Annotated in this window: 51 protein-coding genes (1 of these 51 running past the window's edge); 26 read left to right on the forward strand and 25 right to left on the reverse strand. The window is 73.6% G+C overall.

The features are described from left to right. Window positions 1-159 precede the first annotated feature (159 nt). Complete coding sequence (locus ABEB07_RS21500; RefSeq protein ID WP_176148500.1) at window positions 160-504, forward strand: hypothetical protein; 345 nt, start codon at window positions 160-162, stop codon at window positions 502-504. 183 nt (window positions 505-687) lie between these two features. Here the strand turns inward: ABEB07_RS21500 and ABEB07_RS21505 are convergent, their stop codons facing one another. The 3 genes from ABEB07_RS21505 to ABEB07_RS21515 are packed head-to-tail and all read right to left on the reverse strand — an operon-like array spanning window position 688 to window position 3,481. After that, window positions 688-1,698, reverse strand: coding sequence for a COX15/CtaA family protein (locus ABEB07_RS21505; RefSeq protein WP_345669860.1), 1,011 nt, complete (start codon window positions 1,696-1,698; stop codon window positions 688-690). A gap of 56 nt (window positions 1,699-1,754) precedes the next feature. Beyond that, window positions 1,755-2,552, reverse strand: a complete 798-nt coding sequence (locus tag ABEB07_RS21510; protein WP_345669861.1) for an ABC transporter permease — start codon at window positions 2,550-2,552, stop codon at window positions 1,755-1,757. Then, window positions 2,549-3,481 (reverse strand): ABC transporter ATP-binding protein, encoded by a 933-nt coding sequence (locus ABEB07_RS21515; protein ID WP_345669863.1) that lies wholly within the window; start codon window positions 3,479-3,481, stop codon window positions 2,549-2,551. Before ABEB07_RS21515 ends, ABEB07_RS21510 begins: the two co-directional genes overlap by 4 nt. A gap of 241 nt (window positions 3,482-3,722) precedes the next feature. Here ABEB07_RS21515 and ABEB07_RS21520 point away from each other — a divergent pair, with 241 nt between their 5' ends. The 14 genes from ABEB07_RS21520 (at window position 3,723) to ABEB07_RS21585 (ending at window position 14,056) form a co-directional block, all read left to right on the forward strand. After that, the gene (locus ABEB07_RS21520) at window positions 3,723-4,466 is read left to right on the forward strand and encodes a helix-turn-helix transcriptional regulator (protein ID WP_345669864.1); all 744 of its coding nucleotides are present in this window, start codon (window positions 3,723-3,725) and stop codon (window positions 4,464-4,466) included. Continuing rightward, window positions 4,463-5,884, forward strand: coding sequence for a Fe-S cluster assembly protein SufB (sufB, locus tag ABEB07_RS21525; protein WP_176148496.1), 1,422 nt, complete (start codon window positions 4,463-4,465; stop codon window positions 5,882-5,884). The genes ABEB07_RS21520 and sufB overlap by 4 nt, the downstream gene beginning before the upstream one ends. A gap of 63 nt (window positions 5,885-5,947) precedes the next feature. Continuing rightward, window positions 5,948-7,168: a Fe-S cluster assembly protein SufD gene (gene sufD, locus ABEB07_RS21530; protein WP_176148495.1), complete on the forward strand. Its 1,221-nt coding sequence runs from the start codon at window positions 5,948-5,950 to the stop codon at window positions 7,166-7,168. Further along, window positions 7,165-7,488 carry a non-heme iron oxygenase ferredoxin subunit gene (locus ABEB07_RS21535; protein ID WP_164583858.1) on the forward strand — a complete coding sequence of 108 codons (324 nt, stop codon included), beginning with the start codon at window positions 7,165-7,167 and terminating at the stop codon, window positions 7,486-7,488. Before sufD ends, ABEB07_RS21535 begins: the two co-directional genes overlap by 4 nt. A gap of 7 nt (window positions 7,489-7,495) precedes the next feature. Beyond that, entirely contained in the window at window positions 7,496-8,287 is a 792-nt protein-coding gene (gene sufC, locus ABEB07_RS21540; RefSeq protein WP_176148494.1) for a Fe-S cluster assembly ATPase SufC, read from the forward strand. Beyond that, window positions 8,284-9,540: a cysteine desulfurase gene (locus tag ABEB07_RS21545; protein ID WP_164583860.1), complete on the forward strand. Its 1,257-nt coding sequence runs from the start codon at window positions 8,284-8,286 to the stop codon at window positions 9,538-9,540. The genes sufC and ABEB07_RS21545 overlap by 4 nt, the downstream gene beginning before the upstream one ends. A gap of 21 nt (window positions 9,541-9,561) precedes the next feature. Next, complete coding sequence (gene sufU / locus ABEB07_RS21550; protein ID WP_176148493.1) at window positions 9,562-10,029, forward strand: Fe-S cluster assembly sulfur transfer protein SufU; 468 nt, start codon at window positions 9,562-9,564, stop codon at window positions 10,027-10,029. After that, window positions 10,026-10,358, forward strand: coding sequence for a metal-sulfur cluster assembly factor (locus ABEB07_RS21555; RefSeq protein WP_009187969.1), 333 nt, complete (start codon window positions 10,026-10,028; stop codon window positions 10,356-10,358). Before sufU ends, ABEB07_RS21555 begins: the two co-directional genes overlap by 4 nt. Window positions 10,359-10,514: 156 nt before the next feature. Beyond that, window positions 10,515-10,838: a DMT family transporter gene (locus tag ABEB07_RS21560; protein WP_345669866.1), complete on the forward strand. Its 324-nt coding sequence runs from the start codon at window positions 10,515-10,517 to the stop codon at window positions 10,836-10,838. Between the two features lie 219 nt (window positions 10,839-11,057). Next, the gene (gene dapD / locus ABEB07_RS21565) at window positions 11,058-12,044 is read left to right on the forward strand and encodes a 2,3,4,5-tetrahydropyridine-2,6-dicarboxylate N-succinyltransferase (RefSeq protein ID WP_345669869.1); all 987 of its coding nucleotides are present in this window, start codon (window positions 11,058-11,060) and stop codon (window positions 12,042-12,044) included. A 158-nt stretch (window positions 12,045-12,202) separates the two neighbouring features. After that, the gene (locus ABEB07_RS21570) at window positions 12,203-12,346 is read left to right on the forward strand and encodes a hypothetical protein (protein WP_345669870.1); all 144 of its coding nucleotides are present in this window, start codon (window positions 12,203-12,205) and stop codon (window positions 12,344-12,346) included. Beyond that, window positions 12,343-13,059, forward strand: coding sequence for a hypothetical protein (locus ABEB07_RS21575; protein WP_345669871.1), 717 nt, complete (start codon window positions 12,343-12,345; stop codon window positions 13,057-13,059). Before ABEB07_RS21570 ends, ABEB07_RS21575 begins: the two co-directional genes overlap by 4 nt. Window positions 13,060-13,115: 56 nt before the next feature. Then, the gene (locus ABEB07_RS21580) at window positions 13,116-13,577 is read left to right on the forward strand and encodes a phage holin family protein (RefSeq protein WP_345669873.1); all 462 of its coding nucleotides are present in this window, start codon (window positions 13,116-13,118) and stop codon (window positions 13,575-13,577) included. Beyond that, window positions 13,574-14,056 (forward strand): DUF3618 domain-containing protein, encoded by a 483-nt coding sequence (locus ABEB07_RS21585; protein ID WP_176148489.1) that lies wholly within the window; start codon window positions 13,574-13,576, stop codon window positions 14,054-14,056. The genes ABEB07_RS21580 and ABEB07_RS21585 overlap by 4 nt, the downstream gene beginning before the upstream one ends. A 99-nt stretch (window positions 14,057-14,155) precedes the next feature. Here ABEB07_RS21585 and ABEB07_RS21590 read toward each other — a convergent pair whose 3' ends face one another. Further along, entirely contained in the window at window positions 14,156-15,979 is a 1,824-nt protein-coding gene (locus ABEB07_RS21590) for an endonuclease/exonuclease/phosphatase family protein (RefSeq protein WP_345669874.1), read from the reverse strand. Between the two features lie 333 nt (window positions 15,980-16,312). Here ABEB07_RS21590 and ABEB07_RS21595 point away from each other — a divergent pair, with 333 nt between their 5' ends. After that, window positions 16,313-17,821 (forward strand): hypothetical protein, encoded by a 1,509-nt coding sequence (locus ABEB07_RS21595; protein WP_345669875.1) that lies wholly within the window; start codon window positions 16,313-16,315, stop codon window positions 17,819-17,821. Window positions 17,822-18,072: 251 nt separating this feature from the next. Here the strand turns inward: ABEB07_RS21595 and ABEB07_RS21600 are convergent, their stop codons facing one another. Then, window positions 18,073-19,716 (reverse strand): MFS transporter, encoded by a 1,644-nt coding sequence (locus ABEB07_RS21600; protein ID WP_345669876.1) that lies wholly within the window; start codon window positions 19,714-19,716, stop codon window positions 18,073-18,075. A gap of 142 nt (window positions 19,717-19,858) precedes the next feature. Between ABEB07_RS21600 and ABEB07_RS21605 the strand changes: the two genes are divergently transcribed. Continuing rightward, entirely contained in the window at window positions 19,859-20,425 is a 567-nt protein-coding gene (locus ABEB07_RS21605; RefSeq protein ID WP_345669878.1) for a TetR/AcrR family transcriptional regulator, read from the forward strand. A gap of 328 nt (window positions 20,426-20,753) precedes the next feature. Here the strand turns inward: ABEB07_RS21605 and ABEB07_RS21610 are convergent, their stop codons facing one another. Then, window positions 20,754-21,980, reverse strand: a complete 1,227-nt coding sequence (locus ABEB07_RS21610) for a TerD family protein (RefSeq protein ID WP_345669925.1) — start codon at window positions 21,978-21,980, stop codon at window positions 20,754-20,756. Window positions 21,981-22,119: 139 nt separating this feature from the next. After that, window positions 22,120-22,929, reverse strand: a complete 810-nt coding sequence (locus ABEB07_RS21615) for an NAD-dependent epimerase/dehydratase family protein (protein WP_345669880.1) — start codon at window positions 22,927-22,929, stop codon at window positions 22,120-22,122. A gap of 201 nt (window positions 22,930-23,130) precedes the next feature. Between ABEB07_RS21615 and ABEB07_RS21620 the strand changes: the two genes are divergently transcribed. The 3 genes from ABEB07_RS21620 to ABEB07_RS21630 all read left to right on the forward strand — a co-directional run bounded on the left by ABEB07_RS21620 (window position 23,131) and on the right by ABEB07_RS21630 (window position 26,246). After that, entirely contained in the window at window positions 23,131-24,120 is a 990-nt protein-coding gene (locus ABEB07_RS21620) for a 5-dehydro-4-deoxyglucarate dehydratase (RefSeq protein ID WP_425589049.1), read from the forward strand. After that, window positions 24,117-25,280: a hypothetical protein gene (locus ABEB07_RS21625; RefSeq protein ID WP_345669882.1), complete on the forward strand. Its 1,164-nt coding sequence runs from the start codon at window positions 24,117-24,119 to the stop codon at window positions 25,278-25,280. Before ABEB07_RS21620 ends, ABEB07_RS21625 begins: the two co-directional genes overlap by 4 nt. Before the next feature lie 165 nt (window positions 25,281-25,445). Beyond that, window positions 25,446-26,246 (forward strand): HAD family acid phosphatase, encoded by an 801-nt coding sequence (locus ABEB07_RS21630; protein ID WP_176148482.1) that lies wholly within the window; start codon window positions 25,446-25,448, stop codon window positions 26,244-26,246. Window positions 26,247-26,415: 169 nt separating this feature from the next. Here the strand turns inward: ABEB07_RS21630 and ABEB07_RS21635 are convergent, their stop codons facing one another. Together ABEB07_RS21635 and ABEB07_RS21640 are read right to left on the reverse strand one after the other, a co-directional pair. Continuing rightward, window positions 26,416-26,886: a GNAT family N-acetyltransferase gene (locus ABEB07_RS21635; protein WP_345669883.1), complete on the reverse strand. Its 471-nt coding sequence runs from the start codon at window positions 26,884-26,886 to the stop codon at window positions 26,416-26,418. Between the two features lie 3 nt (window positions 26,887-26,889). Then, entirely contained in the window at window positions 26,890-27,663 is a 774-nt protein-coding gene (locus ABEB07_RS21640; protein ID WP_345669884.1) for an IclR family transcriptional regulator, read from the reverse strand. A 131-nt stretch (window positions 27,664-27,794) separates the two neighbouring features. Here ABEB07_RS21640 and ABEB07_RS21645 point away from each other — a divergent pair, with 131 nt between their 5' ends. The 3 genes from ABEB07_RS21645 to ABEB07_RS21655 all read left to right on the forward strand — a co-directional run bounded on the left by ABEB07_RS21645 (window position 27,795) and on the right by ABEB07_RS21655 (window position 31,351). Then, on the forward strand, window positions 27,795-29,324 hold the full coding sequence (locus ABEB07_RS21645) for an aldehyde dehydrogenase (NADP(+)) (RefSeq protein ID WP_345669885.1): 1,530 nt from the start codon (window positions 27,795-27,797) through the stop codon (window positions 29,322-29,324). A 135-nt stretch (window positions 29,325-29,459) separates the two neighbouring features. After that, window positions 29,460-30,194: a DsbA family oxidoreductase gene (locus ABEB07_RS21650; RefSeq protein WP_345669886.1), complete on the forward strand. Its 735-nt coding sequence runs from the start codon at window positions 29,460-29,462 to the stop codon at window positions 30,192-30,194. 71 nt (window positions 30,195-30,265) lie between these two features. After that, entirely contained in the window at window positions 30,266-31,351 is a 1,086-nt protein-coding gene (locus tag ABEB07_RS21655) for an aminotransferase class V-fold PLP-dependent enzyme (protein ID WP_345669926.1), read from the forward strand. 96 nt (window positions 31,352-31,447) lie between these two features. Here ABEB07_RS21655 and thpD read toward each other — a convergent pair whose 3' ends face one another. The 5 genes from thpD to ABEB07_RS21680 form a co-directional block, all read right to left on the reverse strand. Continuing rightward, the gene (thpD, locus tag ABEB07_RS21660) at window positions 31,448-32,371 is read right to left on the reverse strand and encodes an ectoine hydroxylase (protein ID WP_425589050.1); all 924 of its coding nucleotides are present in this window, start codon (window positions 32,369-32,371) and stop codon (window positions 31,448-31,450) included. Window positions 32,372-32,375: 4 nt separating this feature from the next. After that, window positions 32,376-32,786 (reverse strand): ectoine synthase, encoded by a 411-nt coding sequence (locus ABEB07_RS21665; RefSeq protein ID WP_176148476.1) that lies wholly within the window; start codon window positions 32,784-32,786, stop codon window positions 32,376-32,378. Between the two features lie 118 nt (window positions 32,787-32,904). Then, window positions 32,905-34,176 carry a diaminobutyrate--2-oxoglutarate transaminase gene (gene ectB / locus ABEB07_RS21670; RefSeq protein WP_345669887.1) on the reverse strand — a complete coding sequence of 424 codons (1,272 nt, stop codon included), beginning with the start codon at window positions 34,174-34,176 and terminating at the stop codon, window positions 32,905-32,907. A gap of 178 nt (window positions 34,177-34,354) precedes the next feature. Then, a complete protein-coding gene (ectA, locus tag ABEB07_RS21675) occupies window positions 34,355-34,930 on the reverse strand; it encodes a diaminobutyrate acetyltransferase (RefSeq protein WP_345669888.1) in 576 nt (191 codons plus the stop codon). Window positions 34,931-35,301: 371 nt separating this feature from the next. Beyond that, window positions 35,302-36,408 (reverse strand): pyridoxal-phosphate-dependent aminotransferase family protein, encoded by a 1,107-nt coding sequence (locus tag ABEB07_RS21680; RefSeq protein ID WP_345669889.1) that lies wholly within the window; start codon window positions 36,406-36,408, stop codon window positions 35,302-35,304. A gap of 114 nt (window positions 36,409-36,522) precedes the next feature. Between ABEB07_RS21680 and ABEB07_RS21685 the strand changes: the two genes are divergently transcribed. Next, on the forward strand, window positions 36,523-37,620 hold the full coding sequence (locus tag ABEB07_RS21685; RefSeq protein ID WP_176148472.1) for an amidohydrolase family protein: 1,098 nt from the start codon (window positions 36,523-36,525) through the stop codon (window positions 37,618-37,620). A gap of 263 nt (window positions 37,621-37,883) precedes the next feature. Next, a complete protein-coding gene (locus ABEB07_RS21690; protein ID WP_345669890.1) occupies window positions 37,884-38,807 on the forward strand; it encodes an SCO1860 family LAETG-anchored protein in 924 nt (307 codons plus the stop codon). A gap of 220 nt (window positions 38,808-39,027) precedes the next feature. On the opposite strand, the gene cobC is transcribed toward ABEB07_RS21690, so the two are convergent. From cobC to cobM, 5 genes are all read right to left on the reverse strand, one after another. Then, entirely contained in the window at window positions 39,028-40,128 is a 1,101-nt protein-coding gene (gene cobC / locus ABEB07_RS21695) for an Rv2231c family pyridoxal phosphate-dependent protein CobC (RefSeq protein ID WP_345669928.1), read from the reverse strand. A gap of 409 nt (window positions 40,129-40,537) precedes the next feature. Continuing rightward, window positions 40,538-41,458: a sirohydrochlorin chelatase gene (locus ABEB07_RS21700; protein ID WP_164588679.1), complete on the reverse strand. Its 921-nt coding sequence runs from the start codon at window positions 41,456-41,458 to the stop codon at window positions 40,538-40,540. Between the two features lie 85 nt (window positions 41,459-41,543). Further along, a complete protein-coding gene (gene cobJ, locus ABEB07_RS21705; RefSeq protein ID WP_345669891.1) occupies window positions 41,544-43,250 on the reverse strand; it encodes a precorrin-3B C(17)-methyltransferase in 1,707 nt (568 codons plus the stop codon). Continuing rightward, window positions 43,247-44,509, reverse strand: coding sequence for a precorrin-6y C5,15-methyltransferase (decarboxylating) subunit CbiE (gene cbiE, locus ABEB07_RS21710; protein WP_345669892.1), 1,263 nt, complete (start codon window positions 44,507-44,509; stop codon window positions 43,247-43,249). The genes cobJ and cbiE overlap by 4 nt, the downstream gene beginning before the upstream one ends. Then, on the reverse strand, window positions 44,506-45,324 hold the full coding sequence (gene cobM, locus ABEB07_RS21715; protein WP_345669893.1) for a precorrin-4 C(11)-methyltransferase: 819 nt from the start codon (window positions 45,322-45,324) through the stop codon (window positions 44,506-44,508). The genes cbiE and cobM overlap by 4 nt, the downstream gene beginning before the upstream one ends. A gap of 95 nt (window positions 45,325-45,419) precedes the next feature. Between cobM and ABEB07_RS21720 the strand changes: the two genes are divergently transcribed. Continuing rightward, window positions 45,420-46,151, forward strand: coding sequence for a ZIP family metal transporter (locus ABEB07_RS21720; protein ID WP_164589605.1), 732 nt, complete (start codon window positions 45,420-45,422; stop codon window positions 46,149-46,151). Window positions 46,152-46,207: 56 nt separating this feature from the next. Here the strand turns inward: ABEB07_RS21720 and cobI are convergent, their stop codons facing one another. The 6 genes from cobI to ABEB07_RS21750 all read right to left on the reverse strand — a co-directional run. Continuing rightward, entirely contained in the window at window positions 46,208-46,939 is a 732-nt protein-coding gene (cobI, locus tag ABEB07_RS21725; protein ID WP_345669894.1) for a precorrin-2 C(20)-methyltransferase, read from the reverse strand. After that, window positions 46,936-48,438 carry a cobyrinate a,c-diamide synthase gene (locus ABEB07_RS21730; protein WP_345669895.1) on the reverse strand — a complete coding sequence of 501 codons (1,503 nt, stop codon included), beginning with the start codon at window positions 48,436-48,438 and terminating at the stop codon, window positions 46,936-46,938. Before ABEB07_RS21730 ends, cobI begins: the two co-directional genes overlap by 4 nt. A 91-nt stretch (window positions 48,439-48,529) precedes the next feature. Continuing rightward, complete coding sequence (gene cobO / locus ABEB07_RS21735; protein WP_164589602.1) at window positions 48,530-49,129, reverse strand: cob(I)yrinic acid a,c-diamide adenosyltransferase; 600 nt, start codon at window positions 49,127-49,129, stop codon at window positions 48,530-48,532. Continuing rightward, a complete protein-coding gene (locus ABEB07_RS21740; protein ID WP_345669896.1) occupies window positions 49,129-51,171 on the reverse strand; it encodes a putative cobaltochelatase in 2,043 nt (680 codons plus the stop codon). Before ABEB07_RS21740 ends, cobO begins: the two co-directional genes overlap by 1 nt. Further along, entirely contained in the window at window positions 51,168-54,821 is a 3,654-nt protein-coding gene (cobN, locus tag ABEB07_RS21745) for a cobaltochelatase subunit CobN (protein WP_345669897.1), read from the reverse strand. The genes ABEB07_RS21740 and cobN overlap by 4 nt, the downstream gene beginning before the upstream one ends. Continuing rightward, a protein-coding gene (locus ABEB07_RS21750; protein ID WP_345669898.1) for a cobyric acid synthase crosses the window boundary here: on the reverse strand, window positions 54,818-56,216 show its 3' portion. Its footprint extends 134 nt past the window's final position; 1,399 of the gene's 1,533 nt are visible here — the last part of the coding sequence; its start codon lies off the right edge, out of view — the gene reads right to left on this strand; it ends in the stop codon at window positions 54,818-54,820. The genes cobN and ABEB07_RS21750 overlap by 4 nt, the downstream gene beginning before the upstream one ends.

Raw genomic sequence — 56,216 nt, forward strand, 5'->3', positions numbered from 1 at the left:
CCGAGGATCGCTCATGTGGTTGAAGCACCTCACCTCAACCACATGATCCGAACCTCAAACAGCCCCTAGTCCCTCACACTCGCCGACGGGCGGGGTGCGTGGTCCATGCCACGCACCCCGCCCGTCGCCGTTGGAGCTACCGCTGGGTAGCATCCAGCCATGGCAGACACGCAGCAGGTTGACCCGAAGGCCGAGCAGAAGGCCGAGCGCAAGGCGGCCCGCCTCGCCGAGCGCATCGGCTCGTTCTCCAAGGCCCACGGCGGAGCCGAGGGACAGGTCGCGTACATCGGGGAGCGCGGCGCCCGGATCGTCCTGGTGGGCGAGGACGGCGCCTGGGGCGACATCGTGGCCCCCACGTACGCGATCGCCGAGCAGGCGGTGCTGAAGGCCGGGATCACCGTCCACGAGTCCTTCGACGGGGAGTTCGCGGCCAAGGTGAAGACCGGCCCGTACGAGTGGTCCCGGATGGCCGGACTCCAGCTGGGCGGCCCGAGCAACGGCTGACCGGCCGCGGCGCCGGGTGCTGCCCGGCAGCGATAACACCGGATACGAGAGAGCGGCCGTACGGACTCGGAGTGAGCCGACGGCCGCTCTGGCATGCGGCGGCGGGGCGGTGGCCGGGCGGCTGGACGAGGCACCCGGCCCGGACGTCACGCCTTGGCCGGACAGCGGAGCCCGGCCCGGACGTCAGGCCTTGGCCAGCTCCGGCTCGGCGGACGGATCCGGCAGCTCGGCCGCCCCGGCGGCGGGCCGCTCGCGCAGCGACAGCAGCACCCGCAGCACCCCGACCCACATCAGGCACGAGCCCAGCATGTGCGCGGCGACCATCGCCTCGGGCAGGTGGGTGAAGTACTGGACGTAGCCGATGACGCCCTGGAGGAGCAGGACGACGAACAGGTCCCGCGTCCGGTCCAGCGGCCCCTTGGGCGCGTCGACGGCCTTGAGGACGAACCACAGGGCGAACGTCAGCGTCACCACGATCCAGGCCAGCACCGCGTGCGCCTTGGCGACCGTCTCCCAGTCCAGCGGGATGCGCTCGACCTCCGCGGAGTCGCCCGCGTGCGGCCCCGCGCCGGTCACCACCGTGCCCGCCGCGATCAGCAGCGTGCTCGCCACGACCAGGAACCACACCAGTTGCTGCACCGCCTTGCCCACCAGCGGGCGCGGCTCGGCGTCGCCCTCCCGGGTGCGCTGCCACATCACCGTGGCGACCGTGATCAGCGCCGTGGACAGCAGGAAGTGCGCCGCGACGGTGTACGGGTTCAGGCCGACGAGGACGACGATGCCGCCGAGCACCGCGTTGCCCATGACGATCCAGAACTGGAGCCAGCCCAGCCGGGTCAGACCGCGCCGCCACGGCTTCTCGGCGCGCGCGGCGATGATCGCCCAGCCGACGGCCGCGCACAGCACGTACGTCAGCATGCGGTTGCCGAACTCGATGACGCCGTGGAAGCCCATCGCCCGCGTCGTGGTCAGCGAGTCGTCGGTGCAGGTCGGCCAGGTCGGGCAGCCGAGGCCCGAGCCGGTCAGACGGACGGCGCCGCCGGTCACGACGATGACGATCGCCATGACGAGCGCGGCGAGGGCCGCCCGCCGGACGGTCCGCGGGTGCGGGGTCCAGCGGTCGGCGATGAAGGCGAGCGGGTTGCGCGCTGCGGATACGGCGTCGGCGCGGGTCAGCTTTGGCACGCGTCCCATGGTAGGCGTCCGCTTGTGCACGCGTTCACGAGGGTCCCGCCGGATGCCCGTACGGCCTACTCCCAGCGGAAGAACTTCCCGGCGGCCGCCAGCGCCACGACCGCCCACCCGGCGAGGATCCCCAGGTCGCCCCAGGGCACCCCGGCGCCGTGCTGGAGGACGTCGCGCAGCCCGTCGGACAGGGCCGACACGGGCAGCAGCCCCAGCACGTCCTGGGCGCCCGGGGGGAACTTGTCCAGCGGCACGATCACCCCGCCGCCGACCAGCAGCAGCAGGAAGACCAGGTTCGCGGCGGCCAGCGTGGCCTCCGCCTTGAGGGTGCCGGCCATCAGCAGCCCCAGCCCGGAGAAGGCGGCCGTGCCGAGGACCAGCAGCGCGAGCACCGTGACGGGGTCGCCGTGCGGGGACCAGCCGAGCGCGAAGGCGATCGCGGTCAGCAGGACGACCTGGAGCACCTCGGTGACCAGCACCGACACCGTCTTGGCGGCCATCAGGCCCCAGCGGGGCAGCGGCGAGGAGGCCAGCCGCTTCAGCACGCCGTAGCGCCGCTCGAAGCCGGTGGCGATGGCCTGTCCGGTGAACGCCGTCGACATCACGGCCAGCGCCAGGACGCCGGGGGTGAGGAAGTCCACGGCCTCGCCCGCGCCGGTGTCCACGATGTCCACCGAGCTGAACAGCACCAGCAGCAGGGTGGGGATGACGACGGTGAGCAGCAGCTGCTCGCCGTTGCGCAGCAGCATCCTCGTCTCCAGCGCCGCCTGAGCCGCGATCATGCGGGGCAGCGGGGCCGCGCCGGGCCGCGGGGCGTACGCGCCGGTGGCGGCGCCGGTACCGGTGCCGGTGGTGAGGGTCACGAGCGCAGCTCCTTGCCGGTCAGTTCGAGGAAGACGTCCTCCAGAGTGTGCCGCTCCACCGAGATCCGGTCGGGCATCACCCCGTGCTGGGCGCACCAGGAGGTGACCGTCGCGAGCAGCTGCGGGTCGATCTCGCCGACGACCCGGTAGGAGCCGGGGGTCAGCTCGGCGGCCGAGGAGTCGGCGGGCAGCGCCTTGAGCAGCGAGGCGACGTCGAGGCCGGGACGGCCGGTGAAGCGCAGGGTGTTCTCCGCGCCACCGCGGCACAGCTCCTCGGGGGTGCCCTGGACGACGACCCGGCCCGCGTCGAGGATCGCGACGTCGTCGGCGAGCTGCTCGGCCTCCTCCATGTAGTGCGTGGTCAGGATCACGGAGACGCCGTCGGCGCGCAGGTCGCGCACCAGGTCCCAGGTGGCCCGGCGGGCCTGCGGGTCGAGGCCGGCGGTGGGCTCGTCGAGGAAGACCAGCTCGGGCCGGCCGACCACGGCCATGGCGAGCGCGAGGCGCTGCTGCTGGCCGCCGGAGAGCCGGCGGTAGGAGGTGCGGCCGCAGCCGCCGAGCCCGAGCCGTTCGATCAGGGCGTCCACGTCCAGCGGGTGGGCGTGCAGCTTGGCGACGTGCCGCAGCATCTCGTCGGCCCGCGCGCCCGAGTACACGCCTCCGGACTGGAGCATCACGCCGATCCGCGGCCGCAGCTCGGCCGACTGCCGTACGGGGTCGAGGCCCAGGACGCGCACCGTGCCGGCGTCCGGCTTCCGGTACCCCTCGCAGGTCTCGACCGTCGTCGTCTTGCCGGCGCCGTTGGGACCGAGCACGGCGGTCACACCCGCCCGGGCCACCAGGTCGAGGCCGTCCACCGCGGTCTTGGTGCCGTACCGCTTCACCAGGGCCTGTACGTGGACCACGGGGACCACGGGCTCACTTCGCATGGCTCCAGAGTCTAGGTTCGCGCCGCACGGCCCGGGCCCCCGGGTGGCGGAAGTCCTCCTCCGTTCCCGTGCTCTGGAGGGAGGGCGTGGAGAGGAGCCGACCTGCCCGGACGGTGCCCCGGCTGATCGATCAAAGATCGTTTCCGCAGGTCAGGTTAGGTGAACCTAAGTGATGCAGGGCACCACCCGGGTGGATCAAGGCCGCTTGTCAGGCCCCGAGGAATTACGCAACAATGGCGTTGTGAAAAACGTCGACGAGGCTCGGGAGACCCCCACGGGGACCCCGCAGGAGGAGCTGGCGACCGGTGAGCGCTCGACGCGCAACCGGGTCGCGCGGTCCATCCTGGACCACGGCCCGTCGACCGTCGCCGAACTGGCCGGACGCCTGGGGCTCACCCAGGCCGCCGTGCGGCGCCATCTGGACGCCCTGCTCGCCGACGACGTCGTCGAGGCGCGCGAGCGGCGGGTGTACGGGGCGCGGACGCGCGGCCGGCCCGCGAGGGTCTTCGCGCTCACCGACTGCGGCCGCGACGCCTTCGACCAGTCCTACGACAAGCTCGCCGCGGACGCGCTGCGCTGGATCGCCGAGCGGGAGGGCGGCCAGGAGGCGGTCGCCGCCTTCGCCCGGGCCCGCATCGCCGCACAGGCGCGCGCCTACCGCAGGGCGATCGAGGCGGCCGGCCCCGACGAGCGCACCGGAGCGCTGGCCAAGGCCCTGAGCGCCGACGGGTACGCTGCTACGGCGCGCAGCGCGCCCCTCCCGCACAAGGGTGAGCAGCTCTGCCAGCACCACTGCCCGGTGGCCCACGTCGCGGAACAGTTCCCGCAGCTCTGCGAGGCGGAGACCGAGATCTTCGCGGAGCTGCTGGGTACCCACGTCCAGCGGCTGGCGACCATCGCGCACGGCGACGGCGTCTGCACGACGTTCATCCCCCAGATTTCCACTGACGCATCTGCTAGCACGGCCGGGAGGAACCCCGCATGACTCTCCCCACGGAGACTGCTCACCCCGAACTCGAGGGTCTGGGCAAGTACGAATACGGCTGGGCCGACTCCGACGCGGCCGGCGCCTCGGCGAAGCGCGGTCTGAACGAGGACGTCGTCCGGGACATCTCCGCCAAGAAGAGCGAGCCGGAGTGGATGACCAAGCTCCGCCTCAAGGGCCTGCGCCTGTTCGAGAAGAAGCCCATGCCGAACTGGGGCTCGGACCTGTCGGGCATCGACTTCGACAACATCAAGTACTTCGTGCGCTCCACGGAGAAGCAGGCGGAGTCCTGGGAGGACCTGCCCGAGGACATCAAGAACACCTACGACAAGCTGGGCATCCCCGAGGCCGAGAAGCAGCGCCTGGTCGCCGGCGTCGCCGCCCAGTACGAGTCGGAGGTCGTCTACCACCAGATCCGCGAGGACCTGGAGGAGCAGGGCGTCATCTTCCTGGACACCGACACCGCCCTGAAGCAGCACCCGGAGCTCTTCAAGGAGTACTTCGGCACGGTCATCCCGGTCGGCGACAACAAGTTCGCGTCGCTGAACAGCGCGGTGTGGTCGGGCGGCTCCTTCATCTACGTGCCGAAGGGCGTGCACGTCGAGATCCCGCTCCAGGCCTACTTCCGTATCAACACGGAGAACATGGGCCAGTTCGAGCGGACCCTGATCATCGTCGACGAGGGCGCCTACGTGCACTACGTCGAGGGCTGCACCGCGCCGATCTACAAGTCGGACTCGCTGCACAGCGCGGTCGTCGAGATCATCGTCAAGAAGAACGCCCGCTGCCGTTACACGACCATCCAGAACTGGTCGAACAACGTCTACAACCTGGTCACCAAGCGCGCCGTGGCGTACGAGGGCGCGACCATGGAGTGGATCGACGGCAACATCGGCTCCAAGGTGACGATGAAGTACCCGGCCGTCTACCTGATGGGCGAGCACGCCAAGGGCGAGACCCTGTCCATCGCCTTCGCGGGCGAGGGCCAGCACCAGGACGCCGGTTCCAAGATGGTCCACATGGCGCCCAACACCTCCTCCAACATCGTCTCCAAGTCGGTGGCGCGCGGTGGCGGCCGCACCTCCTACCGCGGCCTGGTCGAGATCGGCGAGGGCGCCCCGGGCTCCAAGTCCAACGTGCTGTGCGACGCGCTGCTCGTCGACACCATCTCCCGCTCCGACACCTACCCCTACGTGGACGTCCGCGAGGACGACGTGTCCATGGGCCACGAGGCGACCGTCTCCAAGGTCTCCGAGGACCAGCTCTTCTACCTGATGAGCCGCGGTCTGTCCGAGTTCGAGGCGATGGCGATGATCGTGCGCGGCTTCGTCGAGCCGATCGCCAAGGAACTGCCCATGGAGTACGCCCTGGAGCTCAACCGGCTGATCGAGCTGCAGATGGAAGGCGCGGTCGGCTGACCGCCGCCCCCTTCCGGAACAGCCAGCGAACCACCACGCAGGAAAGAGAGCAGACCGACAGCCATGGCTGAGGCTCAGAACTCCCCCCAGTCCTCGACTTCGCGCGCACAGGGGGCGCCCCCACCGGTGGGCTCCACCACCGCCGGACAGATCGCGGTGGCCGCCGAGTCGACCGTCGCCACGCGCATGAGCGCGCCCCCCTCGTTCGACGTGGCCGACTTCCCGGTCCCGCACGGCCGCGAGGAGGAGTGGCGCTTCACCCCGCTGGAGCGGCTGCGCGGTCTGCACGACGGCACCGCGACCGCCACCGGCGGCGTGAAGGTCGCCGTCCAGGCCCCCGAGGGCGTGCGCGTGGAGAGCGTCGGCCGCGACGACGCCCGGCTCGGCCGGGCCGGCGCCCCGGTGGACCGCGTCGCCGCCCAGGCCTACTCCGCCTTCGAGCAGGCCTCGGTCGTGACCGTCCCCAAGGAGACCGTCCTCACCGAGCCGATCCGCATCGCCGTGCACGGCGACGGCGGCACCGCCTACGGCCACCAGGTCATCGAGCTGGAGGCCTTCGCCGAGGCCGTCGTCGTCATCGACCACACCGGTGACGCGGTCCTCGCCGCCAACGTCGACTACCTGATCGGCGACGGCGCCAAGCTGACCGTCGTCTCCGTCCAGGACTGGGACGACAAGGCCGTCCACGTGGGCCAGCACAACGCCCTGATCGGCCGCGACGCCTCCCTGAAGTCCGTCGTCGTCACCTTCGGCGGCGACCTGGTCCGGCTGCACCCGCGGGTGACGTACGCGGGCACCGGCGGCGAGGTCGAGATGTTCGGCCTCTACTTCACGGACGCCGGCCAGCACCAGGAGCACCGCCTCTTCGTCGACCACAACGCGCCGCACTGCAAGTCGAACGTGATCTACAAGGGCGCCCTCCAGGGCGACGAGGCGCACGCCGTGTGGATCGGCGACGTCCTCATCGAGGCCGTCGCCGAGGGCACCGACACCTACGAGATGAACCGCAACCTGGTGCTGACCGACGGTTCCCGGGTCGACTCCGTGCCGAACCTGGAGATCGAGACCGGCGAGATCGTCGGCGCCGGCCACGCCTCCGCCACCGGCCGCTTCGACGACGAGCAGCTCTTCTACCTGATGGCCCGCGGCATCCCGGAGTACGAGGCCCGCCGCCTCGTGGTCCGCGGCTTCTTCGCCGAACTGGTCCAGCAGATCGGTGTCACGGACATCGAGGAGCGCCTGCTCGCCAGGATCGAGGAGGAGCTGGAGGCGTCCGTCGCATGAGCGGTGCCTTTGTCCGCGTCTGCGGTCTGAGCGAGCTGGAGGAGGACACCCCCAAGCGGGTGGAACTCGACGGCACGCCCCTGTCCGTGGTGCACACCGAGGGCGAGGTGTTCGCGATATACGACATCTGCTCGCACGCGAACGTCTCGCTGGCCGAGGGCGAGGTCGACGACTGCCACATCGAGTGCTGGCTGCACGGCTCGCGCTTCGACCTCCGCTCCGGCAAGCCCGACAGTCTTCCGGCGACGCGTCCCGTCCCCGTTTACCCCGTAAAGATCGAAGGGGACGACGTGCTCGTCTCCCTCTCCCAGGAGTCCTGAGGCACCCATGGCAACGCTTGAAATCCGAGACCTGCACGTCACCGTCGAGGCCGACAACGCCACGAAGGAGATCCTCAAGGGTGTCGACCTGACCGTGAAGCAGGGCGAGACGCACGCCATCATGGGCCCCAACGGCTCGGGCAAGTCCACCCTCGCCTACTCGCTCGCCGGTCACCCCAAGTACACGATCACCGGCGGCACCGTCACCCTCGACGGCGAGGACGTCCTGGAGATGTCCGTCGACGAGCGCGCCCGCGCCGGCCTGTTTCTGGCCATGCAGTACCCGGTCGAGGTCCCCGGCGTCTCGGTCTCCAACTTCCTGCGCACCTCCGCCACCGCGATCCGCGGCGAGGCCCCCAAGCTGCGCACCTGGGTGAAGGAGGTCAAGGAGACCATGGAGCGGCTCCACATGGACCCCTCCTTCGCCGAGCGCAACGTCAACGAGGGCTTCTCCGGCGGTGAGAAGAAGCGCCACGAGATCCTCCAGCTCGAACTGCTCAAGCCGAAGGTCGCGATCCTCGACGAGACCGACTCCGGTCTGGACGTCGACGCCCTGCGGATCGTCTCCGAGGGCGTCAACCGCGTCCGTGAGACCGGCGAGGTCGGCACCCTGCTGATCACGCACTACACGCGCATCCTGCGCTACATCAAGCCCGACTACGTCCACGTGTTCTCCGGCGGCCGCATCGTCGAGTCCGGCGGCGCCGAGCTCGCGGACAAGCTGGAGAACGAGGGCTACGAGGCATACGTGAAGGGTGGCTCCGTGAGCGGAGCGAACTCAATGGGAGGCGTCGCGTGACACAGCTGCCGGGCCTCCTCGACACCGAGGCGATCCGCAAGGACTTCCCGATCCTGGACCGCGTGGTCCACGACGGGAGGAAGCTCGTCTACCTCGACAACGCGGCGACCTCGCAGACTCCGCGCCAGGTCATCGACGTCCTGGACGAGTACTACGAGCAGCACAACGCCAACGTCCACCGGGGCGTGCACGTGCTGGCCGAGGAGGCCACGGCGCTGTACGAGGGCGCGCGCGACAAGGTCGCCGCGTTCATCAACGCGCCGAGCCGCGACGAGGTGATCTTCACCAAGAACGCCTCCGAGTCGCTCAACCTCGTGGCGAACATGCTCGGCTGGGCCGACGAGCCCTACCGGGTCGACCACGACACCGAGATCGTCATCACGGAGATGGAGCACCACTCCAACATCGTGCCGTGGCAGCTGCTGGCGCAGCGCACGGGCGCGAAGCTGAAGTGGTTCGGCCTCACCGACGACGGCCGGCTCGACCTGTCCAACCTGGAGGAGGTCATCACCGAGAAGACGAAGATCGTCTCCTTCGTGCTGGTCTCCAACATCCTCGGCACCCTCAACCCGGTCGAGGCGATAGTCCGCCGCGCCCAGGAGGTCGGCGCCCTGGTCTGCGTGGACGCCTCCCAGGCCGCCCCGCACATGCCGCTGGACGTACAGGCCCTCCAGGCCGACTTCGTGGCCTTCACCGGCCACAAGATGTGCGGCCCGACCGGCATCGGCGTGCTCTGGGGCCGCCAGGAGCTGCTGGAGGACCTGCCGCCGTTCCTCGGCGGCGGCGAGATGATCGAGACCGTCTCGATGCACTCCTCGACGTACGCCCCCGCGCCGCACAAGTTCGAGGCGGGCACCCCGCCGATCGCGCAGGCGGTCGGCCTCGGCGCGGCGATCGACTACCTGAACTCGATCGGCATGGACAAGATCCTCGCCCACGAGCACGCGCTGACCGAGTACGCGGTCAAGCGGCTCACCCAGGTCCCGGACCTCAGGATCATCGGCCCGACGACGGCCGAGGACCGGGGCGCGGCGATCTCCTTCACGCTGGGCGACATCCACCCGCACGACGTGGGCCAGGTCCTCGACGAGCAGGGCATCGCGGTGCGCGTGGGCCACCACTGCGCGCGACCGGTCTGCCTGCGCTACGGAATTCCTGCGACCACGCGAGCGTCGTTCTATCTGTACTCCACGCCAGCCGAGATCGACGCCCTGGTCGACGGCCTGGAGCACGTACGGAACTTCTTCGGCTGACGGGACGGGACGAGCGATCGCATGAAGCTGGACTCCATGTACCAGGAAGTCATCCTGGACCACTACAAGCACCCGCACGGGCGTGGTCTCCGGGACGGCGACGCCGAGGTGCACCACGTCAACCCGACGTGCGGCGACGAGATCACCCTGCGCGTGAAGTACGACGGCACGAAGATCGAGGACGTCTCGTACGAGGGCCAGGGCTGCTCCATCAGCCAGGCCTCGGCGTCCGTGCTCAACGAACTCCTGGTCGGCCGGGAACTCGCCGACGCGCAGAAGATCCAGGAGACCTTCCTGGAGCTGATGCAGTCCAAGGGGAAGATCGAGCCCGACGACGCGATGGAGGAGGTCCTGGAGGACGCGGTGGCGTTCGCCGGGGTGTCCAAGTATCCGGCCCGGGTCAAGTGCGCCCTGCTGAGCTGGATGGCCTGGAAGGACGCGACGGCCCAGGCGCTGGACGGCGCCGAAGCCGAAAGGAAGACCGCATGAGCGAGACCGTGGAGATGAAGCCGGCCTCGGAGGAGGAACTCCGCGAGGCCCTGATGGACGTCGTCGACCCCGAACTGGGCATCGACGTCGTCAACCTGGGCCTGATCTACGGCATCCACGTCGACGACGCCAACATCGCGACCGTCGACATGACCCTGACGTCCGCGGCCTGCCCGCTCACCGACGTCATCGAGGACCAGGCCAAGTCCGCCACGGACGGCCTCGTCAACGAACTGCGCATCAACTGGGTCTGGATGCCCCCGTGGGGCCCCGACAAGATCACCGACGACGGCCGCGAGCAGCTGCGGGCGCTCGGGTTCAACGTCTGAGATCCACCGGCCGCGACACCCGATGAGGGGAGCGGCAAGGTCCACCAGGACCTTGCCGCTCCCCTCATCGGCTCTCTGCGCCCCTGGCCGAAGCCGAGCCGAAGCCGATGCGTACGCGCCGTACGCGCGTACGCATCGCTCACTACGCTGCCCGGCATGGGATACGTGATGCTCGCCGGGGCCATCGCCGCCGAGGTCGTCGCCACGACGGCGCTGAAGTACAGCGAGGGGTTCAGCAGGCTGTGGCCCTCGCTGCTGACGGCGCTCGGGTACCTGGTCTCCTTCGTGCTGCTCGCCCAGACCCTGAAGTCCGTGCGGATCGGCACCGCGTACGCGATCTGGTCCGGAGTGGGCACCGCGGCCATCGCCGTGCTCGGGCTGCTGCTGTTCGGGGAGCAGCTGACCCTGACCAAGGTGGGCGGGATCCTGCTGATCATCGGGGGAGTGGTGGTGCTGAACCTCGGCGGGGCGACGCACTGAGGGCCGCCGCGCCGGTCCGGCTCGTGCCCGTGCCGGGTGATCGCCGCGGGCCAGGGCCGGAGCGCCCCGGACGCGCGCCGACGGCCGGTTCGTGCGACGGGCGGTTCGTACGACGAGGGGTGCGCGCCGGAGGCGGCGGCTCGGGTGATCCCCCGAACCCGCGCCCGGCACATGAGACAGGGTTCGCTCCCGCACCCCGCCCCACGTTAGGTTTTCCCCATGACCGACACTGCTTCCCGCACCACCGGCGCCGTGGCCGCCGGCCTCGCCACGATCGCCCCCGACGGCACCGTCCTCGACACCTGGTTCCCCGCGCCCGAGCTGACGGACGAGCCCGGCCCGGCCGGCACCGAGCGGCTCTCCGCCGAGCGGGCTGCCGAACTGCTGGGCGGCGGCGCGACCGCGGCGACCGGCCCGGACCGCCGCCGGGGCGTCGAGGTGGTCGCGGTCCGTACGGTCATCGCCTCGCTGGACGAGAAGCCGATCGACGCGCACGACGTGTACCTGCGCCTGCACCTGCTCTCCCACCGGCTGGTCAAGCCGCACGGCCAGAACCTGGACGGCATCTTCGGCCACCTCGCCAACGTCGCCTGGACCTCGCTGGGCCCGGTCGCCGTGGACGACGTCGAGAAGGTGCGCCTGAACGCCCGCGCCGAGGGCCTGCACCTCCAGGTCACCTCGATCGACAAGTTCCCGCGCATGACGGACTACGTGGCTCCCAAGGGCGTCCGCATCGCCGACGCGGACCGGGTCCGGCTCGGCGCGCACCTCGCCGAGGGCACCACCGTGATGCACGAGGGCTTCGTCAACTTCAACGCGGGCACCCTCGGCACCTCCATGGTCGAGGGCCGCATCTCCGCGGGCGTCGTGGTCGGCGACGGCTCGGACATCGGCGGCGGCGCCTCCACGATGGGCACGCTCTCCGGCGGCGGCAACGTCATCATCTCCCTCGGCGAGCGCTGCCTGGTCGGCGCCGAGGCGGGCGTCGGCATCGCGCTCGGCGACGAGTGCGTGGTCGAGGCCGGCCTCTACGTCACCGCGGGCACCCGCGTGACCATGCCCGACGGAGAGATCGTCAAGGCCCGCGACCTCTCCGGCGCCTCCCACATCCTCTTCCGCCGCAACTCGGTCACCGGCGCGGTCGAGGCCCGCCCGAACAACGCGGTCTGGGGCGGCCTGAACGAGGTCCTGCACAGCCACAACTGATCCCCGCGGGCACGGCACCGGCGTCCTTTCCCGGGTGGGGAAGGGCGCTCTGTCGTGTTCGGGGGCGGGGCTCGGGAGCGGTGTGGTGTGTCCAAAAGGGTTGTTCTGGGTCACCATGGGGGGTGAGGTCCGTTGACGGGCAGCTCATGGGAGGCGTCATGAAGCTCGGCAAGGCACTGGCCACCGGAGTGGCGGAGGAGCGGGAGCAGGGGCGGGGCGAGGAGGAGCCTGAGCGTCCTGGGGAGATTCGGCAGGAGCAGCCGCCGGTCGTCGTGGCCGAAGAGGTGCCGGTCGGCCGATGAGGCTGCGGCTGCCGGCGGAGCGCCCGGCCGAGCCGCCGACCGGCTACAAGATCGGTTACCCGGTGCTGTCCCAGGACGGCGTCCGGGCCGGTTTCACCGGGGTGTCGCTCGGCGGCGCGCTGCCCTACGGCGTCGTCGCCGACGCGTCGTGTCTCTACGGCCGCCGGCACCGGCCGCCCGCCCGGCTGTGCGACTGCGGCTTCCACTGCGTGCACGACCGGGCGGCCGCCGAGGCGATGCTGTGCACGGCCGAGCACCGCGACGCCGTGCTGCTGGAGGTCACGGTCCTCGGCGCCTACATCCGCTTCGAGCACGGCTTCCGCTACGCGCGGCAGCGGGTGCGTACGGCGACGGTCGGGCCGTGCGGCTGCGGTGACCGGGCCGTCGCGCTCGCCGACGCCGGCTGGGGCCGGCCGGGGCGGCTCGCTCTGGCCGCCGCCTGCGGGGCGTGTCTGCGCGGTCGCAGGTCCGTCGCGCTCGCCGCCTTCGCCCGGCTGGCCGGGGACGGCCTGCGGGTCGCGGCCGCCGTCCCGGCGACCGGGTCCGCCTCGCGTCCGCCCGGCACGGGTGCGGCGGCGGCCGCGCTGCCCGACGAGTTCGGAGTGCCCGAACTGGTCGCGGAGGCGGCCCTGTTGCAGGCGCGGCTCGACTGGTTCCAGAGCCAGCTGGCCCGCCTCGGCGAGGGCGGCGGGGCCCCGGGCAGCCGAGGGTAGTAGCGCAGGCGTGGCGGGGTACCCGGGTGTTCCGAACCGAGAGGAGGCGGGACACCGTGACCGGGACCATCGACGCCAGGCCTGCCAGGCCGGTACGCGAGGAGCGCCCCTTGGCGGGCGACCGCCCGGCGGGCGATCACTCGGTGGGCGAACTCGTCCACCAGGCAACCGAACAGATCTCCCTGCTGATCCGGCAGGAAGCCGCCCTCGCCAAGGAGGAGCTGACCGCCAAGGGCCGCAGCATGGGCCGGGGCGGCGGCCTGCTGGGCGCCGCGGGCGCCGTCGGCTACGTCGGGCTGTTCGCGCTCGCCGGTACGGGCGTCGCCGCGCTCTCCCTGGTGCTGCCCGTGTGGGCCGCGGCGCTCATCGTGACGGGCGTGCTGTTCGCGATCGCGGGCGTGCTGGCGCTGACCGGCCGTGCCCAGCTGCACCGGGCCGGGCCGCCCACGCCGCAGCAGGCGATCGGCAGCGTCAAGGCGGACGTCGAGGAGATCAAGGAAAGGGCACACCACCGATGACGGACAGGACGCAGGGGGCGGGCGGCGGATCGACGGAGGCCGTCGGCGCGAAGGGCCCCGACGAACTGCGGCAGCAGATCGAGCAGACCCGGAGCCAACTCGGCGACACCGTCGAGGAACTGGCCGCCAAGGCCGACGTGAAGGGCCGGGCCAAGGCCCGCGCGGCCGATCTGCGGGACAAGGCCGGCGCGCTCACGGTCCAGCTGCGCAGCAGTGCCGCGCACGCCGGACACCGGGTCCAGGAGAAGACGGCGCGGGCCGGGCACCGGGTCCAGGAGCGGACCACCGAGGCGGGACACCGGGCGCAGCTGACGGCGCAGCGGGCCGGGCACACGGCCGGCGACTCGGTCCGGCGGCCGATGTCCGGCGCGGTCGAGACCTGCCGGCGCCACCCGCGCGAGTTGATGATCGTGGGTGCCGTCGGCGCCGCGGCGCTGGTGGCCGGGCTGCTGGCCCGCCGGCGCGGCGGCTGCCGCTGACACGGGCGGCGGCGCGGGACGCTCAAGCGGGACGCGGAAGCGGGAGGCCGCCCCCACCCAGGACGGGTGGGGGCGGCCTCTCGTCGCGCCGCGGCCCGGTTACGGACGGAACCGCAGCACCTGCGGGTCGTGGTCGCTGATCTGGTCGTGGAACTCCGAGTTGATGTGCACGCTGTCGTACGCGAAGTCGCCGCGCCGGATCGACGGGCTGATCAGGATCTGGTCCAGGACCTGCTGGTTGCCCTGGTAGTCGTAGGTGTAACGCTCGTTCCGGGGCAGCGACTTGATCGCCGACCACAGTTCGCCGTGGCCTTCGAGGATCTTCGCGGTGCCGGAGAACTCGAAGTCGTTCATGTCGCCGAGCGTGATGACGTCGGCGTTCTTCTGGACCTTCAGGATGTCCTTGACGAAGGAGTTCACCTCGGTCGCCTGGAGGTGGCGCTGCACCTCGGAGCTGCGCGCCGGCGGCTGGTACTGCGCGGTCAGCCCCTGGTCGCCGCCCTTGGAGGCGAAGTGATTGGCGATCACGAAGACCGTGCGGCCGCGGAAGACGAACTCGCCGGCCAGCGGCTTGCGGCTGGACTTCCACGCGTCGCTCGCCGGGTCCACGCGGCCCGGGGAGGCGGTCAGGGCGGCCTTGCCGTGCACCTTGGTCACGCCGACGGCGGTGGTGGAGTCGCCGCCCGGGCGGTCGGTGAAGGAGACCCGCGCCGGGTTGAACAGGAACACCTGGCGGATGTTGCCGCCGGGCTCGCCGCCGTCCTGGTCGTTGACCGGGTCGATGGAGCGCCACTCGTACCGGGGGCCGCCGGCCGCCACGATCGCGTCGATCAGCTTGCCCACGGTCCGGCTCGCGCCGACCGTGCCGTCGTCGGTGGCGCCGTTGTCGTCCTGGATCTCCTCCAGGGACACGATGTCGGGCGAGTTGAGGTTGTGCACGATCGCCGAGGCGTGGGCGTCGAAGGTCGCGTCGGAGGGGTCGAGGTTCTCGACGTTGTACGTGGCCACCGCCAGTTCGCCGCGGGACTGCTTGGCGGTCGTCTCGCGCTGGAGGCCGCCGCTCTTGAGCGTGCCGAGCTGGGCGGCGACGAGCGTGTAGCCGCCGAACTGGTTGTAGTCCAGCGGGCCGACGGTGGCGCCGGCGAGGGTGTCGCCGACGTCGGCGACGGGGAAGTCGGCGGTGGCGCCGAGCGACTGGATCTGCAGCCGGCCGGTGTTCTGGGCGTCGTAGGAGCCGTACACCGTGCCGCCGCGGCGGCTCTTGTGCTCGTTCGGCTTCACCGTGACCCACAGCTCGCTGTACGGGTCGGTGCCGGTGACCACGCGGGTGTCGGCGACCTGGACGTTCATGCCCTCCAGCGACTCGTAGTAGTCGAGGGCGTAGGTGGCGGGCCGCAGCGTCAGGCCGTTGACCGAGCCGTTCGCGGCCGGGTCGCCGGCCGGGGTGTAGGCGGCCGGGACCGACCGGGCGTTGATCACGACCGGGGCGGGCACCGCGTTGCCGCTGGAGACGACGGTGACGACCGGCTTGGTGATCTCCGTGACGGACTGGTTGCCGCTGGAGGCGCCGCCGGGCACGTACTCCGAGACCGTGCCGGTCACCGTCACCGAGTCGCCCACGGCGACCTTCGGGGCGGAGCTGGTGAAGACGAAGACGCCCTCGCTGGTGGCCGGGTCGGCGTCCGGGTTCGGGTCCTGCATCCAGAAGCCCTTGGACGAGCCGTAGCCGCGCACGCCGGTGACGATTCCGGCCACGTCCGTGACCTTCTGGCCGGCGTACGGGGACGTCCGGGTGGCGCCCTGGATGTCGTGGATGCGTACGGAGTCCGCGTGCGCGGGCACGGTGAACAGGATCGTGGACGCCGCGGAACAGGCGGCGGCGACGGTCAGCGCGGCGAGACGCGCGGAAGACTTGCTCGGCAAGGAAATCCCTCCGGGGACATGACAAGCGCCGGGACGAGGGTGGAACAGTGGTGAAACTGAGGTGGTACGGGGGTGGAACAGGTGTGGCGCTGTGGTGACGCGCGTAGAAGACGGGTGCGGTGCGCAGCCGGACACCGACTTCTACGCGCGTCAATCTCCTGCCCGGCCAGGGCAGTTGTCAAGGTTTCGGCCATGTACGGAACCCGGCGGAGAGATGAACCGGGCGGCATGGGTGGAAATCCGTCTAGGCTGAGCGGCTGAGTCGTCAAGGCTTTCCGGGCCCGCCGGCACCCCTGCCCGCCAGGCCCCCAGGTCCGCTAGGAGAACCAGCCGATGTCAGACAGGTCCCCGCTCCCGCCGGTGCGGCTCGCTTCCGAACCGGAGCTGGCCCGGGACGCCCTCGCCACCCCGCTGCTCGCGCGCGCCGCCCGGCTCGCCCGCTGGGCCGGGCCCGCGACCCGGATCGACGCCGCCGGCGCGCTGGTGGAGGAGCAACTGCCCGCCGCGGCCGAGGTGCTGGGCCTGACCGGCGACGACGCGGCGGCCGAGGCGAGCGAGGCGTGGCGCGCGGCCGTCGACACCGGACTGGTCGAGATCGCCGACGAGAACAACGAGAACAACGAGGACAACGGCGAGGACACCGGCGCGGTGGCGGCCGGCCGGGAACTGCGCCTGCTCACCGGCGGTTCGCCCCACGACGTGCTCACCGTGTGGCTGAGCGTGCTGGACGCGGCGCTGGCGGACGCGAGCGTGCCCGACCTGGACGGCCTGATCGACGCGATGGACGAGGGCGGCACGGTCGACTTCGGCTCGCTGGAGTGGGATCCGCAGGCCGAGGCGGAGTTCCTGGACGGGGTGCTGACCAACCTCTACCTGCTCACCGTGGGCGAGGACGCGCCCGGCGGCCCGGTGCCGCTGCCCGCGCTCGCCGCCTCCATGATCGTCCCCAGCGACATGGGCGAGCCCACCAACGACATACTGCAGCAGGTCTCCGACGCGATGATGCGGCTGGACGACCAGTTCCGGCTGCTGGAGCCGGTGGGGCTGGTCGAGTACCGGCCGGTGGACGAGGCGCTGCTCGACGGCGCCGAGGACGGCGAGGGCGCTGACGGAGCCGGGGGCGCCGACGCGGCCGGGGGAGCGGGCGACGAGGCGTCGGCCCCGGTCGACGAGACGGACGTCAGCCGCTACGGCATGGTACGGCTCACCCCGCTCGGGCTGTACGGCATCCGTGCCCGGCTGCTGGACGCCGGGCACGAGGCCCCGGCGGTCGGCGACCTCGCCGACAAGGGCGCGGACGCGCTGCTCGACGGCACCGCCGCCTTCCCGCCCGCGGCCGCGCACGCCGAGACCGAGCTGTGGCTGGCCCGCCGCGAGCCGCTGGCCGCGGCCGGCGAACTGCTCGCCGCCGCGCGCGGCACGGACGCCGGGGCGCCGCTGCGGCGGCTGCGCTGCCAGCAGGCGCTGTCGCTGGTGGGCGCCGCCGCCGAACCCGCGCTGCGCGAGGTGCTCGACGACCGTGAGCTGGGCGGCCTGGCCCGGGTCTGGCTGACCGAGCGCGCACTGGCCGACGTGCCGCCGCCGTCACAGGACATGATCTTCTGGCTCACCATCGACACGGTCGCCGCGCAACTGGCCGCCGAGGGCGACTCCGCCGAACTGCACGCGCTCGTCCAGGGCCTCGCCGAGCAGCACGGCGGCTTCTTCGCGGCGGCCTGGCGGGTGGACCACCCGCAGACGGCGGACGTACTGGAGGCGATGGGCCGCCTGCACCCCGACAAGCGCATCGCCAAGGAGGCGCGCAAGGCCGCGTTCAAGGCGCGGAGCGGCCGGGGAGAGTAGAGCGCGTCGGCGGCCTGGGGCGCGGCGCGCTTCGGGCCGGTGGGGTGATGGACCGTTGGGACGGGGGCGCTCGGCGTGCGGGGGGTGAACCCGGAGCACCGCCCGTCGGCTCGGTGTGAGCCGGGGGTGCTCCGGGGGCCCCCGCCGGGGTTTCGTGGAGACCTCGCCGGGCGATGGACGCCGGCCGGCGCCGACGTCGGTTCGGCGGTGCGGGCGCGTCCGCGGTGTGGGTGTATCGGCGGTGCCGCTCGTCAGTGGGGTTCCGGCGTGGGCGTGGCGCTGGTGGCAGGCGTCGTCGCCGGGGCTGGATTCGAGGCGGAGGCCGGGGCCGGAGTCAGGGTGGAGGCGGGAGCTGGAGCCGGGGTGGAGGCGGGAGCCGGAGCCAGGGCAGAGGCGGGAGCAGGGGCGGAGGCGGGGGTCGGAGTCCGGGCGAGCGCCGGAGTCGGGGACGGCCCCGCGGCCGTGGGCGTGCGGCCGCCGGTGATGACGAACGCCGCCACCAGCAGCGCGGCGAGCGCGATCAGCGCGCCGACGCCGAACGCGCGGGCCGAGCCCTCGACCAGCACGGCGGACGGAGCGCCGGTCGCGTGCCGCGTGGCGGTGCCGAACACCGTCACCAGGACGGACAGCCCGAGCGTGCCGCCGAGCCACTGCAAGGTCTGGAGCAGACCGGAGGCCGCGCCGGCGTCCCGCGGCGTCACCTCCGCGAGCACCGTCGCGTTGAGCGGCATGAAGCTCAGCCCCATGCCCACGCCCAACAGCAGCAGCGGGCCGAGCAGCCCGGCCGCGTAGCCGTCGCCGGGCGTCAGCCGCCACAGCAGGACCGCCGCGCCGACGAGCAGCGTCATGCCCGTGACCAGCACCGGCTTCACGCCGGCGCGCGCCAGGAGGCGCGGTACGAGGCGCACGGTGGTGAACATGGCGGCGGTCATCGGCAGGAAGGCGAACCCGGCCCGCAGCGCGCTGTAGTCCAGGACGCGCTGGCAGATCAGGGTGAGGAAGTAGAACGCGCCGAACATGCCCGCGGGCAGCAGCAGGATCCCCGCATAGCCGCCCGCGCGGTCGCGGTGCGCGAGCAGGCGCAGCGGCATGACCGGCTGCGCGGCACGGGACTCCACGAAGGCGAACCCGGCCAGCAGGACGGCGGCCGCGGTGAACCCGGCCAGCGCCCGGCCGTCGCTCCAGCCCGTCTGCGACACGCGGACGAACGCGTACACCAGCGAGGTCGAGCCGGCGGTGCCGGTGAGGGCGCCGGCGACGTCGAACCGGCCCGCGTGACGTGGAGTCTCGGTGACGAAGCGGGGGAGTGCGAGGGCGACCGCCGCGCCGATCGGCACGTTGATCAGCAGGGACCAGCGCCAGGACGCCCACGAGGTGAGGACGCCGCCGAGCACCAGGCCGATGGAGGCGCCGATGCCGGCCATGGAGGAGTAGACGCCGAGGGCGTGGTGGCGGCGCGGGCCCTCGGGGAAGTTCGTGGTGATCAGGGCGAGGGTGTTCGGTGCGACGAGGGCGGCGCCGGCGCCCTGGAGCGCGCGGGCGGCGAGCAGCCAGGCGCTGTCGGTGGCCACTCCGCCGAGCAGTGAGGACAGGGCGAAGAGCAGGACGCCGTACGTCAGGGTGCGGCGGCGGCCCAGGATGTCGCCGATCCGGCCGCCGAGCAGCAGTAAGCCGCCGAAGACGAGGGTGTAGGCGTTCAGCACCCAGGACAGGCCGGTGGGTGAGAACCGCAGCTCCCGTTGGATGCCGGGAAGCGCTACGTTGACCACGGTGGCGTCGACGCCGACCATCAGGTAGGCGGTGACGATGACGAGGAGGGTGGCGCCGAGCCCGGCGGGCGGGAGCGGCGCGGAAGGCGCCTCGGCGGTGACGGACGGTGCGGACGGGACGGACATGCGGTTCTCCCGGTCTGGCGTCCCCCGGACGGGGGCAAGGACGCGCGGGCAGCGCGAACGGCCCGCGAGGAAAGCGGGGACTGTCTCCGTTTAGTCCTCGTCAACATACGGAGAGAGTCCCCGGTTTGCAAGGAGTAGGTGGATGTCGCAGGTCAGGCCCATGCGTGCGGACGCTCGGCGCAATTACGAGCGGTTGCTCGCGGTGGCCGCCGAAGCCTTCGCCGAGCAGGGGGAGAAAGCGTCGCTCGATGACATCGCCAAGCGCGCCGGGGTCGGCTCGGGCACGCTGTACCGGCACTTCCCCAACCGTCAGGCGCTGCTGGAGGCCGCCTACGTCGACCGGATCGGGGCGATCGCCGCGCGCGCCGACGAACTGGCGGCCGAACTGCCGCCGGGGGAGGCGCTGGTGGAGTGGCTGAACGAGCTGTGCGTGGGGACGATCAAGGCGCGTGGGCTGAAGGCGCTGCTGGGTTCGGCCGTCACGGACGGCAGCTCAGCGGCGGTCACGGTCTGCGCCGCGTCGATGCGGGGGGCGGCGACCCGGCTGGTGGAGGCGGCGCAGCGGGCCGGGGTCCTGCGGGCCGACGTCGAGCCGGTCGAGCTGCTGCGGCTGGCGCACGGGGTGACGACGGCCTCGGAGCTGGCGGACGACCAGGGCACGCACATCCGCCGCTATCTGACCCTCCTGACGGAGGGCCTGCGCGCCTGACCGCCGCCCGGCCCCTGACCGCCGCCCGGCCCCAGGCCGCCGCCCGGCCCCACTCCGGCGCCCGCTGCGGAACGGCGTGCGCCCTCCGGCCGGGACGCCCACCCCTGGCTGGGTGAGCCTTCTGCCGCCTGTGCCTCCGGCCGGGAGGAGGCGGCCCGGCCGGAAGGGGGCGCCCCGATCGGGAGCGAGTGCCCGGCGCGGGAGGGGGCGGGGTGCCGCGGTGGGGCGTGCGCGTCCCGGCCGGAGGGGAGTCCGGCGGGACGGTGTGCTCCCGGTGGTGGCGCGCTCCCGGGCGGAAGGGCGCCTCGCCTCCGGCGGAGGGCGGGGGCTACAGGGCCTGGGCCGCCGGCTTCACCATGTTGCGTACCGTGCGGGCCTTGAGGAAGTCGCCCAGGGCCGTCATCTCCCACTCGCCGGAGTACTGGCGGATGAGCTTGGCCATCAGGACGCCGGTCTGGGGCTCGGCGGAGGTGAGGTCGAAGCGGACGAGTTCCTCGTCGGTGGCGGCGTCCAGGAGTCGGCAGTAGGCCTTGGCGACGTCGCTGAACTTCTGGCCGGAGAAGGAGTTGACGGTGAAGACCAGGCCGGTGACCTCCTGGGGGAGGCGGCCGAGGTCGACCATGATCACCTCGTCGTCGCCCGCGCCCTCGCCGGTGAGGTTGTCGCCGGAGTGCTTGACCGCGCCGTTCAGGATGGACAGCTTGCCGAAGTAGCAGCTGTCGAGGTGGTTGCGCTGCGGGCCGTAGGCGATGACGGAGGCGTCCAGGTCGATGTCCGCGCCGCGGAACGCCGGCTCCCAGCCGAGCCCCATCTTCACCTGGGACAGCAGCGGGCGGCCGCCCTTGACCAGGGACACGGTCTGGTTCTTCTGGAGGCTGACCCGGCCCTTGTCCAGGTTGACCTTCCCGGTGCCCGGCGCGGGTGCGGCGGCGGCCGGCGGGGCCGGGGGAGCGGCCGGCGCCGGCGGGGTGACCTGGGGCCGCATCGCGGGCGGCGCGGGCGGCGGGGTCACGGGCTGCGGCGGGACGCCCGGGTGCGGCGCGGCGGCCGGGGCGGGCGCCGGTTCCTCCACCGAGACGCCGAAGTCGGTGGCGATGCCGGCGAGTCCGTCGGCGTACCCCTGGCCCACGGCGCGCGCCTTCCACTGGCCGTTGCGCAGGTAGATCTCCACGACCACCAGCGCCGTCTCGGCGCCGAGCCGCGGAGGCGTGAACGTGGCCAGCGCGGAGCCGGTGTCCGCGTCGCGCAGGGTGGCGGTGGGCTCGATGCCCTGGAAGGTCTGCCCGGCGGCGTCCGGGCTGGCGGTGACGACGATCTTCTCGATGCCCGGCGGCACGGCGGCGGTGTCCACGGTGATCGCGTCGGGCGCGCTGCCGCCGCCGGAGCGGTAGGTCACGCCCGGTCCGCTGGGCTGGTTGTAGAAGATGAAGTCGTCGTCGGAGCGCACCTTGCCGTCGGCGGTGAGCAGCAGGCCCGAGACGTCCAGCCGCACCGGGGCGGCGACGTCCACCGCCACGCGGGAGACGGTGAGGGGGATGTTCGAGCCGGGGGTCATAGCTGTCATGTGGGGGGTAACGAACGACGTCGTTTTGCCGTTCCCTTACCTGCCGGACGTGCTGCCGAACGGGTGACAGGCCCTACGCCGGGGCGGCTCCCGCGAGGGCCGGTGGGGTCCTCGCGGCGCCGGCTCGGGCTCAGTACGGCCAGATCGGCGGGTCGGTCACGAAGCGGCCGCCGAGGAAGGCGTCCGCCTCGTCGTCCGGGTCCAGGTCGCCCTGCTCGGCGATCAGTCTCCGGGCGTACGGCTCGGAGTCGTCCTGCGGCTCGTAGCCGAGCGCCCGCGCGCCGGTCAGGTCCCACCACAGGCGGGTGTTGGCGGAGGAGCCGTAGACGACGGTGTGGCCGACGTGCTCGGCGGTCAGGGCGGCGTGGAAGAGGCGGGCGGCGTCGGCGGGGCTCAGCCACAGCGACAGCATCCGCACATCGGTCGGCTCGGGGCAGCAGGAGCCGATGCGCACCGAGACGGTCTCCAGGCCGTGCCGGTCCCAGTAGAGCTGGGCGAGGTCCTCGCCGAAGGACTTGGACAGGCCGTAGAAGGTGTCGGGGCGGCGCGGGGTGTCGACGGGGATCAGCGGGTCCGTCCCGCGCGGGCGGGGGGTGCGGCCGACGGCGTGGTTGGAGGAGGCGAAGACGATCCGGGGGACGCCCTCCGCGCGGGCCGCCTCGTACAGGTGGTGGAGGCCCTCGATGTTGGCCTTCAGGATCTTCTCGAACGGGGCCTCCAGGGAGATGCCCGCGAGGTGGACGACCGCGTCGACACCTCGGACCGCCTCGCGCAGCGCCGCCGTGTCGGCGAGGTCGGCGGTGATGGCCCCGGGCTCGTCCGCCACCGGCCGCACGTCCAGCAGGCGCAGTTCGTAGCCGTACCCGGGCAGCAGGTCCCGCATCAGGGTGCCGAGCCCGCCGGCGGCGCCGGTGAGCAGAACGGTGCGGGGAGCGGGCATCGGCGGTCTCCTGGCGTCGAGCGGCCGAGCGGCCGTATGCATGGACGGAATTCACATGCGTGGACACGCTAGGGACAGGGGTCCCGCTCCGTCAAGTGCGCCGCGCAGACGTGGAATCCGCCGCGAATCCGCCGCCGCGTCGCCCCCGCGTGCGCTTGACCGGCCGCGAGGGGGCCACGTAGCGTGCGATTGTTCATGCATATGGACGTCGATCAGAAACGTGAGCGCCTGTCCCAGGGAGAGCCCGTGCCGCCAGCCGCCCCCCTCGCCGAACGCCTCAGCCTCACCGGCGGGCCGCTGTTCTTCCCCGTCACCGCCTACGGCCCCGACGGCCACGTCGATCCCGCCGCCTACCGCGCTCATGTCCGCGACGGCATCGACCACGGCGCCGCCGCCGTCTTCGCGTGCTGCGGCACCGGGGAGTTCCACGCACTCACCCCCGAGGAGTTCCAGGACCTGGTGCGGGCGGCCGTCGAGGAGAGCGCCGGGCGGGTGCCGGTCGTCGCGGGCGCCGGCTACGGCACCGCCCTCGCCGTCCGCTACGCCCGCCTCGCCGAGGCCGCGGGCGCCGACGGACTGCTCGCCCTGCCGCCCTACCTCGTCGTCGCGGGGCAGGAGGGACTGCTGCGCCACTACCGCGAACTGGCCGCCGCCACCGCGCTGCCGGTCGTCGTCTACCAGCGCGACAACGCCGTGTTCACCCCCGCGACGGTCGTCGAACTCGCCCGCACGGACGGGATCGTCGGCCTCAAGGACGGCGTCGGCGACCTGGACCTCATGCAGCGCGTCGTCAGCGCGGTGCGCACCGACGTGCCGGACGGCTTCCTCTACTTCAACGGGCTGCCCACCGCCGAGCTGACCCAGCTCGCCTACCGCGGCATCGGCGTCACCCTGTACTCCTCCGCCGTCTTCTGCTTCGTCCCCGACCTCGCCCTCGCCTTCCACCGGGCGCTCGGCGAGGGCGACGACGCCACCGCGCACCGGCTCCTGGACGGCTTCTACCGCCCCTTCGTGGAATTGCGCGACCAGGGCGCCGGCTACGCGGTCTCGCTGGTGAAGGCGGGCGTACGGCTGCGCGGACTCGACGTCGGCGCGGTGCGGCCGCCGCTGCACGAACCGGCCGAGGAGCAGGTGGCGCAACTCGCCCGGCTGATCGAGCACGGCCGCGCGCTGCTCGGGCGGGAGGCGTGAGGGCGGGCGCGTTCCTCTATCCCTGGGACGTCGTCGGCGACCCCGGCGCGGCCGCCCGTACCGCCGCGCTCGGCGTCCGGTCGGTGACCCTCGCCGCCGCCTACCACTCCACCCGCGCGCTCACCCCCCGCCACCCGCGCCACCGCGTGGTCACCGCCGGGCACGCCGCCGTGCTCTACCCGCCCGGCGACCGCTGGCGGGGCCGCGCGCTCCACCCGTACCCGGCCGGCGACTGGGCGCCCGGCGACGCGTACGGCGAGGCGGCCGACGCACTGGCGGCGGCCGGTCTGGACGTGCACTCGTGGGTGGTCCTCGCGCACAACTCCCGCCTGGGCGAGGACCATCCGGACACCTCCGTCGTCAACGCCTACGGCGACCGCTACCCGTGGGCGCCGTGCGTCGCGCAGCCCGCCACCCGCGCCTACCTGGTCGACCTGGCCGCCGAGGCGGCGGTGCGGCCCGGCGCGCACGGCACCGAGCTGGAGTCGCTCGGCTGGTACGGGCTGGCCCACCCGCACGCCCACGACAAGACCGCCGGGGTGGCCCTCGGCGAGGCCGGGCAGTACCTGATGTCGCTGTGCTTCTGCCCGTCCTGCCGCACCGGCTACGGCGAACACGGCCTGGACGCCGACCGGTTGGCGCACACGGTGCGCGCCGCGCTGGAACCGGTGTGGCGGGGCGCGCCCGAACCGGAGGGCTGGGCCGGGGTCGCGGAGCTGCTCGGGGAGGAGACGGCGTGGGCCACCCGCGCCTGGCGCGAGGAGCGGGCCCGCACCGTGCAGGAGGCGGCGGTCGCGGCGGTGCGCGCGGCGGCCCCGGACGGCTTCCGGGTGCTGCTGCACGCCGACCCGGCGCCCTACCGCTGCGGCGCCAACGCCGGGGTGGACCCCGCGCACATCCTGTCCGTCGCCGACGGCGTCGTGGTGCCGTGCACGGGCGGAGCCGGACGGCTCGCCCCGTTCGCCGGGCGGGGCCGCGCGGGCGCCGTCCTGGCCGCCAACCTCACCGTCGTCTCCGGCATGGGCGGCCGTCCGGACACCCTGGCCGCCGACGCCGCCCGCGCGCGTGACCTCGGCGCGAACGAACTGCGGCTCTATCACGCCGGGTTGGCGTCGGACGCCGATCTGGCGGCGGTGCGCTCGGCGCTCGGCCGGCTCTGAGCCGCCCGCACCGGCCGACGGCGCGCCCCGCGCGCGGTCAGCCCCCGGTCAGCCCCCGGTGAGGAATTGCGTATCGATCGGGTAACTCCTCTCGCGCCCCGGACGTGATGCGCGTAGACAATGCGTGACCTGGTGCATCACCCACCAACCGGATCCGGAGAACCCATGCGGAAGTCCCTCAAGGCGACGGCCCTCGCCGCCAGTTGTGCCGTCGCCGGCGTCGCCCTCTACGGTGCGGGCGCCGCCACCGCCGGCCAGTCGACGGCCAACTCCACCCACGAGCCCTACAACATAGGGCTGCTGACCAAGGACATCGACACCTACTACGGCACCGCCGTCGACGCCGACGGCGTGTACCAGGCGTCCCCGAGCAGCCAGTACGCCAAGGACCTGGCGCGCGTCGACGCCGACGCCAAGCGGCACATCGACCAGGCGGCCCGCAAGGCGCAGCACCACAAGGGCCAGAAGAAGCCCGCCGTCGTCTTCGACATCGACGACACGCTGCTGCTCAGCCTGGACTACGAGAAGAAGAACAACTACGGCTACAGCAGCGCCTCCTGGGCCGCCTACGTCGACCAGGCGAACCGGCCGGAGGTCTTCGGCAGCCCCGAACTCGTCCGCTACGCCGCGAGCAGGGGCGTCGCCGTCTTCTACAACTCGGGCCTGACCGAGGCGCAGCGCACCGCCGCCGTGCAGAACCTGAAGAAGGTCGGCGCGGACGTGAACCTGGACGCCGGCCACATGTTCCTCAAGGACGCGGCCAACCCGCCGGCGTACCTGAAGGACTGCGCGACCCCGGGCGCCTGGAAGTGCACCACCGTCCAGTACAAGTCCGGCACCCGCAAGCACATCGAGGACCTCGGGTACGACATCGTCGCCAACTTCGGCGACCAGTACTCCGACCTCGACGGCGGCTACGCCGACCGCACCTACAAGCTGCCGAACCCGACGTACTTCGTCAGCTAGCTCTCCCCGGTCCTCCGAGGGCTTCGCGGACGTGCCCCGCCGGCCGACGCCGACGGGGCACGCGCACAGCCGGGCACGCGCACGACCGGGCACGCGCACGACCGGGCACGCGCACGACGACGCACGCGCACGACGACGCACGCGCACGACGGGCGGCCGGGCGGCCCGCTCAGTCCCGCAGGACCAGCACCACTTCCTCGATCTCCTCGCCGCGCGCCTCGGCGAACCCCCGGGCCCGCGCGACCGGCCGGAAGCCGCACTTGTCCAGCACCCGCAGCGAGCCCGCGTTGTCCGCCGCCGCCCGTGCGTACAGCGGGCGTTCGGGCACCTCGGCGAGCAGGGCGCTGAGCGCCGCCGTGGCGATGCCGCGGCTCCAGAAGGCGCGGTCGACCCAGTAGGTGACCTCGCGTTCGCCCGGCTCGCCGTAGACCGCCGTGCTGCCGACCACGTCGCCGTCGACCAGGATCGTGCGCAGCACGGCGCCGGAGGCGCGTATCGTCCGCCAGTGCGCGTCGAAGGCGTCCCGGTCGGCCGGGTCCTTCGGGGTGAAGGCGGCCGTCCGCAGCGCCTCGGGGTCGTTCAACTGCCGGTAGAACACGGGCAGGTCGCTGTCGTGGACCGCGCGAAGCGCCAACTGCATGACTCAGAGCCTCCGGGTGGCGAGGGTCAGCCGGTCGCGGGCGTCGAACAGGGCGTCCTTCACCATCTGCTCGTGCGCGGGCGTCAGCCGCGCCACCGGGACCGAGCAGCTGATCGCATCACGCGCCGGGGTGCGGTACGGGATCGCCACGCCGAAGCAGCGCAGCCCGAGGGTGTTCTCCTCGCGGTCCACGGCGAAGCCCTGCTCGCGGACCTGGTGCAGCTCCTCGATCAGCCTCTCGCGGTCGGTGATGGTGTTCTCGGTCAGCGCGGGCAGCGTCTCGGGCAGCAGCGCGCGCACCTGCTCGTCGGTGTACGTGCTCAGCAGCGCCTTGCCGAGCGAGGTGGAGTGGGCCGGCAGCCGACGGCCGACGCGGGTGAAGGGGCGCAGGTAGTGCTGCGACTGGCGGGTGGCGAGGTAGACGACGTTGGTGCCGTCCAGACGCGCCAGGTGGATGGTCTCGGTGGTGTCGTCGGAGAGCCGGTCCAGGGTGGGCCGGGCCGCCGCGACCACCTCGTCGCCGTCGATGTAGGAGGTGCCGACCAGCAGCGCCCGCACGCCGATGCCGTAGCGCGTGCCCGTCGCGTCGGTCTCCACCCAGCCCAGCTCCACCAGGGTGCGCAACAGCATGTACAGGCTGGACTTGGGATAGCCGACGGCCTCCTGGACCGCGGCCAGGGAGTGCATGCCGGGCCGGCCGGCGAAGTATTCGAGCAGTTCCACGGTCCGCACGGCGGACTTGACCTGCGCTCCGCCGCCTGTCTCGGCTGCCGCCATCGCCCTTGACCCCTTCGTTCCACGGGAAATAGTCTCCGACGCATATTCATCACCAGAGACAGCGTTCAGTATATCGAACAGCGCTGCGGGGTGACGTACGTACTGCGGCAAGACATCTGGAGGGACCCGCGGTGGCAGCAGCACCAGTCTGGAGTGTCGATCCCCGTACCGGGAAGCAGCGGGAACAGGTCGCCGTGGAGGCCACGGCAGAGGAGGTGGACGCCGCCGTCCGCGCCGCCCGCGCCGCCCGCGCCCCGCTCGCCGACCGGACCGTGCGGGCCGCCTTCCTGCGCACCGCCGCCTACCGCCTGGCGGCCGCCGAGGACCGGCTGGTCGAGGCCGCCGACGCGGAGAGCGCCCTCGGACCGGTCCGGCTCACCGGAGAACTGGCCCGGACCTGCTATCAGTTGCGCGCCTTCGCGGACATCGTCGAGGAGGGCGCGTTCCTCGACGTGGTCATCGACCACCCCGACGACACCGCCACCCCGCCCGTCCCGGACCTGCGCCGCCACAAGGTGCCGCTCGGCGTGGTCGCCGTCTACTCCGCCTCCAACTTCCCCTTCGCCTTCTCGGTCGCCGGCGGCGACACCGCCAGCGCGCTGGCGGCCGGCTGCCCGGTCGTCGTCAAGGCCCACCCGGACCACCCGGCGCTGTCCGAGCTGGTTGCCCGGGTGGTGCGCGGGGCCGCCGCCGCGCACGGCATCCCGGGCGGCGTCCTCGGCCTGGTCCACGGCTTCGACGCCGGCGTCGAACTGGTCCGCCACCCGCTGGTGAGCGCCGCCGGCTTCACCGGCTCGGTGCGCGGCGGCCGGGCGCTGTTCGACGCGGCGGCCGCCCGGCCGGCGCCGATCCCGTTCCACGGCGAGCTGGGCTCGCTCAACCCGGTCCTGGTCACCGAGGCGGCCGCCGCCGAGCGGGCGGAGGCCGTCGGGACCGGGCTCGCCGGGTCGATGACGCTCGGCCTCGGACAGTTCTGCGTCAAGCCCGGCCTGGTGCTCGTCCCGGCGGGCGCCGCGGGCGACCGGCTGGTCAAGTCCCTCATGGACGCCGTCAGCGACACCGCGGCGGGCGTCCTGCTCGACCACCGGATGCGCGACCACTTCCTCGCGGGCGTCGCCGAGCGCGCCGCGCTGCCCGGCGTCGACAGCCCGGTCACCCCGGGCGCGGGCAGCGCGCACACGGTCAGCCCGGGCTTCCTGACCGTCCCCGCGGCCAGGCTGACCGGCGCCGGCGCCCACGACCTGCTCCTGGAGGAGTGCTTCGGGCCGGTGACCGTGGTGGCCCGCTACGCCGACGAGGACGAGGCGACCGCCGTGCTCGCCCGGCTGCCCGGCAACCTCACCGCGACCGTCCACCTGTCCGCAGGGGAGGCGGCGGGCGAGGGACGCGGCGCGCGGCTGCTGGCCGAGCTGACCCCGCTCGCCGGACGCGTCGTCGTCGACGCCTGGCCGACCGGCGTCGCGGTGGCCCCCGCCCAGCACCACGGCGGCCCCTACCCGGCGACCACCTCCACCTCCACCTCGGTCGGCGCCGGCGCGATCGAACGCTGGATGCGGCCGGTGGCGTACCAGAACACCCCGCCCGCGCTGCTCCCGCCCGAACTGCGCGACGACAACCCGCTGGGGCTGCCGCGCCGCTGTGACGGACGCCTGGAACGCTGAGCCGGACACCGGCGCGGACGGCGCCCCGCGCGCCGTCCGCACCGGGGGAATGAAACCGCGCTGCTTGAACGTTCACATACGGTGCGGAGGGCGGTCGCCGTCCGCGTTCCATGCGAGCTGGAGAGAACCGAGAACATGCGCGTCGAGATCTGGTCGGACATCGCCTGCCCCTGGTGCTACGTGGGAAAGGCGCGGTTCGAGAAGGCGCTGGCGGGCTTCGCGCACCGGGACGGCGTCGAGGTCGTGCACCGTTCCTTCGAGCTGGACCCCGACCGCGCCAAGGACGACGTCCAGCCCGTGCTGACCATGCTCACCGCGAAGTACGGCATGAGCGAGGCGCAGGCGCGGGCCGGCGAGGACAACCTCGGCGCGCAGGCCGCCGCCGAGGGACTGGACTACCGCACCCGGGGCCGCGACCACGGCAACACCTTCGACATGCACCGCCTGCTGCACCTCGCCAAGGAGCGGGGCCGGCAGAGCGAGCTGCTGGACGCGCTGTACCGGGCGAACTTCGCCGAGGAGCGCTCGGTGTTCGCCGAGGGCGACGAGCGGCTGGCCGAACTGGCGGTCGCCGCCGGGCTCGACGCCGACGAGGCGCGCGGGGTCCTCGCCGACCCGGCCGCCTACGCCGACGAGGTCCGCGCCGACGAGCGGGAGGCCGCCCGGCTCGGCGCCGGCGGAGTGCCGTTCTTCGTGCTGGACCGCAAGTACGGCGTCTCCGGCGCCCAGCCCGCCGAGGTCTTCGCCCAGGCCCTCGCCCAGGCGTGGGACGAGCACCAGCCGCTGACCCTCCTCCAGGACGGCGACGGCGGCGGCGACGGCGGCGCGGACGTCTGCGGCCCGGACGGGTGCGCGGTGCCGCGGTCCTGACGATCCTGGTGTCTTCGCAGGTCAGCTGCGACGCATAAGGAGAGCTTGGAGAAGCCGGGCCGAACGACGTGATGGACTTCGACTTCGCGGGGCCGCACAGTGGACCCATGGAGACCTTCGAGACCCTCGTCCGCGCCGAGTTCGCTCCGAGGAACACCTATCTGAACACCGCGAGCCTCGGGCTGCTGCCGGCCCGTACGGTGGCGGCGCTGCACCATGCCGTCCAGGCGGCGGCCGACGGGCAGCCCACCGACATGTTCGCGGACGTCGAGGCCGCCCGGGCGAGCTTCGCCCGGCTGCTGCGGGTCCCCGGCCGCCGGGTGGCGGCCGGCGGCTCGGTCGCCGTCTACAGCGGTGTCATCGCCGCCGCCCTGCCCGAGGGCGCCGAAGTCGTCACCGCCGAGGACGACTTCAGCTCCGTGGTGAACCCGTTCCACGTCCGCGGCGACCTGAAGGTGCGCGGCGTGCCGCTGGAGCGGGTCGCCGACGCGGTACGGCCCGGCACCGCGCTCGTCGCGGTGAGCGCCGCCCAGTCGGCCGACGGCCGGATCGCCGACCTGGCCGCCGTCCGCGCGGCCGCGCGCGAGCACGGCGCGCGCACCTACGTGGACGCCTCCCAGGCCGCCGGCTGGCTCGACCTCGACGCCGGCGCCTACGACTTCGTCTCCGCCGTCGCCTTCAAGTGGCTGCTGTGCCCGCGGGGCGTGACCTTCCTCGTCGTCCCCGAGGACTTCGGCGGACTGCGCCCGCTGTTCGCCGGCTGGGTGGCGGGCGAGCGGCCCTGGGACAGCTGCTACGGCCCGGTCGGCGAACTCGCCCAGTCCGCCCGGCGGTTCGACGAGAGCCCCGCGCTGTTCTCCTACGCCGGCGGCCGCCGCTCCCTGGAACTCCTGGAGGAACTGGGGGCGGACGCCGTGCGCGCCCACGACCTCGCCCTCGCCGACCGGTTCCGCGCCGGCCTGCACTCGCTCGGCCACGAGCCGATCCCCGCGCCGGCCTCCCCGATCGTCTCCGTTCCCGGACTCGGCTCCCGGCAGGGCGAGTTGAGCGGGGCGGGGATCGAGGTGTCCGACCGCGCGGGCAACCTGCGCGCCGCCTTCCACCTCTACAACACACCGGCCGACGTGGACCGCCTCCTCGACGTCCTCGCCGGCTGACCGGCCCCCGGCCCGCAGGCCCTTGCCCCCACGAGACACGGGGCGGGGCCCTCCCGTCCCACCGGAGAGGGCCCCGCCCCGCGTCTCAGCGCGCGGTCACCGCACGGGGGTGAAGTCCCGCGCGCCGATGAAGTCGGGGCGGCGGATCGGGGCCGCGAAGGGGTCCACCGCCGTGTTCTCCACACTGTTGAACACGATGAAGACGTTGCTGCGCGGGTACGGCGTGATGTTGTCGCCGGAACCGTGCATGCAGTTGCAGTCGAACCAGGTCGCCGACCCGGCCCGGCCGGTGAACAGCCGGATGCCGTGCTCGTCGGCCATCGAGGTCAGCGCCGCGTCGGACGGGGTGCCCGCGTCCTGCATCTGCAGCGACTTCTTGTAGTTGTCCTTCGGCGTGGCCCCGGCGCAGCCGAGGAACGTCCGGTGCGACCCCGGCATGATCATCAGGCCGCCGTTGGTGTCGAGGTTCTCGGTCAGCGCGATCGAGACGGACACCGTCCGCATGTTCGGCAGCCCGTCCTCGGCGTGCCAGGTCTCGAAGTCCGAGTGCCAGTAGAAGCCGCTCGCCCCGAAGCCCGGCTTGACGTTGATCCGGGACTGGTGGACGTACACGTCCGAGCCGAGGATCTGCCGCGCCCGGCCGACCACGCGCTCGTCGCGCACCAGCTTCGCGAAGACCTCGCTGATCCGGTGCACTTCGAAGACCGAGCGGATCTCCTGGGACTGCGGCTCGACGATGGACCGCTCGTCGGCCCGGATCGCCGGGTCGGCCACCAGCCGGTCCAGCTCCCGCCGGTAGACGGCGACCTCGTCGTCCGTGATCAGCTGGTCGACGGGGAGGAAGCCGTCCCGCTCGAACGCCTGGAGGTCGGCGTTCGCGATCGGACCGGGTGTGTCGGGAGAGCCCCAGACGACCGGGTCCTGACGGGGGACGGACACCTCGGCGGCGCCGCGGGTGGGGTAGAGGTCCCGCACGGTCGCGGTCGACACGGCCTGGGTGGTCATGGCCTCGGCGGTCATGGCCTCACACCTCCTCGGGCTCGGGCTCGGTGAGCAGCGGGTAGACGCCGTTCTCGTCGTGGTCCTCCCGTCCGGTGACGGGCGGGTTGAACACGCAGACGCAGCGGAAATCCTCCTTGACCTTGAGCGTGTGCCGCTCGTGGCCGTTGAGGAGATACATGGTGCCGGGCGTGATCGTGTACTTCTCGCCGGTCTCCCGGTCGGTCAGCTCGGCCTCGCCCTCGACGCAGACGACCGCCTCGATGTGGTTGGCGTACCACATCGACGTCTCGGTGCCCGCGTAGAGGATCGTCTCGTGCAGCGAGAAGCCGACCCTCTCCTTGGCCAGGACGATGCGCTTGCTCTCCCAGGTGCCGGACGCCGCCTTCACGTGCCGGTCGGTGCCTTCGATCTCCTTGAACGAACGGACGATCACGGTGCTGCCTGCCTCCTCGCAGGTGGTGACGGATGTTTCTCGCAGGTGTGACGGGTTGCCCCGCGGTGGGTGCCGTCGCGGGCGGCGCGTGGCGCCGCCGCCCGCGACGGCGATCGGCTCAGGCGGTCTCGCGGACCGCGCGGGCCAGGACGCTCATGCCCTCGTCCAGTTCCTCCGGCGTCATGGTCAGGGCCGGCAGCAGCTTGACGACCTCGCTCTCCGGGCCGGAGGTCTCCACGAGCAGGCCGAGTTCGAAGGCGCGCCGCGCGATCCGGCCGGCGCGCTCCTTGTCGTGGAACTCCAGACCCCACACCAGGCCGCGGCCGCGGTACTCCTTGACGTCGGCGAGGTTCTCCTCGGTGATCGAGACGAGCCACTGCTCGACCTGCTCGCCGCGGGTGCGGGTCTGCTTCTCCATCGCCGCGCCGTCCGCCCAGTACGTCTCCAGGGCGGCGGTGGCGGTGACGAAGGCCGGGTTGTTGCCGCGGAAGGTGCCGTTGTGCTCGCCGGGCTCCCAGATGTCCAGCTCGGGCCGGAACAGGCACAGGGACATCGGCAGGCCGTAGCCGCTGATGGACTTCGACACCGTGACGATGTCCGGGGTGATGCCCGCCTCCTCGAAGGAGAAGAAGGCGCCGGTGCGGCCGCAGCCCATCTGGATGTCGTCGACGATCAGCAGCATGTCCTGGCGTGCGCACAGCTCGGAGAGGGCGCGCAGCCACTCGGCCCGGGCGACGTTGATGCCGCCCTCGCCCTGCACGGTCTCCACGATCACGGCGGCCGGCTTGTTGAGGCCGGAGCCCTGGTCCTCCAGCAGCCGCTCGAACCACAGGAAGTCCGGGACCTGGCCGTCGAAGTAGTTGTCGAACGGCATCGGCGTGCCGTGCACGAGCGGGATGCCGGCGCCGGCCCGCTTGAAGGAGTTGCCGGTGACCGCGAGGGAGCCCAGCGACATGCCGTGGAAGGCGTTGGTGAACGACACGATCGCCTCGCGCCCCTTCACCTTCCGTGCCAGCTTCAGCGCCGACTCCACCGCGTTGGTGCCGGTCGGGCCGGGGAACATCACCTTGTACGGCAGGTCGCGCGGGCGCAGCACCAGGTTCTGGAAGGTCTCCAGGAAGCGGCGCTTGGCGGCGGTGGACATGTCCAGGCCGTGGGTGATGCCGTCGCGGTCCAGATAGTCGAGCAGCGCCCGTTTCAGGACCGGGTTGTTGTGGCCGTAGTTGAGTGAGCCGGCACCCGCGAAGAAGTCGAGGTACTCGTGGCCGTCCTCGTCGTACAGGCGGCTGCCGCGCGCGCGGTCGAAGACGGTGGGCCAGCCGCGGCAGTAGCTGCGCACCTCGGACTCCACGGTCTCGAAAACGCTCAGGTCCGGCTGGGTGATGGTCACGACGAAATCGCTCCTCGGGTGGGGGAGTGGGAGGTCGGTCGAGTCGGGGGAAGAGGGGGTGTCGGGCGGGGGTTCGCGGTGCGGCGGGCGGACGGGCCGGTGCGGTCCCGTTCCACAGGCGGCCGGGCCTGACCGGACCGGGCCTGACCGGACCGGGCCGGTGCGGTGCGGTCCCGGTTCAGCGGGCGAACGGGCCGATGCGGTAGAGCACCTCGGGGTCGTGCGGCCCGTCCGGGAACTGCTCGCCGGCGAACAGCACTTCGCGCTCGCAGGACGCGCCGTGCCGGTCGGCGAAGGAGGTGAACAGCCGCTCGGAGGCCGTGTTGCCCGGCGTGATGGTGGTCTCCAGGTTCGTGACGTCCTGCTCGGCGGCGACGCGGCCGGTGAGCGCGTCCAGCAGCCGGGCGGCCAGACCGCGTCCGCGGTGGCCGGCGTCGACGGCGACCTGCCACACCAGGAGGGTGCCGGGCCGCTCGGGCCGCACGTACCCGGTGACGAAGCCGACCGGCTCGCCGGCGGCGTCGCGCGCCACCACGGAGGTGGCGGCGAAGTCGCGGCACCACAGCAGGTAGCTGTAGGAGGAGTTCACGTCCAGCGTCCTGGACTCCTTCGCCAGCCGCCACAGCGCGGCGCCGTCGGCGACCGAGGGATGCCCGATGGACACGCCGTCGGACGCGTCACCGAAGCCGTCGGAGGCGCCGGAGACGGCGCTCGACCCGGCACGGGATACGTCTTCGGATACGGCGTTCGGCATTTTCGGTCGGTCGGTTCGCAGGTCGGCTTGTGCGGCAGTCATGCAAATTGAACTTACCGAGCTGAATTGAAAAATGCATCGCCCCCTGCCCTTACGCGCCCATCGTCCATGTGTTATCGCGTGTGCGCGCGGTCGCGCGAGGGGACCGCCTGACGTGGGGTTTTGACCGTTTATTACGGGACAAAGAGCGCGCCTTTGTGGAGTGCGTCACAATGGCGTAACCCCGCGGAGATCTCGCGGAATTACGCCATCGGATGTTCTGTGAATCGTTGGGTTTACGGATAGGGAAACGGGGCAGGAGAAGACGGGAAGCTATCCGACTGAATTCCTGGAATTGTATTGCTTTCCCATTCCTGTGAAACCGCCCGCGACTACTGCCGCCAGGCTTCGGCGACGGCGCGGCGCGCGCCTTCCAGATCGGGCGCGGCGCCCTGCTCGGCGGCCAGCGCGGCGCCCAGGGCCGTCACGGACGCCTCGACGGCCTCCGGGGTCGCGTCGGGACCGTAGTGGTTGACCCGGATCATCTCCTGGGCGAGCGCGCCGCCGCCGGCCGCCAGCGGAAGGCCGGGGCCGGCCGCCAGGGCGCGGGCCACCAGGTCGGAGGCGGCGACCTGCGCCGTGACGCGCAGTGTGGTGGCGACCGGCGCCGCCTCGGACGCCTCACGCACGTACGGCTCAAGGCCCGCGCCCAGCGCCCGCACACCCGCCCGGGTGGCCGCGGCGGCGGCCCGGTGGCGGGCCATCACCGTCTCCAGGCCGACCGCCTCAATGCGCTCCACACACGCCTCCAGGGCCAGCATCTCCAGCTGGGCCGGAGCGTGCAGCAGCGCCTTGCGGCCGCCGTCGATCCAGCGCTCCTTCCAGTCCAGCAGGGACAGGTAGGAGCGCCGCGGCGCCTGCGGGTTGGCCGCCATCCGGGCCCAGGCGCGCTCGCTCACCGACACCGCCGACACGCCGGCCGGACCGCCCATCGCCTTCTGTGCCCCGATCACGCACAGGTCCACGCCCCACGCGTCCGGCAGCACCGGCTCGGCGCCGATGGAGGCGACCGCGTCCAGGTAGAACAGGGCCCCCTGCTCCCGCACCGCCGCGCCGATCTCCGCGACCGGGTTGGTGTTGCCGGTCGCCGCCTCCGCGTGCACCAGCGACACGAAGTCGATCTCCGGGTGCGCGGCGAAGGCCTCGCGGACCTGCGCCGCGGTCACCGCCGTGTGGAACGGCACCGACAGGTCGTGCACGGTCGCGCCGCAGTCCCGCAGCCAGTCGCCGAACGTCTGCCCGTACGGCCCGGTGATCACGTTCAGGGCCACGGTGCCCGGACCGGCCGCGGCGCGGATCGCGCCCTCCAGCGGCAGCAGCGCCTCGCCCTGGGTGATCAGGACGTCCTGCTCGGTGGCGAGCAGCCGCGCCACCCGGTCCTCGATGGAGGCGAAGCGGTCGGCGCTCAGCGGGGCGAGGTCCAGGAACGGGTGCGTCACGGCGGGCTCTCTTCTCGATCGTCTCTCGGTCGTCGCGGGTGCGCGGGTACGACGCGATCGAGGGTATCCGGCGGCCCCTGTCGGCCCTCCCACCGGTGACTTAAGGTGCGGGGCATGAGCGATCAGGCGGTGCTGCACGTGACAGGGCGGGTGCTTCTCGGGCCGCGGGAGGACCAGGTCCGGGACGAGGTGTGGGTGGTCGGCGGACGGGTCTCCTACGACCGTCCCGCCGGGGCCCGGGACGTGCGGACGGTGCGCGGCTGGGCGCTGCCCGGCCTGGTCGACGCGCACTGCCACGTCGGCCTCGACGCGCACGGCCCGGTCCCCGCCGACGTCGCCGAGAAGCAGGCGCTGACCGACCGGGAGGCCGGCACGCTGCTGATCCGCGACGCCGGCTCGCCCTCCGACACCCGTTGGATCGACGACCGCGCGGACCTGCCGAAGATCATCCGGGCGGGCCGGCACATCGCCCGCACCCGTCGCTACATCCGCAACTACGCCTGGGAGATCGAGCCGGAGGACCTGGTGGCGTACGTCGCCCAGGAGGCCCGGCGCGGCGACGGCTGGGTCAAGCTCGTCGGCGACTGGATCGACCGCGGCCTCGGCGACCTGTCCGCCTGCTGGCCGCGGGAGGCCGCCGAGGCCGCGATCGCCGAGGCCCACCGTCTGGGCGCCCGCGTCACCGCGCACTGCTTCGCCGAGGACTCGCTGCGCGACCTGGTCGAGGCGGGCATCGACTGCGTCGAGCACGCCACCGGACTGACCGAGGACCTGATCCCGCTGTTCGCCGAACGCGGCGTCGCCATCGTCCCCACCCTCGTCAACATCGCCACCTTCCCCGCGCTCGCGGCCGGCGGCGAGGCCAAGTTCCCGCGCTGGTCGGCCCACCTGCGCCGGCTCCACGAGCGCCGCTACGACACCGTCCGCGCCGCCTACGACGCCGGCATCCCGGTCTACGTCGGCACGGACGCCGGCGGCTCGCTGGCGCACGGCCTGGTGGCCGGCGAGGTCGCCGAACTCGTCAAGGCCGGCATCCCGCCGCTGGACGCCCTGTCGGCGACGGCGTGGGCCGCCCGGGAATGGCTCGGCCGGCCCGGCCTGGAGGAGGGCGCGCCGGCCGACCTCGTGGTGTACGAGGAGGACCCGCGGGCGGACGTACGGGTGCTGGCGGGGCCGCGGCGGGTGGTGCTGAACGGGCGGATCGTCGAATAGGGCGGGTACGGGGTGGGGGCGCGGGGCGTGTCCCCGGTTCCGGTGGGGCGTCGCGTACTCCGTCGTGCGCGCCCGGGCGTCAACCCGGGGATTCGTACGTGGGGGGCGTGCGGGTGATGCGGGGGAACGTCTGTGCCGGAGGAATCGAAAACGCGGTCGGAAACCCCACGATGGAGTGAAGTAACCCTGGATCGCCACCCGTTCACTCTCCGTGGGTAATCCTTGCCGGGTCCCGAGCAGTTCTCCTCTGGGGGTCCCACACCTTGAACAGCCACACCTTCCGCACGCCCGCGCGCCGCTGCGCCACCGTCGCCGCGGTCACCGCCCTCGCCGCCGGCCCGACGCTCCTGGCCGGCGCGGGCGCCGCGCACGCGACCGACGGCCGCGGCCAGGGCCGCGCCGGCGCGGCCGTGCTGCGCGCCGGCCTCGACGTGTCCCTGCTCAACAAGACGGTGCACGTGCCGCTGGCCGTCTCCCTGAACGAGGTCCAGGCGCCCGCGAGCGCCCACCGGTCCGCCCTGACGGCGCGCCTGGACGGCGTCGACGGCGGAAAGGCGTTCAGCGTGCTGCGCGCGGACGTCGCGAAGACGGACGCGACCGTCACGGACGAGAAGGCGGAGGGGTCCGTCGAACTCGCCCGTGCCCGGGTCCACGTGCCCGGCCTGCCGCTGCTGTCGCTCATCGAGGTCTCGCAGGTCACGGCCAGGGCGACCTGCGAGACCGGCCGCGCGCCGGTGGCCGCCGGTGACGTCCTGGGCACCGTGACCGTGCTCGGCCGGAAGGTGACGCTGACGGCGGGCGGTACGAGCGAGGTCGAGGTGCCGGGGGTGGGGGAGGTGCGCCTGGACCTGTCCAAGCACGTGACGACGTCCCGTACGGCGGCGGCGACCGCGCTGGAACTCAAGGTCTCCGTCAACCCGCTCAAGCTGAACGTCGCCGACGTCGAGGGCACGGTGACGCTCGCGCAGGCGACGTGCGAGACGCCGGCGGGGCCCGCGAAGGAGCCGGCGGCGGCCGTCTCGACGCCTGCGGCTGCCGCCGAGGTGGAGCCGCAGGGCGCCCCTGCGGGGAAGGGCCTCGCGGAGACGGGGGGCGGCTCGTTGACGCCGTACCTGGCCGGTGGGTCGGCGGTGTTGCTGGCCGCGGGGGGCGGAGTGGTGGCGCTCGCGCGGCGTCGGCGGGGGTGAGGGGGCCGTCCCGGCGGTTGTACGGCTGTTTCCCGCCCACCCGCCCGACTCGGTGAGTGGGTGGCGCTTCGCGCCGGGGGCTCGTTGCTCGGGGTGCTTGGTGGGGTGCGGTGAGTCGGGGGTGCCGTGCCGGGGCTCCGCCCCGGAAATGCCCTTTCCCACCCACCCGCCCGACTCGGTGAGTGGGTGGCGCTTCGCGCCGACGGGGAGCTTGCTTCTCTTACCGGGGCTGGTGGGTGGGTGGGCGAGGATGCGCGGTCAGGGCGGTGGCCAGTGCCGTGAGGAAACCCTCCACCGTCTTCTCGTCCCGTACCGCCAGCCGTAGCCAGTCGTCCCCGTCAAGGCCGGGGAACGTGTCCCCGCGCCGCACCGCGTAACCCAGCTCGCGCAGCCGGCGCCGTACGCCGGTCGCGTCGGGGATCCGGACCAGTACGAACGGCCCCTCGGCCGGCTCCACCACCCGCACCCCGTACCCGGCGAACGAGGCGAGGCCCGCCACCAGGCGGGCCCGGTCCGCTGCGATGCCGTGCGCCGCCCGCTCCGCCTCCGCGAGCGCCGCCGGCTCCACGCACGCCAACGCCGCCGCCAGCGCCGGCGTGGACACCGGCCACAGCGGCTGGGCCCGCTCCAGTTCGGCGACGATCTCCGGCGAGGACAGGACGTACCCGATCCGCAGCCCGGCCAGGCCCCATGTCTTGGTGAGGCTGCGCAGCACCACCAGTCCCGGCACGTCGGTCCGCCCGGCCAGGGCCTCCCGTTCGCCGGGCACCGCGTCCATGAACGCCTCGTCCACCACCAGCGTCCGTCCCGGCCGGGCCAGCCGGGCGATCTCGGCGGCCGGGTGCAGCACGGACGTCGGGTTGGTCGGGTTGCCGATCACCACGAGGTCCGCGTCCTCGGGGACGGCCGACGGGTCGAGCCGGAAGCCGTCCGCCGCCCGCAGCAGCACCCGGTCCACGGTGTGCTCCGCGTCCCGCAGCGCCGCCTCCGGCTCGGTGAACTGCGGGTGCACGACGACCGGGCGACGCACCTTCAGCGCGCGCGCCAGCAGCACGAACGCCTCCGCCGCGCCCGACGTCAGCAGCACCCGCCCGGCGGGCAGCCCGTGCCGGGCGGCCACCGCCGACCGCGCGGCCCGCCCGTCCGGATAGGCGGCGAGCGAGGCGAGCGAGCCGGCGATCCGCTCGCGCAGCCACGCGGGCGGGGTGCCCGCGCGGACGTTCACCGCGAGATCGACCAGCCCCGCCCCGTCACCCCGAACCTCCGCGTCCCCGTGATGCCGCAGGTCGTGCCCGCCGGGCGTCGCCTCGTCGTCCCGCATCTCCGCGCCGCCGTGATGCCGCAGGTCGTGCCCGCCGGGCGTCGCCTTGTCGTCCCGCATCTCCGCGCCGCCGTGGTGACGCAGGTCGTGCCCGCCGGGCGTCGCCTCGTCGTCCCGCATCTCCGCGCCGCCGTGATGCCGCAGATCATGCCCGGCGGGCGTCGCGCCGTCGTCACGTGTCTCCGCGCCGCCGTGGTGGCGCGAGTCGTGTCCGCCGGGCGCCGTGGGGCCGTCGGTCGCCTCCGCGTCGCCGTGCTGGCGCAGGTCGTGGCCGCCGCGCGTCGTGCCGTCGTCGGCTGCCTCCACGCCCCCGTGGTGACGCAGGTCGTGCCCGCCGGGCGTCACCCCGTCGTCCCGGACCCCCGCGTCGCCGTGGTGGCGCAAGTGGCCGCCGGGGGCCGCCCCGCGTTCAGTGGGCATGTGAGTGGGTGTGGCCGCCGTGGTGGTGGCCGTGGTGGTGGTCGTCGTCGTCCGGGTGGAAGTGGGGCTGCTGCGGCAGTCCCACCTTGTCCTCGAAGCCCGGCAGCGCGATGCGGTACACGCACGAGTCGCAGTTCATCCGCAGATCGCCCCCGACCGCCTCCCGGTACCGCTCCATCACCAGGTCCAGCAGCTCCGGCTCCGGGCCGATCACGTCCGCCGACCGCACCTCCACCTCGGGGTGCGCACCGGCCCAGTCCGCCGTCTGGCGCCGCACCCGGTCCGGCAGGATGCCGGTGAACAGGAAGTACGGCAGGACCACGATCCGCCGCGCCCCCAGCCGCACGCACCGGTCGAGACCGCTCGGCACGTCCGGCGCGGCCAGCGACACGAACGCCGTCTCCACGCCCGCGTAGCCACGGCCCTCCCACAGCAGCCGCGCCGCCTTGAACACCTCGGCGTTGGCGTCGGGGTCGGTCGAGCCGCGCCCGACCAGCAGCACGGTCACCTCCGAGAGGTCCCCGGCGAAGCCCTCCAGCGCCTCGTCGAGCCGCCGCGCCAGCACCCGCAGCAGCGCGGGGTGCGGGCCCAGCGGGCGGCCGTAGGTGTAGGAGATCCCCGGGTGCCGCTCCCGCTCGCGGGCCAGGGCCGCCGGGATGTCGCCCTTGGCGTGCCCGGCGGACACCAGCATCAGCGGCACGGCGGCGAACCGGCGCACCCCGCGCTCCACCAGTTCGGCGACGGCCTCGCCCAGCGGCGGCGGGGACAGTTCGATGAAGCCGCCCGCGACGGGCAGTTCGGGGTGGCGGCGGCCCAGCTCCCGTACGAAGTCGCGGAACGCCTCGGCCCCGGCGTCGTCCCGGGTGCCGTGGCCGGCGATGAGCAGGGCGGGCGGCGTCGGGGTGGTCACAGGGTCTCCTCGGGGAAAGGCGGGTACGGATCGGGTGCGGGCGAAGTTGCGGGTGAAGTTGTGGGTGAAAGGGGCGTGCGGGAGGTCACCGGGCCTCCTGCGGGGTGCGGCCGTCCTGCCAGCGGTAGCCGCGCGGGGTGACCATGCGGCCCGCGATCTCGCGGGTGGCGGTGTTGCCGACGGTGACGACCGTCATCATGTCGACCGTCGCCGGGTCCAGTTCGCCCAGCGTGGTCAGCCGGGCGGCCTCGTCGGGCCGGGAGGCGTTGCGTACGACGCCGACCGGCGTCGTCGGCCTCCGGTGCCCGGCGAGGATGTCCAGCGCCTTGGGCAGCTGCCAGTGCCGGCCGCGCGAGCGCGGGTTGTAGAAGGTGACGACGAGATCGGACTCGGCCGCCGCCCGCACCCGCCGCTCGATGACCTCCCACGGCGTGTGCAGGTCCGACAGGCTGATGGACACGTGGTCGTGGCCGAGCGGCGCGCCGAGGACCGCGCCGGCCGCGAGCGCCGCCGTGACACCCGGGACGCCGACCACGTCGATGTCGTCGGACGCCTCGGCGAGCGCCGGGGAGGCCATGGCGTACACACCGGCGTCCCCGCTGCCGATCAGCGCCACGGCGTGGCCCGCGCGCGCCTCGGCCACCGCCGCGCGGGCCCGCTCCTCCTCGGCGCCGAGTCCGGACTCCAGGACCCGGGTGCCGGGCCGCAGCAGGTCGCGGATCTGGTCGACGTACTGGTCAAGCCCCACGAGGACGGCGGCGCGCCGCAGTTCGGCCGCGGCGCGCGGGGTCAGCAGGTCGCGGGCGCCGGGACCGAGCCCGACCACGGCGAGCCGGCCGCGCGCGGGCCGCCGTACGACCGCGCAGGTGGCCATCGCGGGCCGCCCGTCCGCCCGCTCGGACTTCCGTTTGGGCACGAGGAGTTCACCGCCGCCGGCGAGCGCGGCGGCCTCCGCGACGGAGGGCGTGCCGACCGCGGCGAGCGGCGCGTCGGACGGGTTCGGCACCGTCACCGCCGCCAACTCCTCGGCGGCGTACGTCACCAGCGGCACGCCCAGCCGCTCGGCCGCACCGACGAGACCCGGCTCGGCGGCCTTGGCGTCCACCGTGGCCAGCGCGGCGACCGAGCGCGCGGACAGCCCGGCCTCCCGCAGCGCCCGCTCGACCAGCTCCAGCACCTCCTCCACCGGCGCGCCCCTGGAGGCGCCCACGCCCACGACGAGGGACGGCGGACGCAACAGCACTTCCCCGTCGGCGGGTCGGACGGCCCGGTCGGTGACCCGGACGGCGTACGAGCCCTGGTCGGCGACCGGCAGGGCGGGCAGCGGCCAGGGGACCTCGGCGTCCAGGCGTACCGGCTCGCCGTCGAGCAGCGCCCGCGACACCCGGGCCACATCGCCCTCCACCGGCAGGCCGAGCGTGTCGAGGCCGGCCACGCCCACGGCGTCCGTCGCCGTCGTCACCACCGGCTCGGCGCCCAGCACGTCACCGACCGCGACGGCCAGTTCGTTGGCGCCGCCGCCGTGCCCGCCGACCAGCGACACCGCGAACCGGCCGCCCTCGTCCACGCACACCACACCCGGGTCGGCGGCCTTGTCGCCCAGCAGCGGGGCGATCAGCCGCACCACCGCCCCCGTGGCCAGGAAGCACACCACCTGCTCGCACTCGGCGAAGGCGGCCCGTACGGCCTCGCCGACCGGGCCGTCGTACACCCGCGCACGGTCCGGCCAGGCGGCCGCCAGCCGGTCCCGCGCAGCCGCGCCCGCCGCGGTGGCGGAGATGAGGCCGATCACTGAGCAACTCCTTCTGTGCGCGCCGTGGTCGCCGCGGCCCCCTCGGGCCGCGTCCCCCACAGCAGGAAAACGGGATTGGTCGCCGCCAGCCGGGTCACGTCACCCGGCAGCGGCGCGAGCCGGGAGGAGTGCAGCAGCACCCCGTCGCAGTCCAGCCCGGCGGCGGTCAGCGCCCGGCGCGCGTCCGGCGCCCGGTCGAGCGCGGCCAGGGCGACGACGACGGTTCGCCGCGCCCGGCGCGCGCACGCCTCGACGATCGCGGGCAGCTCGCGCCCGCCGCCGCCGACGAACACCGCGTCGGGGTCGTCGGCCAGCTCCGCCAGCGCCCCGGGCGCCGAGCCGTGCACCACGCTCACGTCCACGCCGTGCGCGGCGGCGTTGGCGCGCACGCGTGTGACGCCGTCGGCCGTCTTCTCGACCGCGACCACGGCCGCGCCGAGCCGCGCGCACTCCACGGCCACCGAGCCCGAGCCCGCGCCGACGTCCCACACCAGGTCGCCCAGGCGCGGCCCGAGCCGGGCCAGGGCCAGCGCCCGCACCTCGAACTTGGTGATCATCGAGTCGCGGTGCGCGAACGCGTCCTCGGCCGGCGCCCAGCCCGCCGGGCCCGGTGCCGCGCCGGCGACCGTGCGCACCGCGCCCAGCGCCCGCGCCGGGTCGAGGCACAGCACGACGCTCACCGCCGGGCCCCAGTCCCGGGCGGCGGCCTCGGCGGGCGTGACCGTCTCGACGCGCTCGCGGCCGGCCTCGCCGAGCGCGGAGGCGACGACCAGGACCCGGTCGCCCGGGGTGCGGGCGAGCGCGGCCCCCAGCTCGGCCGGTCCGGCGCCCGGGCCGGTCAGCACGGCCGTCTTGGGCCGGGCCCGGCACACGTTGACGGCGGTGCGCAGGTCACGTCCGTGCGCGCTGACCACCACCGCGTCGTCCCAGGGCAGCCCGATCCGGGCGAAGGCGGCGGCGACCGAGGACACGCCCGGCCGGACGTCCAGCAGGCCGGGTCCGAACCGCTCGGCCAGCGCCCGCACGATCCCGAAGAACCCGGGGTCGCCGGAGGCCAGCACCACCACCCGCCGCTCCTTGTCGACGTGCGCGGCGATGGTGTCGAGGGCGGGCGCCAGCGGCCCGAGCGTCACCCGTTCGGCGGTGTCCGGCAGCCGTACGGCGTCCAGGTGCCGCCGTCCGCCCACGACCAGGTCCGCCCCGGCGAGGAGGGCGTCGTCCAGCGGTGCGCCCGTGCCTGTGCCGACGACCGTGATCACGTGCTCGCGCCCCGTGCGCGCAGGGCCTTGCGGGCCTCCGGGTCGGCCTTGCGGTAGCCGTGGAAGTGGCCCGGGTGGTACAGGTGCGAGCGGGTGCCGTGCGCGCCGAGCGCGGGGCCGACCAGGAAGAGCGTGTGCTTCCAGAGCTTGTGCTCCTTGACCGTCTCCTCCAGTGTCTCGACGGTGCACCGCACGACCAGCTCCTCCGGCCAGGTCGCCTGGTAGGCCACGACGACCGGCGTGGAGGTCGGGTAGCCGCCCTCCAGCAGCTCCCGCACCAGCTGGCCGCTGCGGGCCGCCGACAGGAAGACGGCCATGGTGGTGCCGTGCCGGGCGAACTCGCGGACCTCCTCGCCGGGCGGCATCGGCGTCTTCCCGCCGCCCAGCCGGGTCAGCACCACCGACTGCGCCACCTCGGGAATCGTCAGCTCGCGCCGGGCGATCGCGGCCACGGCGGAGAACGACGAGACGCCGGGCACGATCTCCGTCTCGATGCCGAGCGCGTCGCACCGGTCCAGCTGCTCCTGCGTGCCGCCCCACAGCGCCGGGTCGCCGGAGTGGATCCTGGCCACTTTCAGGCCCTCGGCGCGGGCCCGCTCGTAGACGGCGACGACGTCCTCCAGGGACATGGCCGCCGAGTCCAGGATCTCCGCGCCCTCGTGCGCGTGGTCGAGCACCTCGGCCTGGACCAGGCTGGCCGCCCAGATCACGACGTCGGCCTCGGCGATCGCGCGCGCGGCGCGGAACGTCAGCAGGTCGGCGGCGCCGGGACCGGCGCCGACGAAGGTCACCTTGCCGGGGGTGGCAGCGGCCATGGGGTCAGGTCCTTCCGTACGGATTGTCATGGTGTGCGGTGATCCGACGATGGCCGGATGTGCGCGATGGGGGGTTGATCGGATAGCAAGGGCACATGGCGGTCTTCGTCGCGCTCGGCGCGTTCCTGATGACGCTGGCCGGCGGCTGGACGGCACAGCGGGTGACCGATCGTCGCCACCTGGTCCTCGGACTGGCCGGCGGCCTGATGCTGGGCGTGGTCGGCCTGGACCTGCTGCCCGAGGCGCTGCACGCCGCGGGCCGCGAGGTGTTCGGCGTACCGGCCGCCCTGCTGCTGTTCGTGGCCGGCTTCCTGCTGGCCCACCTGGTGGAGCGGCTGCTGGCGGCCCGGCAGGCCGCGCACGGCGGCGCCGAGGCGCACGACCACCGCGCGCCCGAGGTGGGCCTGACGGCCGCGGCGGCCATGGTCGGCCACAGCGCCATGGACGGCGTCGCGATCGGCGCGGCCTTCCAGGTCGGCGGCGGCATGGGCGCGGCGGTGGCGCTCGCGGTCATCGCCCATGACTTCGCCGACGGCTTCAACACCTTCACCCTGACCCGCCTGTACGGCAACGAGCGCCGCAAGGCCCTCGCGATGCTCTTCGCCGACGCCCTGGCCCCGCTCGTCGGCGCCGCCTCGACCGCCTTCGTCAGCATCCCGGAGTGGTTCCTCGGCGGCTATCTCGGCCTCTTCGGCGGCGTACTGCTCTACCTCGCCGCGGCCGAGATCCTGCCCGAGGCCCATCACGAGCACCCGGCCCGCTCCACCCTGCTGTGCACCGTCGCAGGCGTCGCGTTCATATGGCTGGTGGTCGGCCTGGCCGCCTGAGCGGGCGGTACGGCCGTGCGCCGGGGCGCGGCCGGACGACCGCGCGCGGTCGTCCCTCACAGCTTGCCGCCCCGCCCGCCACCGCGCCGCGCGGGCGCGATGAGGGTCGACAGATACGGCAGGGGAGCGCCGTCCAGCTCGCCGGCCGGCCGGATCGACTCCTCCGCCAGCCCCAGCGCCGAACCCCACACCGCGTCCTCGATCCGCCCGCTGTCCCGCAGCGCCTCGGCGACCTCCCGCGCCTGCCGCCCGAACTTGTACGCGACGACCGTGCCCGGACCGTTCAGCGCGTCCTTGAGCACGGCGGCGCCCGCGGTCACCGGCACCAGCGTCAGCGGCTCGGTCCCCTCGGTGAGCACCGCGCCCGAACGCGCCGCCAGGTCCTGCATGGCGGTGATGCCGGGCACCGTCTCCACCGCGACCCCGGGCACCAGCTCGGCCACGGTCTGCGCGAGATACGTGAACGTCGAATACACGTTCGGGTCTCCGATGGTCGCGAACGCCACCGACCCGTGCGCCCGCAGCAGCGCCGCGACCCGCTCGCCGGCGGCGTCCCAGGCCGCCTCGCGGCGCGCCCGGTCACTGCGCTCGTTCAGCGCGAACACCACCCGGACGACCTTCTCCGCGCCCACGTAGTGCAGCACGGTGGCCTCCGCGCGTCCGCGCTCCCCGGAATCCATCACGGGCACCACCACGATGGCGGCCGCGCGCAGCGCGTTCACGCCCTTGACGGTCACCAGCTCCGGATCGCCGGGACCGACCCCTACTCCGACCAGCCTGCTGCTCATGACGTCCGGCACCTCTCGACGAACCGACGGGCGACACCGGGCGCGCCGGCCCAGTGCGTGTGGAGATAACTGGCGTGCACATGGCGCTGCACGAAGCCTTCGAGCCGCCGCTCGGGCGCGTGCAGGCCCCAGGCGGGCGCCGCCGGCCCGGCGCCCGCGCCCGGCTCGACGACGGTGCGGTGGAACTCGTGTCCGCGCATCCGCTCCCCGGCCGCGGCGAGCACGCTGTCGCCGACGGCCACGGCGTCCCGGTAGCCGAGCGTCAGCCGCCCGGTCATCCGCGCGGCGGCGTCCAGCACCCCGCACATCGGCCGCCCGTCCAGCTCCCGGCACAGATACAGCAGCCCCGCGCACTCGGCGGCGACGGGCGCGCCGCTCCGGGCCAGCTCCCCGACGGCCTTGCGCAGGGGCTCGTTGGCGGACAGCTCGGCGGCGTACACCTCGGGGAACCCGCCCCCGACGACCAGCCCCCGGGTCCCCTCGGGCAGCGCCTCGTCCCGCAGCGGATCGAAGACGACGACCTCGGCCCCGGCGGCGGCGAGCAGCTCGGCGTGCTCGGCGTAGGAGAACGTGAAGGCGGCCCCGCCGGCCACGGCGACGGTCACCTTGGAACTCCGGCCGACTCCTTCCGGCCCGTCCGGCGTTCGGACCGGCGCCGCACTCCGGCCGACTTCTTCCAGCCCGTCCGGCGTTTGAGGACGAGGCCGTCCAGGCCGATCCGGGGGTCTGGGGGCAAAGCCCCCAGGGACGGGAACGGGAAGGGGCGGCGGGGGCGAAACCACACCCGCGTCCCACGCCGCGCACGACAACGCCCCCGCACCCCGCGCCAGCGCGACCAACGCCTCCAGATCGCACCCCGCGGCCACCTGCGCCCCCATCGCCGCGACCGCCTCCACCGCGGCGCCGTGGCGCTCGGCGGCCGGCACCAGACCCAGATGCCGCGCCGGAGTGTCCACCTGCGGCGCCCGCCGCAGCACCCCCAGCACCGGCGCCCCCACCGACTCCAGCGCCTCCCGCAGCAGCGCCTCGTGCCGGTCGGAGGCGACCTTGTTGAGGATCACGCCCCCGATCCGCACCTCCGGGTCCCACGTCACGAACCCGTGCACCAGCGCCGCCACCGACCGCGACTGCGCGGACGCGTCCACCACCAGCACCACCGGCGCCCGCAGCAGCTTCGCCACCTGCGCGGTGGACGCCAGCTCTCCTTGCCCGGCGGCCCCGTCGTAGAGCCCCATCACCCCTTCGACCACCGCGATGTCGCACCCCCGCGCCCCGTGCAGGAACAGCGGCCCGACCAGCTCGGGCCCGCACAGATACGCGTCCAGGTTGCGGCCCGGCCGCCCGGTGGCGAGCGCGTGGTAGCCCGGGTCGATGTAGTCCGGCCCCACCTTGTGCGGGGACACGGCGAGCCCGCGCCCGGCGAGCGCGGCCATCAGCCCCGTGGCGACGGTGGTCTTGCCGCTGCCGGAGGCCGGCGCGGCGATCACCAGCCGGGGCACGGACGCGCCGGCGGAACCGGAACCGTGACCACGGGCACGGGAGACGGCGGAGGCACAAGAGGCTCCGGTGGCGGGGGAGTTCAGCACGGTGTCACCACTCGATGCCCCGCTGGCCCTTCTGCCCCGCGTCCATGGGGTGCTTGACCTTGGACATGTCGGTGACGAGATCGGCGCACTCCACCAGCTTCTCCGGCGCGTTGCGCCCGGTGACGACGACGTGCTGGACGCCGGGCCGCGCCCGCAGCACCTCCACCACCTCGTCGGTGTCGACCCACCCCCAGTGCATCGGGTACGCGAACTCGTCGAGCACGTACAGCCGGTACGTCTCGGCGGCCAGGTCCCGCTTGACCTGCTCCCAGCCCTCGCGGGCCTTGGCCTCGTTGTCCATCTGGGCGTCGCGCTGGACCCACGACCAGCCCTCGCCCATCTTGTGCCAGTCGACGGAGCCGCCCTGCCCGGACGCCCCCAGCACCCGGAGCGCGTTCTCCTCGCCGACCTTCCACTTCGCCGACTTGACGAACTGGAACACCCCGATCGGCCAGCCCTGGTTCCAGGCGCGCAGCGCCAGCCCGAAGGCGGCTGTCGACTTGCCCTTGCCGATCCCGGTGTGCACGACCACGAGCGGCCGGTTGCGCCGCTGACGCGTCGTCAGCCCGTCCTCGGGTACGACACTCGGCTGCCCCTGCGGCATTACGCGGCCCTCCTCGAAGTCCCCTGCACGTCCCGGACCAGACCGGCGATCGAGTCGGCCCGCAACTCGTCCAACGTCACCGCCGTACCGCCCAGTTCACCGGCGAGCTGCCCCGCGAGCCCGAGCCGCACCGGCCCCGACTCGCAGTCCACGACCACCGAGGCGACGCCGTCGGCCGCGAACATCCGCGCCGCCCGCCCGGCCAGCGCCACCGGCTCGACGCCGCCCGTCGCCCGCCCGTCGGTCACCACGACCACCAGCGCCCGGCGCGCCGGGTCCCGCAGCCGCTCCACCCGCAGCACCTCGTGCGCCCGCAGCAGCCCGGCCGCCAGCGGCGTACGGCCGCCGGTCGGCAGCGACTCCAGCCGTGCGGCGGCCGCGTCCACCGACGAGGTCGGCGGCAGCGCGACCTCCGCCGAGGCCCCGCGGAACGTCACCAGGCCCACCTTGTCCCGCCGCTGGTAGGCGTCCAGCAGCAGCGACACCACGGCGCCCTTCACGGCGCCCATCCGCTGCCGCGCCGCCATCGAGCCGGAGGCGTCCACCACGAACAGCACGAGATTGCCCTCGCGCCCCTCCCGCGTCGCCTGCCGCAGATCGTCCCGGCGCACGATCAGCCCCGGACCGCCGCGCCCGCGCGCCCGCTGGTGCGGCGCGGCGGCCTGCACGGTCGCCGCCAGATGCAGCTTGGTCAGCGCGCCGCGCGGCCGTCGCGCGCCGGTCGTGCGCCCGTGCTCGGTGCGCGCCCGCGAGCGCCGCCCGGCCGCGCCCTCGCCGATGCCCGGAACGCTCAGCACCTTGGTGCGGAACGGCTCCGCGGCCCGTACGGCGGACTGCTCGCCGCCGCCCGCCCCGGACGGCTGCGGCTCCCCGCCCTCGCCGGCCTCCGGCCGCGCGGCGGCGTCCCCGCCCCGCGGACCGCCGTCCTCGGGCGCGGGCTGCCCGCCCCCGCCGCCGGGCCCGTCCGGACCGGGGTCGGGGTCCTCGTCCTGCGGGCCCCCGTCGTCTCCCTCGCTCCCGTCGCCCTCGGAGCCCTGGAACTCCTGGAGCGTGTCGTCGAGCTTGTCCTCGTCCAGACCGGGCGCGTCGAAGGGGTTGCGCCGCCGCCGGTGCGGCAGCGCCAGCAGCGCGGCCTGCCGCACGTCCTCGGCGAGCACGTCGGTCCGCCCGGCCCACGCGGCCAGCGCGGTCGCCGTGCGCGCCATCACGATGTCGGCGCGCATGCCGTCCACCTCGAACGCCGCACAGGTCGCCGCGATCTGCCGGAGCGCCCCGTCACCGAGGCGCACCTGAGGCAGCAGCGCGCGGGCGGCGGTGATCCGCTGCCGCACCGCGGCCTCCTCGTCGGCCCAGCGCGCGGCGAAGCCGGCCGGATCGTCGTCGTAGGCCAGCCGCCGGCGCACGACCTCCACCCGCTGGTCGGGCTCGCGCGAGGCGGCGACCTCGACGGTCAGCCCGAACCGGTCGAGCAACTGCGGCCGCAGCTCGCCCTCTTCCGGGTTCATGGTCCCCACCAGCAGGAACCGTGCCGCGTGCCGTACGGAGACGCCCTCGCGCTCCACGTACGAGGCGCCCATCGCGGCCGCGTCGAGCAGCAGGTCGACCAAGTGGTCGTGGAGGAGGTTGACCTCGTCCACGTAGAGGATGCCGCGGTGGGCGTCGGCGAGCAGGCCGGGCTCGAACGCCTTGACGCCCTCGGCGAGCGCCCGCTCGATGTCCAGCGCGCCCACGAGCCGGTCCTCGGAGGCGCCGACCGGCAGCTCCACCATCCGCGCCGGCCTCGACTCGAACGCCCCCGGCTCGTGCGGCCCGTCCGGGCACGCCGGGTCGGGCGCGTCCGGGGCGCAGGAGAAACGGCACCCGGCGACCACGTCCACCGCGGGCAGCAGTGCCGACAGCGCGCGCACGGCGGTGGACTTCGCGGTGCCCTTCTCGCCGCGCACCAGCACCCCGCCGACCGCGGGGGAGACCGCGTTCAGCAGCAGCGCCAGGCGCAGGTCGTCCTGCCCGACGACGGCCGTGAACGGAAACGGGGTACTCACTTGTCGTCGCCCTCCAGATCGCCTTCCAGCTCCAGGTACGTGGCCCGCAGCCGCTCCAGGGTGTCCGCGTCCGGCTCCGCCCACAGCCCCCGGTCGGCGGCCTCCAGCAGCCGTTCCGTGATGCCGCGCAGCGCCCACGGGTTGGACTTCTTCATGAAGTCGCGGTTCTCGGCGTCGAAGACGTACTCGGCGCTGAGCTTCTCGTACATCCAGTCGTCCACCACGCCCGCGGTGGCGTCGTAGCCGAAGAGGTAGTCGACGGTCGCCGCCATCTCGAAGGCGCCCTTGTAGCCGTGCCGCCGCATGGCCGCCATCCAGCGCGGGTTGACCACCCGCGCCCGGAACACCCGGTGCGTCTCCTCGCCCAGCGTGCGGGTCTTCACCTGGTCGGGGACGGCCGAGTCGCCGACGTACGCCTCCGGGCTCGTGCCCGTCAGGTGCCGGACCATGGCGACCATGCCGCCGTGGTACTGGAAGTAGTCGTCCGCGTCCACCAGGTCGTGTTCCCTGGTGTCGACGTTCTTCGCGGCCACCGCGATCCGCCGGAACGCCGTCTCCATGTCGCCGCGCGCCGCCCGCCCGTCGAGCCCGCGCCCGTAGGCGTAACCGCCCCACACCGCGTACACCTCGGCGAGGTCCGCGTCCGAGCGCCAGTTGCGGGCGTCGATCAGCGGCAGCAGGCCCGCGCCGTACGCGCCCGGCTTGGAGCCGAAGATCCGGGCCGTGGCGCGCCGCCGGTCGCCGTGCTCGGCGGTGTCCTCGTCGACGTGCGCCCGTACGTAGTTGGCCTCGGCGCTCTCGTCCAGCTCGGCCACCGTCCGCACCGCGTCGTCGATCAGCCCGACCACGTGCGGGAACGCGTCCCGGAAGAAGCCGGAGATGCGGACCGTGACGTCGATGCGCGGCCGGCCCAGCTCCTGGGGCGGAACCACCTCGAACCCGGTCACCCGCCGCGAGGCGTCGTCCCAGACCGGGCGGCAGCCGAGCAGCGCCAGGATCTCGGCGATGTCGTCGCCCTGGGTGCGCATCGCGGAGGTGCCCCACACCGTCAGGCCGACGGACTTCGGGTACGCGCCGGTGTCCTGGAGGTAGCGCTGCACGAGGGAGTCGGCGAGCGACTGGCCGACCTCCCAGCTCAGCCTGGACGGGATCGCCTTGGGGTCGACCGAGTAGAAGTTGCGGCCGGTCGGCAGGACGTTGACCAGACCGCGGGTCGGCGAGCCGGACGGGCCGGCCGGCACGTAACCGCCGTCCAGCGCCCGCAGGATGTTGCCGATCTCGTCCGTGGTGCGGGCCAGCCGCGGCACCACCTCGGTGCAGGCGAACTCCAGCACGGCGACCGCCTCGGCGAGTTCGGCGCCCAGCACCTCCCGGACCAGCGCGGTGCTCTCGGCGGCGGCCCAGCCGCGCGCCTCCATGCCCTCGGCGAACCGCCGGCACAGCTGCTCCAGCAGGTCGATCGCGTCGGCGGCCGACCGCGACGGCCCCGCCACCAGCTCCGTCAGCTCCGCCGGTACCTTCGCCGGGGCGCCCGGCTCGGCCAGCAACTCCTTCTCCACCAGATCGAAGTGGGCCGCCAGCGAGGCCCGCAGACCGGGCAGCGCGTTCGCCTTCCCGCCCCACACCTGGGAGGCGCGCAGCACCGCCAGGACCAGGTTCACCCGCGCCTCGCCGACCGGGCCGCCGCCCAGGACGTGCAGGCCGTCGCGGATCTGCACGTCCTTGATCTCGCACAGGTAGCCGTCGATGTGCATGACGAACTCGTCGAACGCCTCGTCGTCCGGCTGCTCGTTCACGTGCAGGTCGTGGTGGAGCTCGGCGGCCTTCACGAGCGTCCAGATCTGGGCGCGCACGGCCGGCGCCTTGACCGGGTCCAGGTCGGAGACGAGGGCGTACTCGTCGAGGAGCTGCTCCAGCTTGGCCAGGTCGCCGTAGGTGTCGGCGCGGGCCATCGGCGGGACGAGGTGGTCGACCACCGTGGCGTGGCCGCGCCGCTTGGCCTGGGTGCCCTCGCCGGGGTCGTTGACGATGAACGGGTAGATCAGCGGCAGCTCGCCGAGGACCGCGTCCGGCGCGCAACCGGCGCTCAGGCCCAGGCCCTTGCCCGGCAGCCACTCCATCGTGCCGTGCTTGCCCATGTGCACGATCGCGTCGGCGCCGAAGCTCTCGTCCAGCCAGCGGTAGGCCGCCATGTAGTGGTGCGAGGGCGGCATGTCGGGGTCGTGGTAGATCGCGATGGGGTTCTCGCCGAAGCCGCGCGGCGGCTGGATCATCACCACGACGTTTCCGAACCGGAGCGAGGCCAGCACGATGTCCTCGCCGTCCACGTACAGCGAGCCCGGCGGCTCGCCCCACGCCTCGGTCATCGCCGCGCGCAGCTCCGGGTCCAGCTTGTCGAACCAGGCCCGGTAGTCGGCGAGCGGCGCCCGCGCGGGCGCGGCGGCCAGCTGCTCCTCGGTCAGCCACTCCACGTCGTGGCCGCCGGCCGCGATGAGCCGGTGGATCAACTCGTCGCCGTTGTCGGGGTAGTCGGTCAGCGTGTACCCGGCCTCGCGCAGCGCGTCCAGGACGCGCACCGCCGAGGCGGGGGTGTCCAGGCCGACCGCGTTGCCGACGCGCGAGTGCTTGGTCGGGTACGCGGTGAAGACGAGGGCGACCTTCTTCTCGGCGTTCGGCTTGTGCCCCAGCCGGGCGTGCCGTACGGCGATCCCGGCGACGCGGGCGGCCCGCTCGGGGTCGGCCACGTACACCGGCACGTCGTCCGGGCCCTGCTCCTTGAAGGAGAACGGCACGGTGATCAGACGGCCGTCGAACTCGGGGATCGCGACCTGCATCGCCGCGTCCATCGGGGACAGGGCGGCGTCCGACGCGTCCCAGGCGGCCCGCGAGGAGGTGAGGCAGAGCCCTTGCAGCACGGGCACGTCCAAGTCGGCGAGCGCGCCGATGTCCCACGCCTCCTCGTCACCGCCCGCCGACGCCTGCGAGGCGTGCGTGCCGCCGGCGGCCAGCACGGTGGCGACCAGCGCGTCGGTCCTCGCCAGCAGCTCGTACAGCGCCGGGTCCGCGCCGCGCAGCGAACCGCAGTACACGGGCAGCGCGTTGGCGCCGTGCGCCTCGATCGCGTCGCACAGGGTGTCCACGAAGGCGGTGTTGCCGCTCAGGTGGTGGGCCCGGTAGAAGAGCACGCCGACGGTCGGCCGGCCCGCCACGAGATCGCGCTCGCCGTGGACGCCGTACTCCGGCATCTTCCGGGGCTCCTCGAAGCCCTCGCCGGTCAGCAGCACGGTGTCGGACAGGAACCGGGCCAGCTCGGTGAGGTTGGCGGGGCCGCCCTCGACGAGGTAGCGCAGCGCCTCGGCCACCACACCGGCCGGGACGGACGACTCGGCCATCAGCTCCGCGTCCGGCACCGACTCGCCGCCCAGCAGCACGGTCGGCACCCCGGACGCCTTCAGCGCGGCGAGCCCGTCCTCCCAGGCCCGCTTGCCGCCGAGCAGCCGTACGACGGCGACGTCCGCGCCGTCCAGCAGCGCGGGCAGCTCGCCGGCCACGTCCACCCGGGTCGGGTTGCCGATCCGGTAGGAGGCGCCGGAGGCCCGGGCCGCCAGCAGATCGGTGTCGGCGGTCGACAACAACAACACTGTGCTCATGCGGGCGCTCCCGGTGGAATGAAAGGCAGTCCTTGCGGCGCGCCGGACTCGATGAGCCGCCACAGCGCGTCCGTGTCCGCGTGCTGTTCGATCAGGTCGCCGAGCCGGTCCAGCTGCGCTTCGCGCAGCGCGGCGAACGAGGTGTCCGGCGCGGGGATGAAGCGGCGGCCCGCGGCGGCGGCCACCTCGCGCAGGAACGCGCGCCGGAAGCCGTCCGACTCCAGCGAGCCGTGCCAGTGCGTGCCCCACACCGCGCCGACCCGGCAGCCGTCCAGGCTGTGTCCATCGTCATCGCAGATGAACGCGTCTCCGCCCTCGACGGTGGCCACCCCGTGGTGGATCTCGTACCCCTCGACCGGCTCGCCGAGGGCCCGGCCGGCCGGCCGGGTGAGGGTCTTCTCGCGGGCGAACCGCACCCGCACGGGCAGCAGTCCGAGGCCGTCGACCGCGCCGGCGCGCGACTCGACCTCGTCCTCGATGCGCTCGCCGAGCATCTGGAAGCCGCCGCAGACGCCGAGCACCGGCCGTCCCTCGGCGGCCCGGCGCGCCAGGGCGTCCGCGAGGCCCCGCTCCCGCAGCCACCGCAGGGCGCGGACCGTGCCGCGGGTGCCGGGGACCACGACCAGGTCCGCGTCGGCCAGTTCCTCCGGGCGGTCCACGAACCGCACCACGACGCCCGGTTCGGCGGCCAGCGCGTCCACGTCGGTGAAGTTGGACATCAGCGGGATCGCGCACACGGCGACGCGCAGCACGTCCTCGCCGACCGGCGGGGCGACGACCGACTCCCGCACGGCGCCGCGCAGGGAGACCCGGAGACCGTCCTCCTCGTCGATGCCGAGCCCGTGCCGGAACGGCAGCACGCCGTAGGTGTGCCGTCCGGTCAGCCCGCGCAGCATGTCGAGGCCCGGTTCGAGCAGGGTGACGTCGCCGCGGAACTTGTTGACGAGGAACCCCGCGACCAGCTCCTGGTCCTCGGGGGACAGCAGGGCGAGGGTGCCGAAGAAGGAGGCGAAGACGCCGCCGCGGTCGATGTCGCCGACCACGAGCACCGGCAGCCGCGCGCCGCGCGCGATGCCCATGTTGACGATGTCGGTGCGGCGCAGGTTGATCTCCGCCGGGCTGCCCGCCCCCTCGCAGATCACCGCGTCGTACGCGCCCCGCAGCTCGGCCAGGCAGTCCAGCACGGTGCCCAGCAGTTTCTGCTGGCGCCCGCCGTGGTAGCCGCGGGCGCTCAGCTCGCCGACCGGCTTGCCCAGCAGCACCACCTGGCTGCTCTGCTCGCCGCCCGGCTTGAGCAGCACCGGGTTCATCAGCGCGGTCGGCTCGATCCGGCACGCCTGCGCCTGCATGGCCTGCGCCCGGCCGATCTCGGCGCCCTCGCGGGTGACGAAGGAG

Origin of the sequence: Streptomyces similanensis (genome assembly GCF_039543625.1) — a bacterium.
Taxonomy (GTDB): domain Bacteria; phylum Actinomycetota; class Actinomycetes; order Streptomycetales; family Streptomycetaceae; genus Streptomyces; species Streptomyces similanensis.

What these genes read in the sequence shown, in the direction of transcription:
- sufU (WP_176148493.1), top strand. Translation starts at nt 9,562, where the DNA reads ATGAAGCTGGACTCCATGTACCAGGAAGTCATCCTGGACCACTACAAG.
- ABEB07_RS21620 (WP_425589049.1), top strand. Translation starts at nt 23,131, where the DNA reads ATGGACGTCGATCAGAAACGTGAGCGCCTGTCCCAGGGAGAGCCCGTG.
- ABEB07_RS21570 (WP_345669870.1), top strand. Translation starts at nt 12,203, where the DNA reads ATGAAGCTCGGCAAGGCACTGGCCACCGGAGTGGCGGAGGAGCGGGAG.
- cobM (WP_345669893.1), bottom strand. Translation starts at nt 45,324, where the DNA reads ATGGCCGCTGCCACCCCCGGCAAGGTGACCTTCGTCGGCGCCGGTCCC.
- sufD (WP_176148495.1), top strand. Translation starts at nt 5,948, where the DNA reads ATGGCTGAGGCTCAGAACTCCCCCCAGTCCTCGACTTCGCGCGCACAG.
- ABEB07_RS21720 (WP_164589605.1), top strand. Translation starts at nt 45,420, where the DNA reads ATGGCGGTCTTCGTCGCGCTCGGCGCGTTCCTGATGACGCTGGCCGGC.
- ABEB07_RS21585 (WP_176148489.1), top strand. Translation starts at nt 13,574, where the DNA reads ATGACGGACAGGACGCAGGGGGCGGGCGGCGGATCGACGGAGGCCGTC.
- ABEB07_RS21655 (WP_345669926.1), top strand. Translation starts at nt 30,266, where the DNA reads ATGGACTTCGACTTCGCGGGGCCGCACAGTGGACCCATGGAGACCTTC.
- ABEB07_RS21560 (WP_345669866.1), top strand. Translation starts at nt 10,515, where the DNA reads ATGGGATACGTGATGCTCGCCGGGGCCATCGCCGCCGAGGTCGTCGCC.
- ABEB07_RS21600 (WP_345669876.1), bottom strand. Translation starts at nt 19,716, where the DNA reads ATGTCCGTCCCGTCCGCACCGTCCGTCACCGCCGAGGCGCCTTCCGCG.
- ABEB07_RS21635 (WP_345669883.1), bottom strand. Translation starts at nt 26,886, where the DNA reads ATGCAGTTGGCGCTTCGCGCGGTCCACGACAGCGACCTGCCCGTGTTC.
- ABEB07_RS21515 (WP_345669863.1), bottom strand. Translation starts at nt 3,481, where the DNA reads ATGCGAAGTGAGCCCGTGGTCCCCGTGGTCCACGTACAGGCCCTGGTG.
- ABEB07_RS21610 (WP_345669925.1), bottom strand. Translation starts at nt 21,980, where the DNA reads ATGACCCCCGGCTCGAACATCCCCCTCACCGTCTCCCGCGTGGCGGTG.
- ABEB07_RS21605 (WP_345669878.1), top strand. Translation starts at nt 19,859, where the DNA reads ATGTCGCAGGTCAGGCCCATGCGTGCGGACGCTCGGCGCAATTACGAG.
- ABEB07_RS21685 (WP_176148472.1), top strand. Translation starts at nt 36,523, where the DNA reads ATGAGCGATCAGGCGGTGCTGCACGTGACAGGGCGGGTGCTTCTCGGG.
- ABEB07_RS21595 (WP_345669875.1), top strand. Translation starts at nt 16,313, where the DNA reads ATGTCAGACAGGTCCCCGCTCCCGCCGGTGCGGCTCGCTTCCGAACCG.
- ABEB07_RS21500 (WP_176148500.1), top strand. Translation starts at nt 160, where the DNA reads ATGGCAGACACGCAGCAGGTTGACCCGAAGGCCGAGCAGAAGGCCGAG.
- dapD (WP_345669869.1), top strand. Translation starts at nt 11,058, where the DNA reads ATGACCGACACTGCTTCCCGCACCACCGGCGCCGTGGCCGCCGGCCTC.
- thpD (WP_425589050.1), bottom strand. Translation starts at nt 32,371, where the DNA reads ATGACCGCCGAGGCCATGACCACCCAGGCCGTGTCGACCGCGACCGTG.
- cobC (WP_345669928.1), bottom strand. Translation starts at nt 40,128, where the DNA reads ATGCGGGACGACGAGGCGACGCCCGGCGGGCACGACCTGCGGCATCAC.
- cobI (WP_345669894.1), bottom strand. Translation starts at nt 46,939, where the DNA reads ATGAGCAGCAGGCTGGTCGGAGTAGGGGTCGGTCCCGGCGATCCGGAG.
- ABEB07_RS21650 (WP_345669886.1), top strand. Translation starts at nt 29,460, where the DNA reads ATGCGCGTCGAGATCTGGTCGGACATCGCCTGCCCCTGGTGCTACGTG.
- cobN (WP_345669897.1), bottom strand. Translation starts at nt 54,821, where the DNA reads ATGAGCACAGTGTTGTTGTTGTCGACCGCCGACACCGATCTGCTGGCG.
- ABEB07_RS21505 (WP_345669860.1), bottom strand. Translation starts at nt 1,698, where the DNA reads ATGGGACGCGTGCCAAAGCTGACCCGCGCCGACGCCGTATCCGCAGCG.
- ABEB07_RS21640 (WP_345669884.1), bottom strand. Translation starts at nt 27,663, where the DNA reads ATGGCGGCAGCCGAGACAGGCGGCGGAGCGCAGGTCAAGTCCGCCGTG.
- ABEB07_RS21535 (WP_164583858.1), top strand. Translation starts at nt 7,165, where the DNA reads ATGAGCGGTGCCTTTGTCCGCGTCTGCGGTCTGAGCGAGCTGGAGGAG.
- cobO (WP_164589602.1), bottom strand. Translation starts at nt 49,129, where the DNA reads ATGCCGCAGGGGCAGCCGAGTGTCGTACCCGAGGACGGGCTGACGACG.
- ABEB07_RS21615 (WP_345669880.1), bottom strand. Translation starts at nt 22,929, where the DNA reads ATGCCCGCTCCCCGCACCGTTCTGCTCACCGGCGCCGCCGGCGGGCTC.
- ABEB07_RS21555 (WP_009187969.1), top strand. Translation starts at nt 10,026, where the DNA reads ATGAGCGAGACCGTGGAGATGAAGCCGGCCTCGGAGGAGGAACTCCGC.
- ABEB07_RS21630 (WP_176148482.1), top strand. Translation starts at nt 25,446, where the DNA reads ATGCGGAAGTCCCTCAAGGCGACGGCCCTCGCCGCCAGTTGTGCCGTC.
- ABEB07_RS21575 (WP_345669871.1), top strand. Translation starts at nt 12,343, where the DNA reads ATGAGGCTGCGGCTGCCGGCGGAGCGCCCGGCCGAGCCGCCGACCGGC.
- ectA (WP_345669888.1), bottom strand. Translation starts at nt 34,930, where the DNA reads ATGCCGAACGCCGTATCCGAAGACGTATCCCGTGCCGGGTCGAGCGCC.
- sufC (WP_176148494.1), top strand. Translation starts at nt 7,496, where the DNA reads ATGGCAACGCTTGAAATCCGAGACCTGCACGTCACCGTCGAGGCCGAC.
- sufB (WP_176148496.1), top strand. Translation starts at nt 4,463, where the DNA reads ATGACTCTCCCCACGGAGACTGCTCACCCCGAACTCGAGGGTCTGGGC.